Here is a 47,479-nt window from a genome sequence, read left to right as displayed (position 1 = left end):
ACCTTGCGATATCACTAACATGCAAGATCATTAAGCATGAACTGTAGTTATTTATTTAAACAAATATGAACATATACGCACATTTAAAGACATTCAGGTTAAGTATAGCTTATAAATATATTGCTTCAGATTTTATCACAAGAGGGTTAAAACTCATTGAGGGGCCATCACATTTAAGATATTTGTAGAGAAAATTGTTCGATTTCATTATCGCTATTGATTGTGTTCATCTTTTTTTAATTTGTTATCTGAAATCATTCATAGTGAGTTATTTTCTCACGTAAATCGCACTCCTCCTACCCACCTGCGACGTAAAAGTGATCACTTTTTTTGCAGTTTTAAGTTCTTCATTTTTTGGGGTTGGTGAGTGGGGTAGTAATTAACGCGAGAGCCCTTGTTTATAGGGCTCTCAGCGTATGTGAAGGGCAAAGATATACTTAATTCTATGGGATTTCAAAACTGAAAAATTGAAATTATTTTCACGTTATTTCAGTAATGAAGATCTCTTAATGATCTGTTTGGTTTTTCTAACTCTTTGAAAGTAGGTTGTTTATTGTGTTTTATGTCATGATTTAAAGGATCTTGTGTGGTTTTTAAATGATCTCCTAATTAGCTCTAAAGCCTTATACAGCAAGGCTTTAGCTCAAAAAGTAAAACTGAAAAAATCTGTAGTTAAAAAACGCTATTGCTGAAGCTCGCCATTCAACAAATTAAACTCAAATTGTAAGCTTTTCGGCACTTCCTTATCATTGTTCACTGCATCCATAAACATTTCACAAGCCGGGATAACTTCATTCTGCGTATACACCTGATTAAACTTTATTGGGTCGCCACGAGTCCCACCATTTGGAATGATAGCGGCCAACTCAACAGGGAAGCGGTGACCAGTTAATACCTCCTGGGCGGTTACGTTTTTTATCTTCTCGAATTCATCTTTGGTCGCAATGTCCCCAACAGGAATGAGCTGAATGCCTTTTTCCTTTCCGTTTGGAATATTGATGAACATAGAACGAAAATTACCAACACCACGGCTTGAAGCCATCTTTTCTTTTAAATCACTTTCATCTTCTTTGCTTAAACTTGGGTCGGTAGCATAAAAGATAAACCCCATATGTAAGCCGTTCTTATAGTATCGACGACGGAACGTTGTTGCATCACTGTTTAAAAGGGCAGACTGAACACAACCAAGATAATCAGGTGATCCATAAACTTGTTGTGCTGGGTCGTATTGCTTAATAAAAATTACATCTTCTTGTTTAAAGAGCTGCTTTTTATCATCACGCCCTAATAACCAGTAATCACCTTTTTTATTCTTGCGTAAATGCATGGTAGGAAGTGGGTGAAGACGAACAACACGGCCAAAGTGATCACGAATCTTGAGAATGGCTGTATCACCAAACTCTAAGAAGTCATGCACTGCAGCGTGAACTTGCTGTTTTTGCATTCCACCTTTTTTGAAACGACCAGAAATCATATTACGGCGAGCCATTAAAATAGAACCATGATATGCATTTGCTCGAGTAAGCTTGTTTAAGCCAGCTCGTTCTAGCGGTGGTTCCCAATAATCTTCGGTGTCATTGTAATAAAGCTCGCTGTATTCATAGTTGTTGAATCCAGTATCCATAATTTCAGGCTGGCCAAAGCTAAAGATTAAGCTTTCATTTGGTGTTTCTTCCATTACTTGTTTGTCTGTCATGCGCAAGTCTGCCAAGTTGATTTTCGTTGTTGTTGGTGATCAAGAGGTTCATTAATGATGGCGTGTGAAATAGCCCAAAATGCATCGGCGTGGCCTGTGGTTTCACTTCGTTCAGCTTTGAATGTCATCATGTTGCCGCTGTTGGTACTGGTTCGCTTGATTGCCATAAATGCCATTGCTATGTCTTTATGCTCTGCATCAAAAGCGAGTCGGCCACTTTCAATCACATCAATCATTTTTAAAACTAAGCGGTTTTTGTTTTCATTGCTGTAATGAATAGCAACGGCTTCGCGTGGATATTTCGCGTGAATCAAATCCCAAACACCGCCACCAATACCAGTGGTATCAACACCGATGTAACTCACGTTATAGCGGTTATAGACTTCTTCAATCTTTGCTACGTGATGCTGGAAGTTCAAACCTTTCCAATAGTGCTTTTCAAGTACTCTGAATTGTTCAGGTGCGACAATTGGCGGAGCAATAGCAACTAAACAAGCATTGTCTCTGGTTCGTGATGGGTCATAACCAAGCCACACTTCACGCCGTCCAAAAGGTGAGGCGGTATTAGGTTTGAAATCTCGCCAGCGACTAATATCAATCATGCACTTTTCAAGATCGGTAAACTTGAAGACCGAATGTGAATCATCAACGAAAACACACATGAATAGGTTATCGAAATCAACCTTGCTGTATTCATCTCGCAGTTCATCAATATCAAATAAAGCACAACCGCCATTTACGGCATCTTCTATCGTGACAATGTAACGCCATTGCTTATCAGGGCAATGAATCCCTTTCTGCATTTGCTTGAACGTTGGAAACTCTAGGCTTTCACGGCTACTGCGTCCTTTCTTCCATGAATCACCAGTCCAGAAGGGATAAGCGGCATGAACTTTACTTGATGGCGTTGAGAAATAGGTTTTACGCCATTTAGTATGAGTCGCCATTGCTGAAGCCAGTTTATTCAGCTCATCAAACTTAGGGATCCAGAAGTACTCATCAATATAAACATGGCCATGATAACTTTGCGCCGTTTTACTATTGGTTGATAAGAACCTAAGTTCAGCACCATTAGATAGAACGATTGGGTTACCAGTTAGCTCTATGTCTAAAAATTCTTTGGCCAATGCAATGATGTAACTACGGAACACTTCAGCTTGAGCGCGAGAGGCGGATAAAAATATCTGGTTATCACCTGTTAAAATCGCATCTTCTAATGCTTCACCTGCAAAGTAATACGTTGCACCAATCTGGCGTGATTTAAGAATGTTACGAATACGCTGATGTAAGTTATCACGCATAGTTAACTGATATTTAAACAGCGAGTTATGCCACTCTTTAAAGTGTTCTTCCGTTAATCCTGAAATATCATTCTTGGCTGATTTAGATTTACTCTTCTTCTCTGATGTTGATTTACTGCGCTGTTTTTTATTTCGTGGTGCTTGCGTATCAGAAGTGCTTTCTTCTTGATAGTTATGCGCTCTTAGCTCTAGTTCTGCACGTTGTTTCTTTAGTTTAACGTGGTGCTCAATTAGCTTGGTTAGTTCCTTTAATTGTTGGTCTGTTTTCTCTGGAAGTTCTAACAGAGTTTCCACTCGACGAGTGATAGATTCTTCAACAGAATTTTCGCGTAATGAATCACGCCAGCCAAACTTATCAGCCCAATAGTAAATGATACGGTCACTATTAAGATTTAGTTCTGCAGCGATTTCGCTTGGTGTCCAAGTACGCATATAAAGGCTTTTCGCCGCGTATCTGATTTCTTTTGAATATGCCATAAAGCTAATAATACGCAGCTAAATACTTAAATTTACTCACTTATGTTCGGATAAATTCGGATATGGGCTGTATCCGAATTGCTCCGAACACAAGTGCATGATTTAGCTCTCTCAAGCTCGTATTCTTGTCTCAAATCGACATTCATTTGAATCACTGACAGGTAATTATGAGTAAACAATCAGGTTGGAAAATTGCTGCGACAGAAGGTGCCACTATTGATGGTCGCACTATTACAAAGCAGTGGATTGAAGATATGGCAGAACAATATTCAATGGCTGAATATGGTGCGCTTATCTGGCCTGAACATTCCCGTAGTCGATGGGATAAATTCGAAGGTAAGAACTGGGGAACGGTTGATGAAGTTAAATCAGAGAAGCGTTCAGGTAAATACCGTTTATTAGTCAAACTAACACCAAATAAATACTTATTAAATGCCAATGCTGATGGACAGAAACTGTTTATGTCTATTGAACCTAATCCGGATTATTGCGGTAGCGGTCGTTGTTATTTGATGGGCTTGGCAGTGACTGATTCCCCGGCATCAACAGGTACAACACTTCTCAAGTTTTCTAAAAAAAACGGTGAAGAAAACAGCCATGAATACAGCCAATTAGAAGAGTTAGATTTAAGTGATGTGTCGAAAGTAGAGCACAGCTTGATTGCTAGTGCGCTTTCAACTTTAGCTAACTTCTTTTCTTCTGGTGGGCAGTTACCAACTATTAAGCCACAAACTTCTGAACCAAAAGAGGATGAAGAACCTATGAACCCAGAGCAGTTTAGCCAAATGATGGGCAAGCTAGAGAAAATTGAAGATAAACAAACCGAGCTTGAAAATAAGCAAACGGAGTTTTCTGCTCAAGTACAAAAAATCTCAGTGCCGCCAGTAGAAGAAACTGATCCAACAAAAAATGATGAACAAGAAGGCATTACGCCTGAACAGTTTAATCAACTATCTGGAAAACTAGACTCATTGCTGACAAAGCAAGGTGATATGGAAAACCAGTTCAACGCACTGAAAAAAGAAGTGCCAAACCAAGAGCCGAAAGATGAAGGCGTTTCATCAGTGGAGGCAATTTAATGTTTAATGCTCAAGCAAGTTCGTTCTTGCAAAAATACTGTGAATCCGTAGCGAAAGCTGCAGTGGTAGCAGGGGTGAACCCAGCAGAGCTATTTGCTATTTCACCAGTAATTGAAACAAAGCTTCGCCAAGCAATTGTTCACTCTGATTCATTCTTAAACCTGATTTCAGTTCAGTCTGTTGATCAGATTAAAGGGCAAGTGGTCGATGTAGGTACAGGCGCATTGCTAACAGGTCGTGTTAAAGATGGTCGTTTCCGTTCGACACTTGGCATGGATGGCAACACATATGAATTAATTGAAACTGATTCATGTGCTGCAATCAAATGGGCTACGTTAACGCAGTGGGCTAATTCAGGCGGTTCTGGTGAGTTCATTAAATACATGAACGCCGCGATTACTCGAAACTATGCACTGGATATGCTGCGTATTGGTTTTCACGGTATCAAGATTTCAGACACAACTGATCCTGCGACTTATCCAAATGGTGAAGACGTTAACAAAGGTTGGTTAACGATTGCTAAAGAAAAGGCAGCGGCTCAAGTGTTACCAACAGCGGTTCTGGATGCAACAGGTACAACTGATGGTTCATATAAAACACTTGATAGCTTAGTGAATGATCTAAAAAACACGACCATTCATGAAGTTCATCGTGGTAGCCCTGATTTAGTCGTGTTGATTGGTTCTGATTTGGTGGCTGCAGAGCAACATCGTTTATTAGATGCGGCAGATACACCAAGTGAAAACAAACATGCTCAATCACTAGCAACAACGGTTGCCGGAATGAAAGTGTATACACCGCCGTTCTTTAAGCCAACTCAAGTGTGGATTACCAGTTTAAAGAACCTGCAAATCTTAACGCAGAAAGGTACTCAGTGGCGTAAAGCGAAAAACGAAGAAGACCGTAAGCAGTTTGAAAACTCTTATCTTCGTATGGAAGGTTATGCGATTGGTGATCTTGATAAGTTCGCCGCGATTGAAGATGTCACCATTTCAGACGGTACTGCAGGAGCATAATTATGGCGAGTCCATTAGCAATGCAACGTAAAGCTTTATTGGCAAAGTCAGCACCAAAGCAGACAGTAGTTTCTGCAGGTATGGATACTGCTAAAAGCTTACACCTTCAGTTGTTAGAACTTGATGCAGATTTACGCTTCTTATCTGGCTTTAATCGCATTGAAGATAAAGTTCAGCATAAACGTGATGTATTAATCCCTAAATATCGTCCGTATGTTGATGCGTATTTAGTATCGGGCGAGAAATACGATAATCCTGTATTTGCTCAATTGATTATCTGGTTATTTGATACATCAAATTTAGAAACGGCGATTAAGTGGTGTGACATTGCCATTGCTCAAGAGCTAGACACCCCAGAACGTTTTAACCGTGATTTCGCTACGTTCTGTGCTGATGAAGTTCTGAAGTGGGCAGAGTTAATGGGCTCTCAAGGTCATAGCGTAGAACCGTATTTCTCTGATGTGTTTTACAAAGTTCGTGAGAAATGGCGTATCAATGAAAAGCTAACGGCTAAGTGGTTTAAATTCGCCGGGTTACATTTGTTACGTGATAAAGACGGTGAACCAAAGGCCACGGCGGTTGGTGATATTCAAGTACTTCAAAAGTCTTTTGATTACTTAGAAGAAGCAGATAAGCAATACGGTAACGTTGGTGTGAAAACCATTATGGATAAAGTGCAACAACGAATTCGAGCGATTAAAGAAGGTCGCTTATAGGCTCCTAAGCCACCGCGCCTCGGCTGACGAGGAAGAACATGTAATTCATTACTTTGTTTATTCCGTCGACTCAGTGGCTAGAGGCGCATCTATTTTAAAACGTTAAGGAAATGCAATGTTTAGTGGTTCATCAGGCGCAGACTATCAAGACACTGTGATCGAGAATGATGGCTTTTGGCCTAACTTGAATGCCGGTGATTTTGAAAAGCGTCGAAGCATTCCAACTGACATGGATTCAGAAACGGTTGCATATGCTTTAGCAGCAGCAATAGCCCAAATAAACATTGCTTTAATTAATAAGAAAACCGCTTATGAAGCGGAAGGCATTACATCAGCAAACGATGTTCCAGGGCAACCAATGATAGATAACAAAAACTTATTGGTGATCTTGTATGAGAAATCGGTATTTGCCAGAGCTAAAGCAGATTTAATCCCTGAGTTCGCCATGGTGCAAACCAAAGATGCCGGTGATCGAGTTGCAGAGAATGAAACCTTAATTACGGAACGTTTATTAGCAGAAAGCCAACAACATATTAGAGCTATTTTTGGTAAGAGCCGAGTAGGGGTTGAATTGCTATGAGTGAGATTCAAAGTCAGCCACAAGCAGGCTTTATGCTGCAAGGGCTTAATCAGCACCTAAGTAATACAACACCTGAGCGCTTGCATAAATACTTTGAATGTTGGATGGAAGATGTAGAGCTGACTCTACAACCAAAAAATCAGGGACAAGGTTTTGATATTGGCTACATGCAATACACCGCTGTATTTAGCTTTGAGCAGTTCCCATTTAAAAAAGTAAATCCGGCAACCGTGATGGTTAATGTGTTGGCGTGGCTCGATGACAATGATGAGTTCAGAGAAAAGTTTAATTTGGCTGAGCCTAGCTTTGATGTCGAACCAGAAAACGACGATACGGTGATCATGACGTTAGAGGTGGAATTGATAGAGCCATTAATGGTGATTGAAGATCCTGATGGTGAAATTGTATGGCGTGGTAAGCGTTGGATTAATGCCCCGTATGAGATTTGGGAAGCTGAGCATATTTCAGTAATTAACGCGAATAACCCACCAAGTTCGGTGATTACTGATGATCAAAATTAATGTTGATAAGAAATCAGAGCAAGGGGTTTTAGATTCTTTAAGGCTGATGACGCTAACCAAACCGAAGCGTCGAAGAATTCTCAATAAAACGGCAAAGGCTTCAGTTAAAACATCAAGACAGAATCAAAAGAATCAACAAACACCAACGGGCAAAGTATGGCAGAAACGAGCAAGTAAAAAGCGTAAGAAGATGCAAATTCGTTTAGCTCGCTTATTAACGGTTACAGCGTCAAATGAAAACAAAGCAGTGATTGGATGGCGAAAATCTGGCACAGCACAAGTTGCTTCAAAACAACATCATGGCCATCGGCAGCGACATACCAGAGCCTCGGCAATTAAGGCGCTAAGAAATGAGAAAACCTAAGCGTGACAAAAGTAGATTAAAACAAGCCCTTAATAGCATTGATGGTGGTAAGGGCGGAGCGACTAAAGAGCAAGCCAAAGCATTGAAGCAAGAAGGGTTCAGAGTGTTTGCTCGCCGTATCAATCCTAATGCTGCTGTTGGGAAAATGAAGTCTCCAACGATGCGATGGATACAACAAAATTTATCTGCAGAGCAAGCCGGATTAATTTTACGAGCCATGCGTGGTAAAGCTCCTGCGGAAGCCTGGGAAACCAAAATACCAGCAAGACCGTTCTTGCAAATAGACAAGAAACAAATGCGAAAAATAGCAAAAGAAGAACTGAATTCTCATTAACCCAAAAGAGGAAGAGCAATGGCGTGGCCAATTGTACAAATTAATACTCTGAACCTGATGCAAGGACCAGTGAACGAAGTTGAACGTCACTTCCTCTATGTCGGTTTAGGAACAAAAAACGCAGGCAGTTTATTGTCTGTGAACACACAAAGTGATTTTTCAGCGCTATTGGATGATGGCTCAGAATTAAAAGCCAATGTTGAAGCAGCAATGCTGAACGCTGGTCAAAACTGGACTGCAGGCGTTTATATATTAACAGCCCCTGAAAACTGGGTTGAAGCCGTTAAAACCGCGCAACAAACACAAAGTTTTGAAGCGGTCGTATTAACAGCGCCTACGACAGATAAAGCCACCGTGACTGCAGCCCAAGCGCTTTATCATGAGCTGATTGCTAAATACGGTCGTTGGACATTCATGATGCTTGCGACACCAGGTATTGATAAGAAAACACAAACCTGGTCTGAATATGAAGTTGCAACCGTTGCTATTCAAGATACGATTGCCGCCGATGGTGTCATGTTAGTACCACAAATCTTCCCTGATGCTATTGGCAAACTTGCTGGACGTTTATGTAATCGAGCCGCTTCAATTGCTGATACACCAATGCGTATTAAAACAGGTCCATTAGTTGGTGATGTCACTTTGCCTGTTGATAGTGCAGGTGCAGAGCTAACAACGGCAACCTTACAAACATTAGAAAGTAATCGTTTTTCAGTCCCTGCTTGGTTTCCTGATTACGATGGTATTTTCTGGGCGGATGGTCGTTTATTAGATGCTGAAGGCGGTGATTATCAGGTGATTGAATATCGCCGAATTATCGACAAAGTAGCTCGCCGTATTCGATTAATTGCTATTTCTGATATTGGTGATCGTTCTTTCAATAGTACGCCTGCAAGTACTGCTCGCGCTCAAAATCGTTATTGTCGCCCACTGCGTGAAATGGCGAAATCAGCCACCGTTGGTGAAGTGGTTTTCCCTGGTGAAATTGAAACCCCAAGTTCAGGTGACATCACCATAGTGTGGGAAAACAAAAATTCAGTCGGTATTTATATGGCAGCACAGCCGAAAGATTGCCCTAAGAAAATCACGGCAAATCTAATGTTAGATTTAAGTAATCCGGGGGATAAATAATGTCTAAACGCATTTCAGGATTAAGTTTTGATGTTGATATTCATGGCGTCCTTATCCATGTGGAAAAAGCGACAGTCACTATTTCAGATGAAAGTGCAGCGGCCTCTACTCGTGGCGTTCCTGATGGTTTCACTGATGGTGCCGTGAGTGCCGAAGGGGATTATGAGTTAGATACTAAAAACTTTAATCTGCTAGGTGAAGCCGCAGCAAAAGCAGGCAGCTGGCGAGCGATTAAACCTCATGACTGTTTGTTCTATGCAAATACTGGCTCTGAAGAATTTAAAGCTGAAGTCTTTGGCGTGAAGTTAATGATCGACAGCTTGTTAGATATTGACCCGTCATCATCGGACAAATCCAAGCACAAAATCAAGTTTGTTGTAACAAGCCCTGATTTTATTCATATCAACGGTATTCCGTATCTTAGCTCAGAAGATACCCGAGATCTGATTGGCTAAAAGGGGATTATATGGATGTGTTTGATAGAGCTAGTGCGCTTGAAGCCAAACAGACTGAAGTGGCACTTGCCAACCACCTGGCAAAGCAAAAAAACAAAGTGGAAATCAATAGTGCCAAAGAGTGCATTGAATGTGAAAAGGCTATTCCCAAGGCTCGACAAGAAGCAGTAAAAGGCTGCCAATATTGTGTGAACTGCCAAGAGTTAACTGATAAGGGGAAGTTATGAAGTATTACACGTTAAAGCGTCGTTACTTTGATTTTGGTACTTATTCTTACTTGTTTCGACAAGATGGCAGCAAAGTATGTTGCATGGTTGAGCGCCCGATGCTTAACAATAAAGCCAGTCGCTCATGCATTGTTGAAGGGGTTTATGACTTATTGCCTCATCAATCGCCAAAGTTTGGTTCGTGTTATGCGCTCGAATCACAAGAATTAGGCGTAACAAGAGAAGGGCCAAGTTTGCGAACGCATATCTTGATCCATAAAGCGAACTCACCAAAAGAGCTGCAAGGGTGCTTAGCACCAGGGGTTGATTTTGGTTTTGTTCATGGAGAATGGTCAGTGGTGAATTCATCAGCAGCATTCAACTTATTAATGAAAGAGTTGGGCGGAGAGCCTACCCAGTTAACCATCATGAAGGATTAACTATGAATTTTCTAATCGGAATTTTTGGAAAAAGTTTATTGGATATTGCCAAAGGTATTTTTTTACAGATTACATGGCAAGTCATTGTCGAGCGTTTCGCTACTCGCGTTGTGGTGTGGGGATTAGAAAAACTCAAAACCCTTACTACCAATGATGTGGTGCAAGGCACTGTCGATGATGTATTGAAATCACTGCAGGGTAAACGGTTAAAAGAAGTGCCGATTATTTCAGATAAACAAAAGGAATAGCGATGGATGCAACCTGGACAAACGCTTTAATCGGTGCGCTTTCATTACTAACCTTTTTGCTTGGCGCACTCATTACCAAATTCTTTTCTGTAACAAAAGAGTTAGCCGACTTTAAAACTCACGTAGCAGAAACCTATGCAACAAAAGATGAAGTGAAAGATGCAATTGAGCGTGTAGAACGCCAGATTGAGATCGGCTTTAACCGTATTTATGAAACCTTAAAAAAGAGAGATGCAGCATGACAACCCCAATCATCATTACAGCAGCAGGCAAAGATTTACGTTTTACTCCTGATTTACCAACGTACAACAAATACATCAATGAAATGATGCCACATGACAAAGTGTCACCAGCAACCAATTATCTGCGTCGTATCGTTCATAAAGACGATAAAGCACATTTAGATGAAATGCTGAAAATTCCAAGTGCTTTGATGCGTATCCTGGCAAAAGTAAATGAAGCCTTTGAAGGTGATTTGGAAATCGAAGTAAAAAACTCTTAAGGCACGCCAAAGCGATTGAAAGTAATGGGTTAGAGCAAGCATTAGCATTGAAAGCCCATTACTTACCCTATCAACCTGATACCACCGAGAATTTAGCCAGAGCACTTTGGCTTGATAAACATAACGCTGAAATCGTCGCAAATGGGATAGCCCTCGCATTTAGTAACGAATAAGGAATTGCCATTAGATGAGTGCCCACCTAGACAAATTGATGATGCAAGTTGCATTGATTGATAGTGTCACCAAACCGCTAAAAGGGATCCAGAATACGGTGACCGAAACAGCGGATGTTGGGCGTTCAGGTTGGGAAAAAATGGCAGGTGGTACGGCAGGCGTGATTGCAGCAGGTTTTGCTGTTCAACAAGCGTTAATGCCAGCCATTGAAATGGATAGGGTACTTGGTGAAGTTAAATCGCTTGGTGTGGTCGATGAAGATTTACAGCAACTTCAAAAAACTGCGTTAGCCTTTTCGGTTGAGTATGGGAAGTCAGCACAAGAAGTGGTTGGCGCGGCCTATGACATCAAATCGGCTTTCGGGGATATTACCGGACCAGAATTATCTGATATTACTAAAAGCTCTGCCGTTCTTGCTGCAGCAACCAAAGCAGATACGGCAACCATTACTGATTATATGGGCACCATGTATGGGGTGTTTAAAAATCAGGCCAATGACATGGGTGTTGGTATTTGGTCAAAGAACGTGGCAGGCATGACAGCTCAATCTGTGGAGATGTTTAAAACAACGGGTAAAGGCATGAGTGATGCGTTTACCAGTGTTGGAGCAAACGCAACCGCTGCAGGTATCAAGATGAATGAGCAGATGGCTATTCTTGGTACGTTGCAATCCACGATGTCAGGCAGTGCAGCGGGTACTAAATATAAATCGTTCTTGGCTGGTGTTGGTGGCGCACAAGATAAGCTGAACATGAAATTTATTGATAGCCAGGGCGCAATGCTGCCAATGGTGGATATTCTCAATAAATTAAAAGGTCAGTTTGGCGACACGCTTGATGTGGCAGAAAGTGACGCATTAAAGAAAGCATTTGGATCAGATGAGGCCGTCAGCATGATCAAGTTATTGATGGCTGATACTCACGGATTGGCAAGTAGTATTAACTCACTTGGTAATGTGAAAGGCATGAGTAAAGCCGAAGACATGGCTGGTGCAATGACTGATCAATGGCAACGGCTTGAAGCTGCATGGTTTGCTATTCGTGCCGGAGCGTTTGGGTTAATTCTTCCCTCTATTAATGCTATTGCTGGTTCAATGGCCGATGGGTTTAATGTGCTGCTTGGTTGGACTCAAGAGTTCCCAGTGTTAACGCAATACCTTGGTTATTTCGCCTTAACAATAGTCGCTGGTGCTGGGTTAATTGCGGCTTGGAATATGGTTGTCGGCTTAGCATCATTGATGAGTGCCGGATGGTCTAGCGCCACGTTATTATTAACAACGGTCATGAAAGGCTTTAATTTAGTGATGAGAATGGCACGTTTTGCAGCTCTTGGATTTGCGATGGCTGCGGCAGTGGCTCAAGTTCCATTACTGCCCTTAATTCTTGGTATTGGTGCCGTGGTTGCGGCAGTCGGTGCGGTGATTTATTTCTGGGATGATTTAAAAGCGGCGTGGAGTGATTTTTCATTCATTGAATCTCTATGCTCAATGGTAGATTGGTTAATTGAGAAAATTAACTTAATACCAGGCATAAATATTGGCGGTGAAAATTCGGGTATGCCTCAAATGGATACGCCTGAATTAAACACAGCAACACCAACGCATTACGCCTCAAAAGCCGTTGTACCGGCTTACAGTTATGGGTATCAAGCACCAGTGATCCCAATTGCACCAACAGTAAATATTGAAAGTAGCAAAGAAATGTCTGCACCTATTTCAGCATACATTGGTGGCAGTGCAGAGGGTAAAGCCAATGTGTCTCAGCAATTAAAACAGATGTCGGCAGGCAGTATCGATAATAGCCGAACGCAACATGTAGGTGATGTGTATATCACTCAAGAGCAACCCTTTACGCCAGAAGATTTATCCGCATGGAATGAGATGAGCACCCCATGAGCCAACAATATATTGATTATTTAGTAACGGATGGTGGTTTGGATTTTGATGCAGGCCAACAGCCGATTGAAACCAGTGATCGCAATAGTATTGCCCAAGACGTAAAGCACGCCATTTTAGAAAGTGGTTTGTTACGTGAGTATCAAGCAGAGCGAAACCGAACCTTACGAGCAGATGTATTAACTCGAATTGAAATGCTGATTGAAACGGATAAACGCATCGAACCAGGGACGGCTGAGATTGAAGAGCAAACGGCAGAGCAATTGTGGATGTTTGCTGAAACGGTAGATAGCGACAATATCGAAATGGGAATGCCATTATGAGTACAAGACCACAGGTTGATTTTAAGCAAATTATTGCTGATGAAGGGATCCCAACAACAGAAGAAGCCATTGCGATTGAACTTGAAAAAGAAGTGGTCGCAGCAGGCAGTAAGGTTAGTAATGACAGCCGAATGTCACCGTTCTGGCGATTGGTTAAAGCGATTGTTATCACGCCAACGCTTTGGCTTATTGAACAATTATTAGCAAGTCATGTACTACCTAATACCTTCGCCGCAACAGCAAGTAAGCGCTATCTTGATTTAAAAGCGTGGGATGTGGATTTAGAAAGAAAGATGGCAACAAAAACCCGTGGAGTGGTCGAGTTCTTTAAAGAGGTGGCGGAAAATCCCATCGTGATCTTAAAAGGTACGATTATTGAAACGAGCCGAATTGAAGACAAGATTTATCGTTTAATTGTTGTAGAAGATGTGCTTATTCAAGCAAACCAAGCCAGCGGTTTTGTGTTGTGTGAAGCGCAAGAAGCCGGAGGTGGTTATAACTTACCTGCAGGGTATTACTCAATCTTACCTGTTGGAGTATCCGGTATAACCCATGCAGTAAACCAAGCCGATTGGATAACAACACCAGGTGCGAATACGGAAGAAGATGATGGACTGGCATTACGGATCCGTAATCAATTCAGTGTTGTTGGTCGTTACCACATTGATGCTATTTATCGCTCGATGTTGGCCAGTGTTGCTGGTGTAAGAAGTGAGCAGATTTACTTTCTGCATGATGCGCCAAGAGGCCCTGGGACAGCGAATGCTTATATCTTGTTAGATGTAGGTGAAACCCCAAGCCATCTATTAGAGCAACTCAATGATTTTGTGATGGCCGAGGGCAATCATGGCCATGGTGATGACGTTTTATGTTTGGCTTTACCAGAAACTCAGCATTCAGTATCTGTGACCATTTGGCCTAGAGTGAACACCAGAGAAGAACGTGTAGTGGCTTTAAAAATAGAAGTAGAAAACATGATACGAGCGGCGTTCAGAGAAAGTGATTCTTACTCGATGGTAACCAGAACCTACCCATCATCAACGTTTTCATTCAGCCAGCTAACTACCGAAATCCATACTGAATTGGCAGAAGATTTACTCAGCCTTAAATTTTCAAACAGTGACATAGTGAGTGAGTTGAATATTCCTAGATTGAGCAATGTGACGGTGATAAATGGCTAAAACGACTAACCACGAAAACCATGCACCAGAGTTACCCATTGAGAATGTGCCTTGGTGGATGGATGGGAAAACCATTGCTGAAACCCTAAAAGAACCGCATTTTTTAGCCAGAGGAGTAATGCAATATTGGCAGCGTCTTAAAGGGTGGTTGCTGTACCCATTAGCGCAGTTAGATCCCATGACCTGCAATGAGCGTTTACTCAGTTTAGTAGCCTGGGACAGAGACATTACTCGTTTTAAAAATGAGCCAACGAGCTTGTTTAGAAAACGCGTGAAGTACGCTTTTGTAAATGCCACAGATGCCGGAGAGAAGGCGGGGTTTATTCGAATATTTCAGCGTTTAGGCGTTGGTATGATAGATTTTGAGGAAAGAACTCCTGATCGAGATTGGGACATCATCACTATTCGATTAAGTGATTCACAGTTGTCAGAAAATTATTCACTGTTAGAGCAACTATTACAGCAATACGGCAGAACCTGCCGCCGATATGAGTATCAAGTGATTAGTTTAACCCCATTAGAAGTGTCGGCCTCTCCAATGGATTGGCAACATCAATGCACCGTAGTGACATTAGAGGAATAAGTATGTCGCAAAGTATTATCACCTTAGCGTTTGAAACCTACAAAGCCCAACAGGAAGCGATTGCAGCCCCAGTAGAGCTGAATGAATTTGTATTGGCCTTAGTGCCAAATCAAGATCCCACTCAGCCTATTGATAGAAATGAAGGGCTACCGCCACAACATCAAATTGTACATGTTGCCAATGTGACTCAAACCGGATTTGTGAATCCAAACGCGGTGGTGTATTCCTTAATTATGGATACACGAATTGGTGACTTTGAATTCAATTGGGTTGGTCTTCGTAATAAACAAAGTGGGGTACTTGCCTCTATTTTGCATATTCCGACGATTTCAAAATTCAAATCAGTACCTGGTGTGCAAAATGGAAATTCAGTAACACGTTCTATTTTGATGAGCTATCAAGATGCAAAAAGTGCAACAGGCATTACTGTTGATGCTTCAACATGGCAAATTGATTTCACGGCGCGTTTGTTTGGAATAGATGAAGCAGAACGTTTAGTTAACCTTGATGTGTTTGGCCAAGCGGCGTTCTTGGCTGATGGTTTTAAAGTTAAAAAATCGGGTAGTAATTATCTTGCGAATGTTGGCCGTGGTTATGTGGGTGGTTTACGTTGCCATTTAGATAACGATGCCACCATTTCAGGAGTGAGTAACTCAAGCGCGATTTATTTAGATGCGAGTTGGCAAGGGCAGCTAACAAGCCAGTGGCAAACGGTCTTTGAAATTAAAGTCAGTAAATCAGCATTAAGTGATTATGTTGATGCGGATGGGTATCAGCATTATGTCACTAAGATTGCAGATATTAATTCGGCAGGTAATGTGGTTGACACTCGTTATGTGGAAGGCTTTTCTGAGCATTTACGACACGATGAGCAAGCAACAAAAGCCCAAGCAGAAGCTATGACATCAACTTCTGTTTGGATTTCTGCACTTCGTTGGAAAGAGGCTTTTTTGTCTCGGTTATCTAACTCGTTTACTGGAACAAGAGCTGATTATGCGGTGAGTGAAAAGGCGCTTAGTGATGGGTTGGGAACAAAAGCAAACTTGTTACATAAACACGATGCCAGTGATGTGAACTCCGGTGTTTTAGCTAAAGAGCGTCTACCCAATGCGAGTACGGCCGTCAAAGGGGCGGTGCAGCTAAACGACACAGTAACATCAACATCGAAAGCACAAGCATTAACTGCAAATCAAGGTAAAAGCATTTGGGATAGAGCTGATTCCGCTTACTCACTAGCACAAAGAGGAGTTGAGATATTTTCGGGAAATTATTCAATAGAAACATTAAAAAAGAAGGTAAATGTTGAATATAGGAATGAAACTAATTTGCCAAGATTGTTATTGGTAACTAAAGCAAATGCTAATATCGTTTCTATAAAAATAAATGGCCTTATCGTTATGGAGTCTATTCAGCAATATGGTAATAAATATGGAATGTCTGTCATTGTTCCAGCGGGAAGTACTTATAAATTGGAAGGTACACAACCTTATTTGTGGGCTGAATTATGATGAATTATTATCAAAATAAACAAACTGGCGAGATTATAGGTCGAGAGTTCGATATTGTTGATATTGACCTCTACACGCAATTAACTGAACAAGAAGCCGATTTAATATTAAATGAAATTAAGCAAGATTTTGATGATGTTGTTTTTTTTGAATCAGAAAAAGCAATAGCACTTAACATTGAAGAAGACTATCGCTTAAGACTTGCTGATATTTCAGATGTAGAAATGCGAGAAGTAAAAGAATACATAAGAGTATTAAAGCCTGATGCGGTTACTCGAAGTATTCCGAACCGCCCTGAAATCATGAATCAGTATGAAAAATTAAGTGATATCAAATGACTTGGCAAACCGCATCATATCAATGGCCTGACAGCGCGCAGACCATTGAAAGCCAGAGTGAAACGGTGCTAAACCAAGTTGCAGGCAAAATGAATGAGTCAGTAAACCGAGTTAAAACCTTAGCCTCAAAGGTAGAGCTGGCCCGTAATCCATTAAGCACCGAGGCCGAAAGCCTACTTCATTTGCGTGCAGAGCTAGAAAGTCTGATGTGCAAAGGGCAAATATTGTGTGTTCATCCTTATCAGTATCAAGTCGGTAATCAGGTTGAATCTGGATATCATTTATCACCAAATACCGTGATTGAAACCCTACGAACCAAACTGCTTGATGTGAATGACAAACACAAACCAACAGGACAGCTTCATGCACTCGGTTGGATGATTGCTGAAAACTCCCTGGCTAATTTTGCTCAAGCCACCAAAGCGCTGTTTGATGTTATCAATATTCCAGAGCTTGGCATGGTGGCAAGACGTACCGCCAAAGAGCAGAGTTTACAGACGGAAAAATTCACTAAACCGAATGCGATTGTTCAGCCACGCTTTAAACCAACGGCTCATATTAATCAGAAGCCAATAAGAAGCGCATTAAATTGGCAAGGTTCACAACTGGCACAACTTGAATCATTGGCAGCAGATAAAAATACACCGGCACAAAAACTGGCAGCGTTAGCGCAAAAAAGAACACAGCAATTGGAAGAGTGGACGGCGTCATTAAATCAACTCAAACAAAGCAACATCAGTGTATTGAAATTTGAAGCACAAGGCACAACAGAGGTAATTGCCACCATGCTTAAAGAATCACAAGCGCCAAGCCATGCCAACAGTTATACCTTTAGTGCACTCTTTTTAAGCGCTGAGCCATTAACCTTTTTAACGGAGTTATTCGCATGACCCAACTTGCCCTTGATGCTGAGATCATTCCGCTAAAATCGCCAAGAATAAATCTGAGCTTAGAATTAAAAGCCGAAGACATGAGCGGCCAAACATCAGGAACGGACGCAAGCGAGCAGGGCGACAAAGGCATGGTTCTTTCAGTCAGTGGATTAATTCCATTCAAAGAAAGTAAAACCTTAAAACGTCTAATGGTGTTATCTCGTCAAAAAGAACAGGGCAAGCGCAAGATTTATCGTATTGGTAATGAGTTAGCCAAAAGCATGACCATTCGGCAGGTACGATTCATGGGCCGAGTTACTGCCGATGAACAAGAAAACCTAATGGCATGGAAAGTGAGCTTTCAACTACATGAACATCTCTCAGTATCTGAAGTAAAAGAGCAACGAGAAAACGAAAAAGAGAAACAAGTTCAAACAGATAGCACAGAGAATACCGCAGAAGTCGAGCCTAAAGCTCATGCGGCAATCAGTAACACAACAGATCAATCACAACCTACTCGATTTGAAGACGCATTATTGCAAAAAGAAAGGCAATTGGCATGAAGCTAAACAAACGAATTTTCATTAATGGTGAACAAAGAAAGCTTGTCTCAGAGCAAGTGATCTTAGAATTATCTGCAGGTGGTCGAGCAACGTTTGTGATTGAAGGTGAAGTAAAAGAAAGCCAATTGGTCGAACTTCAAATAGGGTATCAAGATGATTACAAAGCCTACTTTGATGGATTCATCACTAAAGCTCAACCAGCTCAAAATGGCTTTACTCGTTTTATTGCTCGTGAGCGTTCAGGGTTACTTGCTGCACGTTGGCCAATCAGTATTCAGCACCCAACCGTATCAGAAGTTATTGAACAACTAAGCTTTGAAACGGGTTTAAAGTTCGTTCTACCAGAGCAAGATTACATTTATAACCGCATTCCTAATTTCACTTCCCAGGGAACGGGTTATCAATTACTAAATAACTTAGGTCGAGCGTTTTCAATTCCTGATTTCTGTTGGTATCAACAAACTGACAGCACCATTTATTTAGGTAGCTTTGCAGATAGTCGATGGCAATCAAGACCAGTTCCATTAGAAACAGAACGATCCAAAAAACAACGAGGCGGTGAAAGCATGACACTAGCAGTGATCCCTTCGGTTCGTCCTGGTGCAATCATCAACCAAAAGCGCATTACTGAAGTGCATTTTGAAAAGGATGAAATGACACTGTATTGGAAAACGGGATCTGCAGAGAAACGGAAAATAAATTATCTGTTTCCTGAACTGGCAGCAGGGCATCATTTACCACGCTTTGCCCGAGTGGAAGCAGTCACCGACCAATCTACGGCAGGCCATGAAAATACCCCATACCGCCCACGCTATGCGGTTGATGTACAATTACTAACAGAGCATGGTGAAGTCGATTCATTAGTGCCAATTTATAAGGCCGTTCCTTTACCCACTGTGATTGGTGGTGCAGAGCAAGGGCAATTTGCCACGCCTAGTGAAGGGACAATTGTCGAGATAGCGTTTGCTTATGGCCGAAGTGATAAACCGTTTATTAGAACTATTTTAGGTGATGGTTGGTCATTGCCAGAATTAGAGCCTGATGAACAACTGCAACAGCAACGCCATGAGGTATTCAATAAAACGGATGCAGCAGGCAATACCACCAACAGCACTGACCAAATTAAACATACTCAAGCGTTTGAACATTTACATGAAGTGGATAAATATCTCGGTGATTTTGGCGTGCATGAGCTGAATGTAAAACAGCACAGTAAAGAGACTATTGCAGGCCAAAGGCTCATTGAGACATTAGGCGCGTTTGAAGTGATGGCAGGTGACGATGTAACGTTAGGCTCATTATCAAACTTGCACCTAGTTAATGGTGGCAACCAAACTCAAATCATTGGCCAGTTACGAGATATTGTGATCGGCATGAATGACAAACTCAGCGTTCTTGGTGAGCGAGTTCATACCATTGAGAAAGGGGATACCTTAATTGTAAACGGTAAACAGACCATTACGATTTCAAAAGACCAAATCATTAATGCAATGAACATCACCCAAGATGCTAAAACTATAAAGCTAAACGGCGGAGCAGGGGTTATCACTTGTGAAAGTATCTGTCCGTTTACAGGTAAACCCCATGTAGATGGCTCAACCACTGTATTTGCAGGAAAGTAATATGGCATTAGATAAAGGCTCACTAAAAGTCAAGATAGTAAAAGAGATGAATGGTAAAGGCATGGTGACAGAAGGCGAGTTTGCGAAAGCAGCAGATTTAGCCGAAGCCATTGCAAATGCAGTCGTCGATGAGATAACTGCAAATGCAATGGTTGTTGTTGATGCTGGTAGTTCAGCAGGTTCTTATCAGGTTAGCTAAAAAGCATATCGTAAATTTCAATTAGGTACTTAATGCTTAAAGATAGGTTTTTTTAAAATTCGACTAATAAGTAAAACATCACTTAAGGGTACTTTGGACATATTATTTTCTCTTTTATGAAATAGTTCAAAGATGATAATTAGGGAGATAAATAAAAATTTAATCCAAAGAAAAAAGCCGAGAGGTAATAAACTCTCGGCCATTCCAAAGTGCAAGCGAAGGCCCTAGAAGGACTTTGCTTGATACCTTAAGAACACTCACTTGCATAAGATAGCTCTAATGTTGTAGAGTTCAATGTGTAAAATATAAATTAGACATTGAATAAGTGGTTTGTAATTTATTTTAATTGTTTTCCTAGTAAAAGATAACTTAATTTATCACTTTTAGTAATGGTGTTATTTATTAATACACTTAATTTTATATATATAAGAGAAAGTATTAATGGGTAAATATACCCTATGTAATCAAAGAATATAGGGTATTGAACTAGGTAAATAATAAAACTGCTTATTATATATATACTTAGGGTCTTGCTGCCAATCATATCTAAATAATCTTGAGTTTTTTTAGGTAGAAATTTAATTATATATAGGAAAGCATATAGGAATAAGATTGAGTTTGTAAACCCAAGGATGTAACGTATTGAAATATTTATGCTATTAGTGGGGGAGAATCTTGATACGTAAATGTATGTACTTTTATCCCAAAGGATTAACAATGCAGTAGATACTAAAATAAAAACTGGAATGATGATTTTTATATACTTTTTCATGTATATATGAGCTTGATATGAATTAAAATAATACCCAATAACAAAGAATGGAAAAACATAAAGAAATAACGCGACATTTCCATGGTTATGGAATGGTAAGATAATGAGAAAACCTAAAATACTTATTGCTAATTGTTTGTTAAAAATAGATCCTATTGTAAGTATTAATAACCCTCCCCATAGCGCCCAAATAAACCAAAGACCGTTAGTTATATTTGAAAATAATTGATTAATATTGATGTCACGATTGATAACAAAATTAACTAATGTATATAGTGTCATCCAGATAACTACAGGTAGCATTAAACTAATAGAGCGTTTTATGCCAAATTTTATTTTTGAAGTTGATGTTTTTAGTTTTTTTAGACTAAAAAATAGTAACCAACCAGAAATCGCCATAAAAAGTGGCATATGGAAGGTGTAAATGAGTTTCCATACAGGATTACTCCAAAACATGTCCTTTTTTTCAAATACGTTATATTGGATTGAATGTCCAAAAACGACTAAAAAAATCATTAAACCTTTCAATTGATCAATTATCTTACTTCGTTCAACCTTTACCATGTATCCCTCAAATTTATGCCTTAATGAGTGTTTGAAGTGCATGATAACAAAGCAACCCAGCTTAGGATATCTGATATTCCTACTATCATTGATTAATAAGATGTAGTAATACTATAAATAAGAAAAAGTCTCTCATTTTATGCGTGAATAAAAAAACCGAGAGGTATTAAACTCTCGGCCATTTCAAAGTGCAAGCGAAGGCACTAGAAGAACTTTGCTTGATGTCTTGAGATCACTCACTTGCATGAAATAACAATAAGGCTTTAGAAGGTAATGTGTAAACCATCAATTAGGTATTGAATAAGTAGTTGCGAGACGTTTCCCAAAAAAATGGCTACAAAGTGGCGACAGACAATGTTTTATACTGTCTTTTAATGTCCAAATACGTATTTTAGGTAGGTTTTAACTTGTTGATATTTGTGGTTATCTTATTGTTTTTATAGGGGTTTTAAAAGTACGTTTGTGATTCTACGGAATGTCTTCACAAAGCGCGATGGACAAACACTCTGGTGGTGTTGCTAAGTACCGTGCGGCTGAAGGTAAAACCGTACTATTACCATACCGTGGTTCAGTTCATACAACGATTTCTGACATCCTTGGCGGTGTACGTTCAACGTGTACATACGTAGGCGCGGCAAAGCTTCGTGAGCTAACTAAGCGCACTACTTTCATCCGCGTACAAGAGCAAGAGAACAACGTTTACGGTAAAGAATGATTAGTTGATTTAACTTAAATTATAATAATTTAGGGCTGTGTTTTTTCAGCCCTTTTTATTTGGTTTATGACGTTAGGATATTAGTTATTGTAATACCTTTCGCCATCAATAACCCAACTTGCAATGACATTCATATCTTTAATTTCAATTTTAATTTCTGACATATTTCTAGCGCCTTTACCTGTTAATTCAGAGTAAAGTGCCTCAGCTTCCTTTTCTGCAGTCGCTTGACCTGTTGAACCTAGCTCTTCAGGTACACAATATACAAATTGTGGTTTCATAATATCCTTCTCCTTTTGATAATCAGACTATAAAACCCTACCATAGAATTTTAGTAGAAAACAAATTAACGTCACAGAAAAAATACTAATATCACCATTTTGGCAAAAATAGTACTCTGTTATTTAATAATAAAGTGAATTTATTTTTTGTGTGTATAGTCGAGATAAACGCATTCGTTTAATGAATAGAGATAGGAGAGAGTTCGCATGAAGCATGAAATTATTAAGGATCTAGAAAGTCGTTATACAACGAAAAAATACGATTCAAGTAAAAAAGTATCCCAACAAGATCTAATGGTATTGTTAGAGGCATTGCGTTTATCTGCATCATCAATTAATTCACAACCGTGGAAGTTTATAGTTATTGAATCGAATGAGGCGAAGCAACGCATGCATGATTCATTTGCTAATATGCATCAATTTAATCAGCACCATGTTAAAGCGTGCTCTCATGTTATTTTATTTGCTAACAAATTAACTTACTCACGTAATGATTACGAATTGGTATTGAATAAAGCGGTACTAGATACTCGAATTACGGAAGAGCAGAAAGAAGCAGCCTTTGGATCGTTTAAGTTTGTTGAATTGAATTGTGATGAAAATGGTGAGCATAAAGCATGGACTAAGCCTCAAGCTTATTTAGCTTTAGGTAATGCATTACATACTTTGGCACGCTTAAAAATTGATTCAACGACAATGGAAGGTGTTGATTCTACTTTACTTAATGAGATATTTTCTGATGAGTTAGAAGGGTATGAATGCCATGTTGCTTTAGCTATTGGTTATCATCATGAAAGTGAAGATTTTAATGCAGCATTACCCAAATCGCGTAAAGCGTTTGAAGATGTAATTACTGTTATTTAACCTCATTACCATATTAAATAAAAAGCCAGCATTTACGCTGGCTGTTTTAAGAATATAACAACTAAATTAATATACGTTTTTAACGGGTAGTTTACGAAGGGTTTCGTAATGCTGTCCGACCATATTTGTATAGTCACCTGATAAGTAAGACGTAAGCATGCTGTGTGTTAGCGTCCAAGCAAACTTATCTGCATCAGTGGCTACAGTATAGCCATCATATAAAGCAAAACTTGCTGTCAGTAATTGAGGGTCGAGACCTGCATTTACATAAGCGAGAGTGTAGTCAATAATGACCGTTACGCTATTTTTGCTGTGAGATTTGCCATCATTATAAGTAATCATATCAGTCTCAAGGTTATAAACGACACCCTCCTGAGCTAATACCCCATTAACTACTTTCTCAAATGTTAAATTAGCTTCACCTGAGGCAATTTGTGCCTTATACGAATTTACAATAAGCTCAATAAATGGTGCATCTAATGCAAGGATCGGTGTATGGAAATTTGATTGAAATCCGGCAACTGGTTGCCATGCCGATTGAATTGAAGCTAAAGTTTCAGCCGATGTTTGATCTAGTGCTACTTTTGCATTGTAACCTTCGCTCGTAAATAGCTTAGAAGCCACGCGGTTTGCTAGAACATTATCTTTAGTAATTTTATAGTTTACACCTTCTAAAGAAACGGTAAGCGCATCATCACTTAATAAACCATAGCGGTCTAATTGCTTTGTTAAACTATTTCTCTGTTTTAGAGAGGTTTCAGCAAACGTAAAGTCTCTTGTTTGCATCATGTCTGTACCCATAGATAAGATCATAGTAGACATATCGGTACGAGCATAATTACTCAAATTATAAAAATTTAAAATACCTCGAGGCAGTGGTGGTAGTGATTCAACTAGTTGAGTTACGTGGAGGTTAACATCAATGATTGGTTCATAAGTTGCACCTGTGCTATCAACAAATTCTACTGCATTAATCAGTGGTTCTTTGGCAACTAAATGTGCCATGATTGCATCGTATTCAGCTTTTACTCCTGGTAAATCCAACAATGACGCAAAAGCACTTTCATCGGTATAACGTAAAGAATAGCGACGAGCCAGCTGGTAGCTTGCGAGCCCTTTATCTGGCCACATCCCCAGAATTGAGACTGCATTTGAGTATGGGTTTGTTGGGTCAAATGAGCCTACTGAGTTTAAAAACTTAGAGTTAATAGATGTTCCGTGAATAGCCGTGGCACCATGTAAATTTTCAATGATTGGTTTTGCAACGTCATCAAAACAATCTGCACGAGTAATATCATAGTCACTTGGAATGTTGTAACTCTGAGCGCTCAATGTCTCCCCTAGGGAGATACTGCGCATAACGCCTGCGCGGTCTGTAATAATACACTGTGTTTCTGGTGTTCTTAGGATATCTAAGAAAAATTCTGACGCTTTATTTGCACCATAAGCATAGTCACATAACCATGAATTTTCAGCTGTAAGCTCTCTATCTGGTGAATAAGTACAAATGTTTGGATTAGCCGCAACTCGTTGTAAAAACTCTGTCGGTTTATCTGAAGGCGATGCGTCACCATAGTCATGGAATAAGGTATCAATACGCTCATTATCTTCAATCATGTCTCGAACTGTATTCATTTCGCGGAATCGACGGATAATGTATGAAGGATAATCAGAATTGAATGTACCATCGCGGTATAACCCAGCATTTCTTGAATCATAACTATCGAGATATTGTTGCCACTGATACGTGGCAATTTCTTGAAGGTTAGCTCCCTCATCAAAACGGTTACAATCACTGTTTAAAGAAACATTCCCATCGGTACAGAATGCATAGGCTTTACGTGTGAAACCAAGTATGTCATCAAGGTAGTAAAGCACCCCGTGTTCTGCTCGAGGATCACCATTTAATGCCGCAGTATCTAGACGGGAGAAATCACACGTATAGTTTGATTGGCCTGTTGGTTGCCCTAAATCATCAAGAATAGCGGATTGTTCAGCGCATACCATTAGAGCGTTATTATCAGTAGTTATGCCGTATTTATTATAAAATGAATCAGCATATTCTAATTCTCCACCTTCAACTGAACGCTGTTCATTCGTCATTGGTGAAGCTTCAATAAGGTCTAGTTTACGTCCATAAGCAAATTTAAATGCAGCTAAGTCGTATAGTCCCCATGTAGGGATTTCATCTAGCATACTTGGTGCATAATCCATGGTTGAACTGTATGCGGGAACATTACTCAAACCAAGTAGCTTAGATTGTTCTTTTGATAAGTAGTTATCAATGTCATTAGAACCTTTAAAGTTATGACGTAAGCCTACATTGTGGCCAATCTCGTGGACCAGTGTATTTGCATATGTAGTTACCGTAATTGCATCCGCTGCAGTTGTTTTTAGATTTTTAGGTAAATCTGACCAAGCTTTTAATGTTTTCGTTACAATGCCTGATCCAGTATCAGTAACGGTAGTAAAGTAACCTTCGTCAGTTAAAGGTAGGTTATCGATAACAGCTTTACTGGAAGAGGACACCCAAGAGGCTTCTATAGGATAAACATTGTTTTCACTCCAAAAAGCGATGCGATCTTCTTCAGCTTGAACAATTTTTTCTAAGTCCATCTCATCATGCATTTGTCCAAGCGTTGTTGGAGATACTTTATTTTTAATGCTTTGTTGAGCTAAAAATTGAATAATATCCTGCTCATCTAAAGAGGTTGTTGCATGATCATGGCCTGAATGATTTATCTCTAAACTTGATGCGACTTGCTTATTCTTTTGTAATTCGATACGAGAGGCAACTGTGGGTGTCTCATCAACAGGGGAAAGTCCATTTAACTCGAGTTGCCCGCGGTTGTATAAACGCGCCATATTATCCCAATAATAAGGTACACCGGTTCTCGCTACCCCTGAGTATTGATTGACGTGAGCTTTGATTATTTCGCCTGTGACAGGGTTAGCAATGGATGGACCATAGCCTAATAAACCATTATCTAGGGGTTCATCAACAAGGTTGATCACGTTATAGCGTAAATCACCTGGGTGAATGCCCATACCTTCAGTTTTGTTTACTATTTCAAGCATCGGTTTATTGGAGTTTGGCTCAAGCAAGCGCAACGTGTTATTCATTTTATTAATGGTTGTAATTGTGGAGTCTAAGAAGATTTTGTTTTTTTCCTCAAAGAAATTGTCCGACAAATAATACTTAATCGTTTCTTTGTTTGGATTAAAACGATTTAAGTAAGTAACCGAATCGTATTTGTTCGTTATCGGATCTTTTTTCTTAGTCGTTGTTGTAAAGAAGCCAATGTCATTCTCATCATTAACAGGGTATAGCACTGGTTGATAGTCACTTGATGCTAAATGACTTTCATGAACTAGAGAGTAATAGAAGCGAGACTTAAATGAGCCTTTTGCCATTTCTTCTTCCATTGCTGACCAATCCATATAGCGAGATAGCTTGTCAAAATTGATCTTAAATGTTTGTTCAAGCTCGAAGTTTAATACACCTTTCTTTGGATCAAACTCCCACGAGATCACTTCTGGTGAACCTTGAGGTGTTAAGCCATCTTTGGTTCCATATAACTCATCCCAGTTTAAGTCACTAACAAGTGTCGATTCAGGATCTGGCGTAAAGTGGGTATTGTTTCTAAAGGTGGTATTGCCAAGGTTTGGATCTGAATCAGTTTCTTCAACATTAGTACAATCCCCATAGCTGTCTTCACGACATTGATATTTTGCGTAGCTGCCAGGAATAGTCATGACATGAGGGAAGTTTACTTGATCGTCAGAACCAATATTGTTCGAGTCTTGTGGTAAACAGAAGCCACTTTTATCTTTCGGTAAGATAAGATCTGGATTGTTATTATCGTAACCACGAACTTCTAACCCTTCATCTGAAAAACAAAGTTCAACGTATCTTCCCATGCCTTGTAAGAAGGGGAATTGTGTTACTGCAAAGCGAGGTGCAGCACCTGTAGTTGGCGCATAGAACCAGCGACCTTCTACACGGAGATCTTGTACTTGAACTTGGGTTAAGTCTTTATCAAGCGTATCGTATTCTTGCTCTTCTGGAGCACAACCCGTGAGGGCAACCGCGATTGCTGCGGTTAGGGACAGTTTTTTATAATTCATAGAGTAACATCCTGTTTTTTATTGTTCTTCCTTAAAATGAATAGGTCATTCCAAGTGAGTAAGTGGCTTTGGCTTCATCAAAAATGTCAAAGCTACCTAGGGTTCCTTGTGCTGCGTCTGTGTATACGCCTGAAGAAGCAAGAGTTAAAGAAATTGATAAGTCGTCGAGTAGTTTATAACCAGCCCCTAAACTACCACCATAGCTGTATCCGTCAGCCCATCGTCCGTTGTAATTTATGGTCGTTCCACCTAGTGCAGATGCAAAGAAAAAGGCATCACCATAGGAATAATTTGCGGCTAATAAGAGTGATAATCCCCAAGAGATATTCACTGTTCCGGAAGGCGAGGTAGTATATTGATGAAAGTTTTTACGTATTCTTGGTGCAACAGTCATATCAATATCTAGCAGTGTAAATGAGATCGGGGTTTGGATTCTAAATGCTGTATTTAAATGGTTATCTTGTGAAAATTCAGAAGTAGGGATCGAGAATTGGCCACTCATTCCTATTTTTCCTGATCCGCCAAAAGTGAATAGTGACGAACGTGATAATCCTATAACGGTATCTGTTGAGTAATATCCCTCAGCATGCTGCAAAGTACGATAACCTCCAGAATTGGCATATAAGGAATAGTTATCCCAGAAGCTTAAATAAACTGAACCATGCAATGATACCGCTCTGTTTGAACGATAATCTGATTCTTGAAAAAAATTACTGTCATAACCAAGGGATAATGATCCACCCCACGAGGTACTGTCTTCCTTTATGTCGCTAGATTCACTAGTATCATCAGCAAACACAGGCTGTGATAATGCTAAAGTGCAAGCAATAAAGCGAGACAGTACTGACACATTTATTTTTTTTGTCTGCATGTGTGACTTCCATGTATAAATACGCTCATCTGTGAGCAAAAACTGACATTGTTATTTTAATATGGTCTCGTCATTAAATTGACGATGTAACATATTTGTAACCTTTTGTGGTAATGTTACGCAACAAATTATATTTTATGGATAGTATGGTTTTATTTTTTGAGTTCGATAACACCAAATAATGAAACTGAACTAGTAATTAAGAACAAGATACAGTAACGTTATTTTTAATCATTAAATAACATCAAGGAAGTAGTTATGGGATTTTGTGCAAGTTTATTATTAAATGCGTTAAGAGTTAAATTAAAAGAGAACGATCTAACATATAATGAATTATCATTAAAGGTTAACGTGCCTATTTCAACATTGAAACGTCATTTTCATAGTAATTCAATTGGTATAGATAAATTACTTGAGTATGCTACCGTATTGAATACTAACATAGAGGAGTTATCTCAAATTGCACGAGATATTCACCATAGAGAAGAAGGGACAAGGACGGAAGTATTAGACGAAATATTTTTTAGTCACCCTTATCTATATGATTTCTTTTATGAGATCCACGTAAAAGGTCGAACTATTGAAGAGGTAGCGAGAGAGTTTGAGTTATCTGAACAAAGTGTGTATATCTACTTGAGATCTCTTGAAATTCTTGGCCTGTTAGAGTTGCGTTCAGACGGGGTTCCATGCTTTTTAACACCGCCGTATTATACGTTTTTTGAAGGATCTAAATTAGACGAGCTTTTCACTGAAAAATTAAGACTTGAAGTGTTGTCTCAAAATAGTCGGCCTGAAGTCGGGATGTCACGTGTTTGTTTAACTCAAGAGCAAATAGAACAAATATCAGAAATGGTTTATGAAAAAACTCAACAATTTCATTTTCAAAATAAAGAATCTAAAGAAAGTGAATTATTAAGAAAAAATATATTATTAAGTGTAACTAAAGGTAATTATATACATCTTTCTGAGGGGTTAATTAATATAGAACCCACTTTATTAAAAGAATTATACGAAGCAATGAATTGTGATGAAAGTAAATAATTAATCTATTATTTATTTTTTTGTTAGAGTTAGTTCATAATTTAAACAAAGATAGATAGTCGAGTTAACCGTCTTTTTAAAGATAAGATTACCTATTAAATGGTGTAATTTAATTAAACTTGAATTGAGCTATCTATCATTTTCCACTAATATATCACCTTTGTAATATTACTAGGACGAGTGTCTTAGTTTTGATAAGGTTAAACAATGAAAACAGTTCCAACCCCTACATTCTCATGGGTGCTGTTGTCTCCAAAATATTGGTTAGTATGGCTATCTTTTTCTTTTCTTGCTCTTTTAGTCAATGTATTGCCTTTTTCTATACTTAAAGCATTAGGTTTTGGTATAGGACGCTTATCTCAACATTTTTTAAAAAAACGTGCCGATATTGCTAGAACAAATTTAAAGCTCTGTTTTCCGGATCATTCGTCAGAAGAAATTGATAACCTTGTGATTAAAAATTTCCAAAATACAGGGTTAGCGATTATTGAAACCGGTATGGCGTGGTTTTGGCCTGATTGGCGAGTTAAGCGCCATATCTCTATTCTTGGGAAAGATAAGATTTTGCAACAAGAAAAAGAGGGCCGTGGCGTTTTAGTTATTTGTTGCCATTTTTTGAACTTAGAGATGACAGCACGCATCTTTAGCCTTTTTGCTCCAGGGTACGGGGTTTATCGCGCGAACAGCAACCCTGTTTATGAGTTTATCCAGCACAGAGGTCGTACGCGTAAAGGGCATCAAATGATCGATCGCCGTGATGTAAAAAGCATGATTAAAGTACTTAAATCTGGCAATCGTCTTTGGTATTTACCTGATCATGACTATGGTAGAAAAAACTCAGTGTTCGTTCCTTTTTTTGCGGTTAATGAAGCGGCAACAACAACAGGTTCAAGCTTTTTAATTGACATGACAAAATGTGCAGTGATGTCAGGAACGAGCATAAGACAGGGTGGACATTACACGTTAGAAGTTGGTGATGATTTAAGTGGTGATATTCCACGCCGTGACGCAGTAACAGCAGCAACAGTGTTAAATCAGGAAATTGAACGTTTAATAGAAAAAGAACCTTCTCAGTGGATGTGGTTACATAAACGCTTTAAGACTTTACCAGAAGATTCGACTCAACAAGATAGATATAAAACTAAATTATTAACAAATTAAGTTATCTATCCATATAAAAAAGCCCCATTATCCATGTAGGATAGCGGGGCTTTTATATTGAAGGAGTTAACCGTTAATTCAGGTAACGCCTTTTTATTTAGTGATTAAGCTAAAAGCTCTTTTGCTGTTTTCACTGCATTTTCAGTAGTGAAACCAAACATTTTGAATAGTTCTTCAGCTGGTGCTGATTCGCCAAACGTTGTCATACCGATGATCTTGCCGTTTAAACCAACGTACTTGAACCAGAAATCAGCAATACCCGCTTCAATAGCAACACGTTTTGTTACTGCTGATGGAAGTACTGATTCACGGTAAGCTTCATCTTGCTTATCAAATGCATCTGTTGCTGGCATTGATACAACACGTACCGCTTTGCCTTCAGCAGTTAGTTGAGCCGCAGCTTCAACCGCAAGCTGAACTTCAGAGCCTGTAGCGATAAAGATTAGTTCAGGTTGGCCTTCACAATCTTTAAGAATGTAGCCGCCTTTAGCGATGTTAGCTACTTGCTCTGCATCACGATCTTGTTGTGCAAGATTTTGACGAGAGAAGATAAGTGCTGATGGGCCATCGCGACGCTCAATTGCTAGTTTCCAAGCAACTGCAGATTCAACTTGGTCACATGGACGCCATGTGCTCATGTTAGGTGTTAGACGTAGAGAAGCGACTTGCTCAACCGGTTGGTGAGTCGGACCATCTTCGCCAAGACCAATAGAGTCATGTGTGTATACTTGGATATTCTGAATTTTCATCAGAGCAGCCATACGCATAGCATTACGAGCGTATTCCATGAACATTAGGAACGTTGCGCCGTAGGGTACGAAACCACCGTGCAGAGCGATGCCGTTCATGATAGCTGTCATACCGAATTCACGAACACCGTAGTGAATGTAATTACCAGAGAAGTCTGTTGCTTCAAGCGACTTAGAACCAGACCACATAGTTAGGTTAGAAGGTGCAAGGTCAGCAGAGCCGCCCATAAATTCAGGTAACATAGCACCAAACGCTTCTAGTGCATTTTGAGAGGCTTTACGTGATGCGATGTTTGCAGGGTTCGCTTGAAGATCAGCAATGATTGCAGAAGCTTTTTCTTCCCATTCAGCAGGTAAATCACCGTTTACGCGGCGAGTAAACTCGGCTGCAAGCTCTGGGTATGCTGCTTCATAAGCTGCAAATTTCTCGTTCCACGACGCTTCCTTAGTTGCGCCTGCTTCTTTCGCGTCCCATTCTGCGTAAACTTCTTGCGGAATTTCAAATGCGCCGTGCTCCCAACCTAATTGTGCTTTCGCTGCTTTAATTTCTTCAGCACCTAGTGGAGCACCGTGACAATCGTGCGTGCCTTGTTTGTTTGGAGAACCAAAACCGATGATAGTTTTAGTACAAATCAGAGTAGGGCGAGGATCTGCTTTTGCAGCGATGATTGCGGCATTGATTGCGTCAGCATCGTGACCATCGACAGCAGGAATTACGTGCCAGCCGTATGCTTCAAAACGTTTAGGCGTATCGTCAGAGAACCAACCTTCCACTTCACCATCAATAGAGATACCGTTGTCATCCCAGAAAGCAACTAGCTTACCAAGACCTAATGTACCTGCTAGAGAGCATGACTCGTGAGAAATACCTTCCATCAGACAACCATCACCCATGAATGCATAAGTGTAGTGGTCAACGATGTCGTGGCCTTCTTTATTGAATTGTGCCGCTAATGCTTTTTCAGCCATCGCCATACCAACTGCATTCGTGATGCCTTGGCCTAATGGACCTGTGGTTGTTTCGATGCCTGGTGCATAACCGTACTCAGGGTGACCTGGCGTTTTAGAGTGCAGTTGACGGAAGTTTCTAAGCTCTTCAATTGGTAATTCATAACCTGCTAGGTGAAGCAGAGAATAAATTAGCATAGAGCCGTGGCCGTTAGATAGGATAAAACGGTCGCGATCAGCCCATTCAGGGTTAGCAGGGTTATGGTTTAGGTGTGAACGCCAAAGAACTTCAGCGATGTCAGCCATGCCCATTGGTGCGCCAGGGTGACCAGAGTTTGCTTGTTGTACGCCGTCCATGCTTAGAGCACGAATAGCATTAGCTAAATGTTTACGGTTCATAATAGTTAACTCGAATATTTGAAAAGAATAGAGCAGGGTTCAGATCGCTTCGCTTAAAGGGTTCAGAGGTCTTTGTGGTGGCTTCTGAACTAAACGCAAACTCCCCTGAATTCTGCAAGGGAGCTTGCCGACCGATCTGAAACCTAAAAATTATAGCTTAGCTGCGATCATTTCTTCTAGCTTACCTTGGTCAACCGCAAAGTTACGGATGCCTTCAGCCAGTTTCTCAACAGCCATTGGGTCTTGGTTGTGATCCCATAAGAACTCAGCGTGAGTCATTGCAGCTGGACGTTCTTTATTGCCGTTAGTATCAATCAGTTTCTCAACCACTTCGCCAGTTGCTTCTTCAAGCTCTTGAAGTAGGTTAGGGCTGATAGTTAGACGGTCACAGCCCGCAAGTTCAAGGATCTCACCGATGTTACGGAAGCTTGCGCCCATTACTACGGTGTTGTAGCCATGTTCTTTGTAGTAGTCGTAGATACCAGCAACAGAGATAACGCCTGGATCTTCGCTTGGTTCAAAATCACGGCCTTCTTTTGCTTTGTACCAGTCCATGATGCGACCAACAAAAGGAGAGATTAAGAACACGCCAGCTTCAGCACAGGCACGCGCTTGAGCGAAAGAGAATAGAAGCGTTAGGTTACAGTTGATGCCTTCTTTCTCTAAAACTTCAGCCGCACGAATACCTTCCCACGTTGACGCCAGTTTAATAAGAATGCGATCGTTAGTGATGCCAGCATCGTTGTACATTTTGATAAGTTGGCGAGCTTTTGCAATGCTGCCTTCAGTGTCGTAAGAAAGACAAGCGTCTACTTCAGTAGAGATACGACCTGGAACTACTTTTAGGATTTCTTTACCGATGCTAACCGCAAGCATGTCACACGTATCTTGAACTTGTTGTGCTTTATCGTTGCTTTGTTCTTTTGCGTAAGCGATAGAAGCGTCAATTAGTGGTGCGTATTCTGCGATTTGAGCTGCTTTTAAAATTAGAGAAGGGTTAGTGGTCGCATCTTCAGGTGTGTATTTTGCGATTGCTTCAATATCACCAGTGTCTGCTACTACTGTTGTTAGTTTACGAAGTTGTTCTAATTTAGTTGTCATACTACTTACCCTTACTGATCACATGCTATTTAGCATCTTCTTTGAAAGTCCGTCTCGCTGCCACCGTTGCAGATGATACTGAGCAAATGCGATGGTAGTGAACATTTGATGTATTGATAATTGAGTTTTACGAGAGAGATGTCAATGGAAAATAAAAAAAAGTGTGATTATTAATGCTTTTTTATATGAATATTTGAGGGAGATCGTTTGCGTGAACTGTATTCTAATGTGATATGCCTCTTAATTTGTTTAATGAATAAAGGACAACAGAAAAAAGACGATTTAAAGAATGTGTTAAATGGGGATAGATTTCAGAATTTAAGGTATAAAAAAGGCCAACGATACGAGTCCGTTAGCCTAGATTACTGACGCTAAGTGAAATTAAAAACCGTTATAATCTTTCAAGTTCTACATTAGATTGAGATGGTTTTTTAAGAAAGGTAAACTTCTGTTTAATCTCGTTAATAAGTTGTTTTTTCGATTGTTTCTCTTTGTTTTCCGCATACTGCTGTTGGCCTAACTGAGTAACTAAGTCTTTAATTTCAACAACATAAACTCCTTGTTTACTCCACTGTTCATAATGGTCAGAAATTATTTGGTGTGCAAGAATCATGTTGTTATTATCAAGCGCAGAAATAAGGGCTTTGCTACCATTGGTAACATTCACTTTATTATTCGTAATATCGAGGTCTGTAGAGTGACCTTTTGTTCGACTAATATACCAACCTATTGCCGTTAATATCCATAAAAGGGCAAAAGCAAACGTTGTATATGGCCAAAAACCATGATCAACTTCACGTTTTACTATGGTTTCTGGTTGCGCATTTGTTTGTGTTGCGATCTTTTGTTCATTAGTTTGAGTGCTCGGCGTCACTGTTAACGTCAGTGAATCGAGAGTTGCTGTCTCAGATTGACGAGTTTTACTGTTCCACCATTGAATTGAAACCGCAGGTAATGTTACCGAACCACTGGTATGAGGGATGATCACTTGCTTAATCGTCATCACGCTATTGCCTTGGCTGTCTTTACCGATTGCAGGTTTCTCATCGTACATGCGAACCGATTTAGGATAGTCAATATCCAGTTTTGGTAATTTCTCTGGTGGGACATCTGCCATCATTAGCGTGATTTGACGAGTAATGGCTGTTCCGGCTTCTACTGTGGTATCAGATAATGGCTTCCCATCAACTAGCCATTGCTGTCCTAGTTTTAAATCCGTAGTCGGTAACCAAGTACCTGTAAAATCAGCAGGTTTTGCTAATACCGTTAATTGGTATTGTTTAGGGCTGATGTTTAGTGGGATTAATTTGGTGCTACGACCATAACGATCGGTTTGCACTAATCCACCAGTAAAGGCTAAACCATCAAAGCTTAATTTGCCTGCTTGGCTTGCACTGACGCTGAAGGCTTGTTCAACCACAGTGGCTTGCAGTCCATCAATCACTGTTTGGTATTGTTTGCTTTCACCAATAGGAGAGAACTCAATGCCATTCCCTTGCGGTGTGATGATGTTTGGATCTTTTAAACGACGAGTATCCGCAAAGATAGCAATCTTGGCATTAAATTGTGCTGTTTCACCTTCATACAATTCATCTTTTGTTAGCGAGCCGCTTACTTTAATAACATCACTGCTTTTTGGGGCGGTAGCATCTTTAGTCACACGAATCGTTATTGGGTTAGTTTGCTCACCAGCGACATTCATACTAGGAATGGTTAATGTGCCCATTTTTGTTGGGGCAATAGAAACCGTCCACTGGCTTTGTACACTGTAATCCCCATTCATTAGTGAACGAGAGCTACCAAAGCTAACTTGACCACTTCGAAAATCAGGCGCGAGTTGGCTTGGGTCAAACTTACTTTGATCGGCACTTTTATCGATAGATACCATTAATTTGATGACTTCGTTTTCAGTAATCTGGTTTTTACTTATTGTAGCAATGGCCTGAGCGTAACTTGCAGAGATACCACTAACGCATAATGCGGCAAATAAAATCGCTTTTTTGATTAGCGCTGTCTTTTTCATAGAAGCCTTCATTGTCGAACTCTTTACAGTAGAGTAGGGACTGGTTTGTCTTATACTCATTTTAATTACCATTCATTCTCAGAAGCTTGTGGGGCTTCTTGTTGTTTTGCTTGTAGATACAATAGGGCGCGCAGCAGTTCATCTTCTTTTGCGCCTGATTGTTCTAATTTCTGTAGACGAGGATCGGTTTTAATGGCGTCACTGTCAGCTTTTGCTTGTTGTGATTGCATTTGAGCTTGTCGCTCTTTTTCTTCGTCTGATTTAGGTTGCTTATCCTCTTTATCACGAGCTTGTGCGGCTTGCTCTTTGTCTTTCTTTTCTTGTTCTTTTTTAGCTTGATCTTTTTGTTGCTGCTCTTGAGAAGAAGCCTCTGATTTATCTTGTTTATCAGACTGTGATTTATCATCAGATTGAGATTCATTTTTCTGCTGATTCTGCTGATTCTGCTGTGAATCTTGAGATTGTGAGTCTTTTGAATCTGAAGATTGCTCAGAGCCGTCTTTGCTGTCTTTATTCTCTTGGTTTTGTTTACCCTGTTTTTTATCTTGCTTGTCGTCTTTATTTTGATCCGATTGTTTATTTTTATCGTCTTGCTGTTGCTGTTGCTGTTGCTGTTGCTGTTTTTGCTCTAGCGCTTTATTGACAATACCAAGATTACTCTTCGCATCTTTCATATCAGGATCGGTTTTCAACAAAGATTCGTACTTCTCTTTCGCTTCTTCCAATTGACCATTTTGCGCCAAGGCATTCGCAAGATTGTATTGAGATTGAGTATCTTCAAGACCGGTTAAACTCTCTATCGCGCCTTTATAGTCTCCCGCTTTATATTGAGCGGCTCCTTTCCATTGCTTGGATTTGAACTGCTCGCTTGCCGCTTGATATTCTTTTTGCTCAAACTGTTGATGCGCAGTGTAATCATCAGAAAGTAAGCTATTTGATAGTTCAGTACTCGCCATGGATTTATCGACAGGCAATAACACCAACAATAACGCTAAGAACATTCCTTTTCTAAAACAAAGCAGTGAGAACAGTACCAATGGGAAAAGTAGCCAATAACCATGATTGGCACGACTGTTCACCTGGGTATCACTGTTTTGTGTTACTTGCTCTAATGGTGTTTTAGTTAAACGAGCAATGGTTTCAATATCGCTATTATCCGATTGGATCAGTTGAGCAACGCCATTGGTAGCTTGTGCCAGTGTCACTAGTGGGTCGGGATCTAAAGTCGCCACAACGGTGTTACCAGAACGGTCGGTGAGCAACTGACCTGAAGGCAATTCAATTGGCGCGCCATTTTTAGTTCCTATGCCTAATAAACTGATCCGCCATTTGGTGCCTTTAACGCGACTCATCACTTTATCGAGCTGTTGGTTTGATATTCCATCAGTCAAAACAATGATGTCACCTTGTTGATGGCCTGATTTGGTCATCATCTCAATACTTTGATCAACCGCGGCTAACAAGTTACTGCCTTTACCTTTATAAGGCATGATCTCTGGCGATAAATTAGTGATTAAGTTATTGAGTGTTTGGCTATCTTCAGTTAACGGACTAACTAAGTAACTGTCAGCGCCATAAGCAACTAGCCCAGTCATCCCTTCTTTCCAATAAGGCAGTAAATCTTTGGCTTTGTATTTCTCTTGAGTTAAACGATTTGGTTTTACGTCGGTCGCATACACTGAGCGAGACATATCCATCACTAATACGCGAGCACCTGAGAGCTGAAAACTCGGCGAGTCTTTATAACCAAAACTAGGACCAGCGAGGGCGGTAGTCACACATAACCATGCTAAAACCAGTCCAAACGTAAAGCCATTGCCTTGTGTTTTTTGAGTCATTCCCAATTGTTTGGCAATGTGCGGTGCAATCAACCCTGTGGTGTTTTTGTTTTTACGTTGGATCAACACCAATAGCCCAAGAGGGATAAGGGCTAAAAACCACAGCGGATAGAGAAAAGTAAAATTAGCCATGACGCTTTCTTACTCCCACAATAATAAAGAAGAAAAATAGATACCCCATTAATGGATAGCGGAACCACTCTTCATGTGGCCGCCAGGTTTGTGTTGCTTGAGTAATGGGCTCTAGTTGGTCGATGGTTTGGTAGATCTGCGCTAACTCATCGGCATTACGAGCACGGAAATATTGTCCACCCGTCATGGTTGCGATTTCAGTCAGTGTTTTCTCATCCAAATCACGCGCGGTATTAATGGTTTGTTTGCCAAAGAACCCGCGAACCTGCATTTCACCGGCACCAATACCGACAGTATAAATCTTGGCATTGTTGTCTTTGGCAAGTTGCGCTGCTTCTAATGGTTCGAGTACCCCAGCGGTATTGCCACCATCACTTAATAAAATAATGGTTCGTTGTGGGGCACTACTTTCAATAAAGGTTTTGGTCGCTAGCCCTAAGCCTTCACCCATTGCGGTCATTTGCCCAACTAAACCTAGAACAGTACGATCCAGTTGTTCCTCAACGGTTTTTCTATCAAAGGTGAGTGGGGTTTGTAGATAAGCGTGATCGCCAAACAGTACTAACCCAAGACGGTCGCCTTTACGCTCATCAATAAAATCAGATACCACTTTTTTAACCGCTGTTAAGCGATCCACAAAATCCCCATTCTCGGTTTGCATGTCTTCTTCGGCCATTGATCCAGATAAATCGACTACGAGCATCATGTCACGGTGTTCAGGTTGAATATCAACCGGATCGCCATACCATACCGGACGTGCTAAGGCCGCAATCAATAACACCCAAGCTACAGACAATAAGCCAATGTTGATGCGTTTATTCGGTTGCTTATATTCCCCTTGATCTGGAAGACGAGGAAGATGAATCGCTGTGCCTACGTCTTTTTCTGGTACAAAAAAGTAAAACAGGAAGGGAATAGGTAATAAAAACCATGCCCACCACCAAACGAATTCAAGCATGTTGATGTCCTTTTGTTGTTGCTGTTGCAATTACTTTTTTTACTGGTAAAGCATGAGATAGCCAATAACGTACATCATCATAAAAACGTTGTTGATTGGTTTCTGATAACGCGTGTTGTCCGTATAAAGCCTGCTCTAACATGTCAGAACGAGATGAGAAATGGACATTGGCCTGTTTTTTCACGGGGAGTTGCTGCTCAATAAAATGCCACCACGCTAACCCATGTAGCGAAGCAATACGCTCACGAGGAAAATGACTTAACGCGGCTTGTTTCAATAAGCGCGCAATGTCACTGGTTTGTCGTGGTGTTAGTTGTGCTAATTGCTTTAATGCCAAACGTTTAAGCGTGCCTTGTTGGCGTTTACGATAGATTAGCCAAATAATCACGGCAATAGAGAGTAGAATGACCACAATCAGACCATAACCTTGCAGAGATAACCCCCACGATGGCGCTGGCGGTAAATGAATATCCGCTAATGGCAATACGTTGCTCGCTGGTGCTTGTTGTGTTGAAGATAAAGACATTACTTGGCTCCTTTATCTTGTTGTGATGGTTCTTGTGAAGTCGTCAGTTGCGACAATAACGGTAAGCCTGAGGATAAGCTATGTAATTTAATACCTAATTGCATTGCCATGTTTTGCACATACGCTTTATGAAGATCAGCTTGTTGCTCTAAGGCTTTCTTGGTCGATGATGACGAAAAATCTAACCATGCAGATCGCTTGTTATCAGAAACATATTCTGTGCCATTAAAGCGAGTTGAACCTTGCTCAAGTGGATCGCTAATCATCACAAACTGAATACGATTGTGTTTGCTTAATTGACTGAATATTGCCTTACAATCATCGGTTAGCGCATAGAAATCACTGATGATCACAATCTCACTGCCTTTAGGACATAAACGCTGTAACTGGCTTAACCCCTTGGCAAATGAGCTAGCTTGCAGTGCGGTATCTAAAGGCTCTGAGTCACTGTTGGTGTTATGCTGTTCAATGATGGATTGCATAAATTGCAGCACACTTTTCTGACGAGAAGAGGGCTTGCAATCAAAGGTCGATAATCCATCAAAGATGATCCCACCGACGCGATCTTTCGCTGCTAACGTTATCCAACTCAATAAACTGGCAAAATGCGCAGCTTGTACTGATTTAAACAGCAGTTGAGAGCCAAAACGCATGGTGTCACTGACATCAATAAACAGCATGGTTGGTTGCTCACGCTCTTCACTGTAGAGTTTGGTGTGAGGTTTACCGGTACGTGCAGTCACACGCCAATCAATCGAGCGAATATCATCGCCCGGTTGATATTGACGTACTTCTGAGAAATCCATACCGCGGCCTTTTTGTCGGCTTTGGTGGCTGCCATTCATTTTTGACCACACAGATTGGGACGGCGGCAGCCACTGTAATGAATGATTCTTATAGTGAACCAATTCATTAAGTGACAAGGTAACGCCATTACTGTGTGGTGGCAGCGATAGAGTAGTCTTTTTCATATAATTACTTTACGACGTTAAGATGCCGCAACCATTTGTAATAATCGTTCAACCACTTTATTTGCAGTTGTCCCTTCCGCTTGTGCTTGGAAGCTTAATAACAGACGGTGACGTAATACAGGGTAAGCCATCGCTTGCACATCTTCAGGGCTAACAAAATCACGACCGGCTAACCATGCATGCGCACGAGCACAACGATCAAGCGCTAACGTTGCACGAGGACTCACGCCCATTTCTAGTTGCTTCGCTAAGTCTTGGCAATACTGTTCTGGCTTACGCGTCGCCATAGTGATACGAATAATGTATTGTTCGATCTCAGGCGCCATGTAAATCGACAGCACTTCTTTACGCGCTTTAAAGATCTCACTTTGCGCTAAAGGCTGTGGTTTCTCTGCTTGCTCACCTAGGGCTTCACCACGGTTTAAACGCAGAATCGCCAATTCGTCTTCTGCGCCCGGGTAATCAACATCCAAATGCATTAAGAAACGGTCAAGTTGCGCTTCTGGTAGAGGGTATGTCCCTTCTTGTTCAATCGGGTTTTGTGTCGCCATCACCAAAAATAGCTCTGGTAATTGATACGTGTTACGACCGGCCGTGATCTGTTTCTCCGCCATCGCTTCTAACATTGCCGCTTGAACTTTAGCAGGGGCACGGTTAATTTCATCCGCAAGAACCAATGAATTAAAGATAGGGCCGGGTTGGAAGGTAAATTCTCCCGTCTCTTGGCGATAAATATCCGTCCCCGTTAAATCAGAAGGCAAGAGATCTGGAGTAAATTGAATGCGGTGGAAGTCTCCCTCAATAGAATCAGCCAAAATCTTCACGGCACGTGTCTTTGCAAGACCAGGAGGACCTTCAACTAAAATATGCCCATCGGCAAGCAGAGCAATCAATAGTTGCTTCACTAACGCAGGTTGACCAATGACTTGAGATTCAAGATAAGTTTGTAATTGTTGAATTTTTAACGCTGGCATAGTTCACCCAATGTCTGGATTGTTTAGTAATTATGTCTTTGTGACTGATTAAAATCACATTAGTTCCTTATAAGATTGGGTTTAATTATGAATTTTCAACTATTTAGCTAATGAATTAAAGTTTAGTTATAAACTAAAGTAATAATATGTGCCGCCGTTATATAAAGAATCTATTTTAGCTGTGGAAAAATTATGATTAACCTAACAATAAAACAGAAACTCGTAGCCGGTATCGTTATCGCGATTATCGCATCGACGTCACTTGTGGGGATTGTCGCGCAAACCAAAGCATTCGAAACTCTTGACGAGCGTTTAACTACGCTTGAATTACCAACCATTCTTAAGCAAATTGGTGGTGAAGTTGATAAAGAAGTCTCCGTGATTTCTTCTGCAGCAGAACAAATGGCGAATAATCCATTTATTATTGATGCCATTTCAAATCCTAATGTTTCACCGGAAGACCAAACGATTTTAATTGAACAATTAAATCAATTAAAGCGACAACATAATTTGAACGATGCGTCAGTGGGCAATCGTTATAATGCTTATTATTGGAATCAAAATGGTTTCTTACGTCAATTGACTCAACAACAAGATGCGTGGTTCTTTGGTTTCACTCAAGGTGGAGCTGATCGCATGTTGAATGTATTTACTGAGCAAAATGGTGAAGTGAAATTATTTGTGAATTTTCAGCAGTTAAACGGGGTTTCTTTGGCTGGATTATCTAAATCTTTAGATGATATGGTATCTCTGCTTAATAGTTTTAGAATTGAGAAGACCGGTTTTGTGTATTTAATGGATAGTAATGGCGACATTAAAATTCACAAAAATAAAAGCATCATGGGTAAGCAATCAATTCATGATGTGGTAGGAGCTGAAGCATCAATACTGTTAACTAAGCAAGAATTTAATCTAAGTCGCATAGAGAAAGACGGTAAAGAGATCTTCATTGCTTCTCACTACATCCCATTAATGGAATGGTTTATTGTAGCTGAAGTCCCTGTAGATGAAGTATTTGAAAGCCTTCACAGTTCAACAGAAGAAATTATCCTATCTATAGTAGTGATTATCGCGATCTTTATTACATTAGCAATCTGGGGCGCAGGGTCTATCACTAATAAAATTAAAGAATTAGCGCACCGTTTTCATGAACTTGGTGAAGGTGAAGGGGATTTAACTCATCGAATCGAAGTTAAAGGTAATGATGAGATAGCTGAACTTTCAAAAGGCTTCAATGGTTTTGTTGAGAAAATTCATGCAACCGTATCAGAAGTCGTCGAAACGGGCCATGTATTGCATACCACAGCAGAAAATGTCGCACTCAAAGCAACGTCAACCCGCGACAACAGTGAAATGCAGCGCGATCAAACCTTACAAGTGGTTACCGCTATTAATCAAATGGGCAGCACGATCAATGAAATTGCGTCCAATGCTGCAAACGCCGCTCAATCAGCAAGTAAAGCAGAAGTAAGTACGCAAGAAGGGCGACAAACCGTCATTGAATCCCGTGATGCAATTACACAACTTGAAAGTGATTTAGTTCAAGTAAGCCATGTGGTGGAACAATTAGCAGGAACAACCCAAGATATTGGTTCTATTCTTGACGTTATCCGTGGTATTTCTGATCAAACGAACCTATTGGCATTGAATGCAGCTATTGAAGCAGCAAGAGCAGGTGAACATGGTCGTGGGTTTGCTGTGGTGGCCGATGAAGTTCGTCAACTCGCAAGCCGTACGTCTGAATCAACAGATGAAATTCAGAAAATGATCGATCAACTGCAAACAGAAGCTCAACATGCCGTATCTGCAATGGAAGCAAGTCACGCTGTCACGGCGCGTGGTGTTCAATCAGCAGATACAGCGACAGACGTTTTAGCGGGTATTGCACTAAGTATTACTGATATATCAGACATGAACACACAAGTAGCAACAGCCACAGAAGAGCAATCAACCGTGGTTTATACCATTAACCAGAATATTGAAGAAATCAATGGAATTAATGAGTTAACCACGGCAACAGCGCAAGAGTTAGCAGATTCAAGTCAACAACTTAACGCACTTTCACAACGATTAGATCAATTAGTTGGTGCTTTTAAAGTATAACAGGCTGCTTTAGGTTTACCTTTAATGGGGATCTCTTGTAGAATCGCCATAATTGTTTTAGTGAATTGAGAAAATAATCATGAGTGATATTGAAAAAGAACTGCAAGACATGGTTCAACAAGAATCAGATAAACCAGAAGTGGCGCTGCCTTCTATTGAAGAGCAAAAAGCGATTGTTGCAGAGCTTAAACGCCTAGAAGAAGCGGGTGAACTAACGCCTGAGATCCTTGAAGCGCATTTTGGTAAATTTAACGCTGACGATGAAGCCCCAATTCATTAATCGAATTCTAGGGTCTTAATTTAAAAAAATGCCAGTATCTCGCGATGCTGGCATTTTTTGTGAGTATTTTGTTTTAAGACGGAAAACTATTGGATTAATGTCGATAACAAGCCAATAACACCACCAAAAATACCACCCCAAACGACAAGCCAACCAAGGTGCTTCTTAATCATATCTTGAACCATCTCTTTGACTAACTTAGGCGTTAGTTCATTAAGGCGTTGGTCAATGATCTCTTCGATAGTGATTTGAATGTCATCCATCATTTCAGGCGCTTCTAATTCCTCTTTTAGCGCAAGCTTAAATTGATCTTGTTGACTGATTTCTGTAATTGAAATCTTCATTTTTTCAATGAAAGGTTCGCGCATAGGCTGAATCGCTTCACTGCCTCCCATCATTGCTAACATGCCACCAAATTGAGAGTTCATAATAACCTCAACCAAGGAATCAAAAGCTGGAGATAGATCGATTTTATTAATCACCGGCTCTAGGTTAATATTAGTGGCCGATGCCATCTCTTTAGATAGGAACTTATCTACATTTGATTTTGTGAAAAATTGCTCCATCATCAAGTGTTTAATACTTGCTTTGAATTCTTCAAATCGCGCAGGAATAACACCAGAGCCATACAAGCCAGGTACCTTTTCAAACAGCATATGAATAGCAAGCCAGTTAGTTAATGCACCAGAAAAAGCGAATAAGCCAATATAGTACAGCGTATTTTGTTGCATGTAATAACCGACTGCTAACAAGAGTAGTGAGATTAAATTGGTGATCATGCTTTTATTTAACATATCAATCCTGTTTTTAGAGTGGAAAATTTTTGTGAAGTTTATCAGCTACTAAAAGCGTACAACAAGTGAAAATGTGTTTTTGATCTGCTTTGTTGGGTGTAAACTGATGAAATACGTAGTAGCAGAGAACATTTAAGGAGAGATGATGAGTATTTGGAAACGTCCAATGGATTTGGCAGTATTGAATGCGACTTCAAGAGATACTTTAATGGAAGCATTAAATATTGAATACTGTCAGTATACCGATGACTCTATCACAGCTTCTATGCCCGTCACTTCAACCGTGCATCAACCTCTTAGAATGTTACATGGGGGAGCGTCAGTCGCGTTAGCTGAATCCGTTGCCTCTATCGCGGCTAATTGGTGCGTCGATGAAACAAAATACTGTGTAGGGTTGGATATAAATGCCAACCATATTCGTGCAGTACGAGAAGGCATTGTTTACGCCACAGCAAAACCCGTGCATTTAGGTGCAACCACTCAAGTTTGGGTAATTGATATTAGAGATCAGCGAGCACGCTTAGTCTGCACCAGTCGCTTTACTGTTGCCGTAATGAAAAAGAAAAAGTAGCAATTCGTTGTGGAGAATAATATGGAACAAAATGAAATTTTAAGTCATGCACATGAACTACCAAAGATACCTAAAGTGATCCGTGAAATGATGGAACTCGTGAATGACCCTGATGTTGATTTACAAGAATTATCACGCACTATTTCAATGGAACAAGTAGTCAGTGCGCGTGTTATTCGTTTAGCTAATTCTGCACATTTCTCCCGTGGAAAAAGTGTGTCGTCAGTCGACCAAGCTGTCGTCCGTTTAGGCCTTGAGCCACTAAAAACATTGATCATTGCTTCATCTTTAATCAGTGCTTTCCCATATGTAGAAGTAATTGATTTAAAAGCTTTTTGGCAAGAAACATTCGAAGTGGCCATTCTAAGTAAAGCGATTGCTCAAAGCTGTACTGTAAATCCTAATAGTGCCTTTACTGCTGGTATGTTACACAATATTGGTGATTTAATGATCCACACTGTAATGTCAGAACAAGTTCCAGTGATCCTTGCAAAAATTGAAGAAGGAAGTTCTAAAGTATCAGCCCAGCGCTCAACGATTGGTACAGATAGTGCTATTTTGGGTGCTAAGTTGGCAGAGAGTTGGTCTTTTTCTGAAGAGTTAGTCTTTGCTATTTCTGAACAATATGAACCAAAAATAGATAATATTTATTCTCCATTAGCAGCAACGGTACGCTTAGCTAATGCCATTAATCGTGATTGGGATAATTTACCAACAATGGATGCAAAATCTGTATGGTTATCAGAGCAAATTGAAGCCAATATTCTATTTATTACGACTTCTCTTATTGAAAAGGTCGATGAGGTTAAAGGGGTTGGTATTGAAATGGCTCGGTTGGTAATGTAATCATGCAAAAAGAGTGGATGTTATCTGCACTTATTGGTGCTTTTTTTGCAATTATTTCATACGTAACTCCTGGTTATCTATCAAGTAAGTTTTTTGTTATCGTTGCCGTTTTTTTCTTGGCGAAAGCGGTAAAAGCTATTGTTTACTCACTAAAACATCGCCAATATGAAATGTAATATCGGTTAATCAAAATCCAAAGGGCTTTTTGTTCCTGAAAAATGTAAACCTATTACATGCGTATAAATTTGGGTCGTTTTGATATCAGAATGACCCAATAGCTCTTGTATCGTTCTTAAATCAGTCCCCCGTTCTAATACTCGAGTTGCAAAACTGTGCCGAAAGGTATGACAACTTGCTTTTTTATCTATTCCCACTGTATTGATTGCTTTTTTTACCGCGGATTGAACGGTTCTATCCAGAAGGTGATGTCGTCGATATTTTTCTGAACGAGGATCATTACTTAATCTAGGTGATGGGAATACATACTGCCATCCATAGCTTTTGGCTTGCGCTGGGTATTTCTCAGCTAATGCATGAGGCATATAAACTTCATCGTTCCCATCGATAGCATCGAGTTTATGTTGGTGCTTAACAAAATCAAGTTGTGTTTTTATAGAGCCAATAATGCTTTCTGGTAGGATTGATGTACGGTCTTTATTGCCTTTTCCATTTTTAATCGTAATTATTTTTTTGTCTATATCGATATCATTAACTCTCAGCCTCAATGATTCATTTATTCTTAGTCCGCTACCATACATTAGTTGTGCGATTAATTTTATTGGATGCTTTAACTTATTAATGACAGAAAGTGCTTCTGTATGAGTGAAAACAGTGGGGAGTGTCGTAGCTTTTTTTGACCGTTTAAAATCTAAATTATCAACAGATTGGTTTAGAAACTCTCGGCATAAAAATACCAATGCATTGAGTGCTGTTTTCTGCGTATTAGGTGAGACATTTTGTTTTATGACAAGGTGCTCTAGGTAGCTTGGAATATCAAATGCTTCGATTTCATCTTTTGATGCGTAATTTTTATAACGAATAAAGCTACTTATCCAGTAGATGTAATGTTTCTCTGTATTATAAGCAAGGCCACGCGTACGGATAAAAATACGTAAGTGATCGGTAAAGCGTTGTGAGCTAGGATTAAGGTTTAATGGAATATCCATAATAACTAATTTTGGTGAATGATAAGGCGAGTGTAGTCATCTATACTTTTCTCACAACTTAGTTTCGCATATTTGTAAGGTAGTTATTAATTTAATGGAAATGTTCATTTAATCAGTTACATGCGAGATCTTAAAAAAATGGGATATACGAAAAGTTTTCATATATTTTAGTCACTTTATTCGTCGGTAAATAAGTTATTATATTGGTTTTAAAGTAAAATATGGTGATTTTATTGTGGTGGAATATATTTGGAAGACATTACGAATGTTGTTGGTATAATTAAATGTTGTGCGTACTGAGTCCGAAATTTTTTGCACGGTTCATCAATAGGATCGCGGCTTTCGTAGTTTCGGCTTAGTAAGCGTAAATTTCTTCTTTG

General features: G+C 40.0%; 48 protein-coding genes and 1 pseudogene. 33 read left to right on the top strand and 16 right to left on the bottom strand.

Going from position 1 to position 47,479, the window contains the following annotated elements:
- Positions 1 to 682: 682 nt before the first annotated feature.
- Positions 683 to 1,696 carry a phage portal protein gene (locus A6E06_RS11650; protein ID WP_065593557.1) on the bottom strand — a complete coding sequence of 338 codons (1,014 nt, stop codon included), beginning with the start codon at positions 1,694 to 1,696 and terminating at the stop codon, positions 683 to 685.
- Positions 1,693 to 3,474: a terminase large subunit domain-containing protein gene (locus tag A6E06_RS11645; protein WP_065593558.1), complete on the bottom strand. Its 1,782-nt coding sequence runs from the start codon at positions 3,472 to 3,474 to the stop codon at positions 1,693 to 1,695. Before A6E06_RS11645 ends, A6E06_RS11650 begins: the two co-directional genes overlap by 4 nt.
- A 167-nt stretch (positions 3,475 to 3,641) precedes the next feature.
- Here A6E06_RS11645 and A6E06_RS11640 point away from each other — a divergent pair, with 167 nt between their 5' ends.
- The 24 genes from A6E06_RS11640 to A6E06_RS11525 all read left to right on the top strand — a co-directional run bounded on the left by A6E06_RS11640 (position 3,642) and on the right by A6E06_RS11525 (position 20,323).
- A complete protein-coding gene (locus A6E06_RS11640) occupies positions 3,642 to 4,553 on the top strand; it encodes a GPO family capsid scaffolding protein (RefSeq protein WP_065593559.1) in 912 nt (303 codons plus the stop codon).
- A complete protein-coding gene (locus A6E06_RS11635; RefSeq protein ID WP_065593560.1) occupies positions 4,553 to 5,569 on the top strand; it encodes a phage major capsid protein, P2 family in 1,017 nt (338 codons plus the stop codon). The genes A6E06_RS11640 and A6E06_RS11635 overlap by 1 nt, the downstream gene beginning before the upstream one ends.
- 2 nt (positions 5,570 to 5,571) lie before the next feature.
- The gene (gene gpM, locus A6E06_RS11630; RefSeq protein WP_065593561.1) at positions 5,572 to 6,285 is read left to right on the top strand and encodes a phage terminase small subunit; all 714 of its coding nucleotides are present in this window, start codon (positions 5,572 to 5,574) and stop codon (positions 6,283 to 6,285) included.
- Between the two features lie 115 nt (positions 6,286 to 6,400).
- On the top strand, positions 6,401 to 6,865 hold the full coding sequence (locus A6E06_RS11625; RefSeq protein ID WP_065593562.1) for a head completion/stabilization protein: 465 nt from the start codon (positions 6,401 to 6,403) through the stop codon (positions 6,863 to 6,865).
- Positions 6,862 to 7,386, top strand: coding sequence for a phage tail protein (locus A6E06_RS11620; RefSeq protein WP_065593563.1), 525 nt, complete (start codon positions 6,862 to 6,864; stop codon positions 7,384 to 7,386). Before A6E06_RS11625 ends, A6E06_RS11620 begins: the two co-directional genes overlap by 4 nt.
- Positions 7,373 to 7,750, top strand: coding sequence for a hypothetical protein (locus A6E06_RS11615; protein ID WP_065593564.1), 378 nt, complete (start codon positions 7,373 to 7,375; stop codon positions 7,748 to 7,750). The genes A6E06_RS11620 and A6E06_RS11615 overlap by 14 nt, the downstream gene beginning before the upstream one ends.
- Entirely contained in the window at positions 7,737 to 8,084 is a 348-nt protein-coding gene (locus A6E06_RS11610; protein ID WP_065593565.1) for a hypothetical protein, read from the top strand. Before A6E06_RS11615 ends, A6E06_RS11610 begins: the two co-directional genes overlap by 14 nt.
- Before the next feature lie 18 nt (positions 8,085 to 8,102).
- Positions 8,103 to 9,215 (top strand): DUF2586 domain-containing protein, encoded by a 1,113-nt coding sequence (locus tag A6E06_RS11605; RefSeq protein WP_065593566.1) that lies wholly within the window; start codon positions 8,103 to 8,105, stop codon positions 9,213 to 9,215.
- Positions 9,215 to 9,670 (top strand): phage protein, encoded by a 456-nt coding sequence (locus A6E06_RS11600; protein WP_065593567.1) that lies wholly within the window; start codon positions 9,215 to 9,217, stop codon positions 9,668 to 9,670. Before A6E06_RS11605 ends, A6E06_RS11600 begins: the two co-directional genes overlap by 1 nt.
- A gap of 11 nt (positions 9,671 to 9,681) precedes the next feature.
- Entirely contained in the window at positions 9,682 to 9,897 is a 216-nt protein-coding gene (locus A6E06_RS11595; RefSeq protein WP_065593568.1) for a TraR/DksA C4-type zinc finger protein, read from the top strand.
- Positions 9,894 to 10,316 (top strand): DUF5675 family protein, encoded by a 423-nt coding sequence (locus tag A6E06_RS11590; protein ID WP_065593569.1) that lies wholly within the window; start codon positions 9,894 to 9,896, stop codon positions 10,314 to 10,316. Before A6E06_RS11595 ends, A6E06_RS11590 begins: the two co-directional genes overlap by 4 nt.
- Before the next feature lie 2 nt (positions 10,317 to 10,318).
- On the top strand, positions 10,319 to 10,564 hold the full coding sequence (locus A6E06_RS11585) for a hypothetical protein (protein ID WP_065593570.1): 246 nt from the start codon (positions 10,319 to 10,321) through the stop codon (positions 10,562 to 10,564).
- Between the two features lie 2 nt (positions 10,565 to 10,566).
- Complete coding sequence (locus A6E06_RS11580; protein ID WP_065593571.1) at positions 10,567 to 10,806, top strand: hypothetical protein; 240 nt, start codon at positions 10,567 to 10,569, stop codon at positions 10,804 to 10,806.
- A complete protein-coding gene (locus A6E06_RS11575; RefSeq protein WP_065593572.1) occupies positions 10,803 to 11,066 on the top strand; it encodes a putative phage tail assembly chaperone in 264 nt (87 codons plus the stop codon). The genes A6E06_RS11580 and A6E06_RS11575 overlap by 4 nt, the downstream gene beginning before the upstream one ends.
- 187 nt (positions 11,067 to 11,253) lie before the next feature.
- Complete coding sequence (locus tag A6E06_RS11570; protein WP_065593573.1) at positions 11,254 to 13,134, top strand: phage tail tape measure protein; 1,881 nt, start codon at positions 11,254 to 11,256, stop codon at positions 13,132 to 13,134.
- Positions 13,131 to 13,457: a DUF2590 family protein gene (locus A6E06_RS11565; RefSeq protein ID WP_065593574.1), complete on the top strand. Its 327-nt coding sequence runs from the start codon at positions 13,131 to 13,133 to the stop codon at positions 13,455 to 13,457. Before A6E06_RS11570 ends, A6E06_RS11565 begins: the two co-directional genes overlap by 4 nt.
- Entirely contained in the window at positions 13,454 to 14,638 is a 1,185-nt protein-coding gene (locus A6E06_RS11560) for a baseplate J/gp47 family protein (RefSeq protein ID WP_065593575.1), read from the top strand. Before A6E06_RS11565 ends, A6E06_RS11560 begins: the two co-directional genes overlap by 4 nt.
- Positions 14,631 to 15,221, top strand: a complete 591-nt coding sequence (locus A6E06_RS11555) for a phage tail protein (RefSeq protein ID WP_065593576.1) — start codon at positions 14,631 to 14,633, stop codon at positions 15,219 to 15,221. The genes A6E06_RS11560 and A6E06_RS11555 overlap by 8 nt, the downstream gene beginning before the upstream one ends.
- A 2-nt stretch (positions 15,222 to 15,223) precedes the next feature.
- Positions 15,224 to 16,729, top strand: a complete 1,506-nt coding sequence (locus A6E06_RS11550) for a phage tail protein (RefSeq protein WP_065593577.1) — start codon at positions 15,224 to 15,226, stop codon at positions 16,727 to 16,729.
- Complete coding sequence (locus tag A6E06_RS20120) at positions 16,726 to 17,067, top strand: hypothetical protein (RefSeq protein ID WP_255312082.1); 342 nt, start codon at positions 16,726 to 16,728, stop codon at positions 17,065 to 17,067. Before A6E06_RS11550 ends, A6E06_RS20120 begins: the two co-directional genes overlap by 4 nt.
- Complete coding sequence (locus tag A6E06_RS11540; RefSeq protein WP_065593578.1) at positions 17,064 to 17,957, top strand: hypothetical protein; 894 nt, start codon at positions 17,064 to 17,066, stop codon at positions 17,955 to 17,957. The genes A6E06_RS20120 and A6E06_RS11540 overlap by 4 nt, the downstream gene beginning before the upstream one ends.
- Complete coding sequence (locus A6E06_RS11535; protein WP_065593579.1) at positions 17,954 to 18,502, top strand: hypothetical protein; 549 nt, start codon at positions 17,954 to 17,956, stop codon at positions 18,500 to 18,502. The genes A6E06_RS11540 and A6E06_RS11535 overlap by 4 nt, the downstream gene beginning before the upstream one ends.
- Complete coding sequence (locus A6E06_RS11530; protein WP_065593580.1) at positions 18,499 to 20,124, top strand: hypothetical protein; 1,626 nt, start codon at positions 18,499 to 18,501, stop codon at positions 20,122 to 20,124. The genes A6E06_RS11535 and A6E06_RS11530 overlap by 4 nt, the downstream gene beginning before the upstream one ends.
- 1 nt (position 20,125) lies before the next feature.
- Positions 20,126 to 20,323 (top strand): hypothetical protein, encoded by a 198-nt coding sequence (locus tag A6E06_RS11525; protein WP_065593581.1) that lies wholly within the window; start codon positions 20,126 to 20,128, stop codon positions 20,321 to 20,323.
- A gap of 337 nt (positions 20,324 to 20,660) precedes the next feature.
- On the opposite strand, the gene A6E06_RS11520 is transcribed toward A6E06_RS11525, so the two are convergent.
- A complete protein-coding gene (locus tag A6E06_RS11520) occupies positions 20,661 to 21,659 on the bottom strand; it encodes an acyltransferase family protein (protein WP_176713288.1) in 999 nt (332 codons plus the stop codon).
- A 466-nt stretch (positions 21,660 to 22,125) separates the two neighbouring features.
- On the opposite strand from A6E06_RS11520, the pseudogene A6E06_RS11515 reads away from it, so the two are divergent.
- Positions 22,126 to 22,374: pseudogene (locus A6E06_RS11515) on the top strand (IMP dehydrogenase); the annotation flags it as partial.
- An 80-nt stretch (positions 22,375 to 22,454) separates the two neighbouring features.
- Here A6E06_RS11515 and A6E06_RS11510 read toward each other — a convergent pair.
- The gene (locus tag A6E06_RS11510) at positions 22,455 to 22,655 is read right to left on the bottom strand and encodes a hypothetical protein (protein ID WP_065593584.1); all 201 of its coding nucleotides are present in this window, start codon (positions 22,653 to 22,655) and stop codon (positions 22,455 to 22,457) included.
- Between the two features lie 207 nt (positions 22,656 to 22,862).
- Here A6E06_RS11510 and A6E06_RS11505 point away from each other — a divergent pair, with 207 nt between their 5' ends.
- Positions 22,863 to 23,519: an NAD(P)H-dependent oxidoreductase gene (locus tag A6E06_RS11505; RefSeq protein WP_065593585.1), complete on the top strand. Its 657-nt coding sequence runs from the start codon at positions 22,863 to 22,865 to the stop codon at positions 23,517 to 23,519.
- Positions 23,520 to 23,585: 66 nt separating this feature from the next.
- Here A6E06_RS11505 and A6E06_RS11500 read toward each other — a convergent pair whose 3' ends face one another.
- Positions 23,586 to 27,647: a zinc-dependent metalloprotease gene (locus tag A6E06_RS11500; RefSeq protein WP_065593586.1), complete on the bottom strand. Its 4,062-nt coding sequence runs from the start codon at positions 27,645 to 27,647 to the stop codon at positions 23,586 to 23,588.
- Positions 27,648 to 27,678: 31 nt separating this feature from the next.
- The gene (locus A6E06_RS11495) at positions 27,679 to 28,518 is read right to left on the bottom strand and encodes a hypothetical protein (RefSeq protein ID WP_065593587.1); all 840 of its coding nucleotides are present in this window, start codon (positions 28,516 to 28,518) and stop codon (positions 27,679 to 27,681) included.
- Between the two features lie 258 nt (positions 28,519 to 28,776).
- On the opposite strand from A6E06_RS11495, the gene A6E06_RS11490 reads away from it, so the two are divergent.
- Both A6E06_RS11490 and A6E06_RS11485 read left to right on the top strand, forming a co-directional pair.
- Positions 28,777 to 29,559, top strand: coding sequence for an XRE family transcriptional regulator (locus tag A6E06_RS11490; protein ID WP_065593588.1), 783 nt, complete (start codon positions 28,777 to 28,779; stop codon positions 29,557 to 29,559).
- Between the two features lie 207 nt (positions 29,560 to 29,766).
- Positions 29,767 to 30,720, top strand: a complete 954-nt coding sequence (locus tag A6E06_RS11485) for a Kdo(2)-lipid IV(A) acyltransferase (protein WP_065593589.1) — start codon at positions 29,767 to 29,769, stop codon at positions 30,718 to 30,720.
- A gap of 104 nt (positions 30,721 to 30,824) precedes the next feature.
- On the opposite strand, the gene tkt is transcribed toward A6E06_RS11485, so the two are convergent.
- The 8 genes from tkt to A6E06_RS11445 form a co-directional block, all read right to left on the bottom strand.
- Positions 30,825 to 32,816 carry a transketolase gene (tkt, locus tag A6E06_RS11480; RefSeq protein WP_065593590.1) on the bottom strand — a complete coding sequence of 664 codons (1,992 nt, stop codon included), beginning with the start codon at positions 32,814 to 32,816 and terminating at the stop codon, positions 30,825 to 30,827.
- 150 nt (positions 32,817 to 32,966) lie between these two features.
- The gene (tal, locus tag A6E06_RS11475) at positions 32,967 to 33,917 is read right to left on the bottom strand and encodes a transaldolase (RefSeq protein WP_065593591.1); all 951 of its coding nucleotides are present in this window, start codon (positions 33,915 to 33,917) and stop codon (positions 32,967 to 32,969) included.
- 391 nt (positions 33,918 to 34,308) lie between these two features.
- Complete coding sequence (locus tag A6E06_RS11470; RefSeq protein ID WP_255312081.1) at positions 34,309 to 35,940, bottom strand: BatD family protein; 1,632 nt, start codon at positions 35,938 to 35,940, stop codon at positions 34,309 to 34,311.
- A gap of 65 nt (positions 35,941 to 36,005) precedes the next feature.
- Positions 36,006 to 37,910 carry a VWA domain-containing protein gene (locus A6E06_RS11465; RefSeq protein ID WP_065593593.1) on the bottom strand — a complete coding sequence of 635 codons (1,905 nt, stop codon included), beginning with the start codon at positions 37,908 to 37,910 and terminating at the stop codon, positions 36,006 to 36,008.
- On the bottom strand, positions 37,903 to 38,868 hold the full coding sequence (locus A6E06_RS11460) for a VWA domain-containing protein (protein ID WP_065593594.1): 966 nt from the start codon (positions 38,866 to 38,868) through the stop codon (positions 37,903 to 37,905). The genes A6E06_RS11465 and A6E06_RS11460 overlap by 8 nt, the downstream gene beginning before the upstream one ends.
- Positions 38,861 to 39,394: a DUF4381 domain-containing protein gene (locus A6E06_RS11455; protein ID WP_065593595.1), complete on the bottom strand. Its 534-nt coding sequence runs from the start codon at positions 39,392 to 39,394 to the stop codon at positions 38,861 to 38,863. Before A6E06_RS11455 ends, A6E06_RS11460 begins: the two co-directional genes overlap by 8 nt.
- On the bottom strand, positions 39,394 to 40,365 hold the full coding sequence (locus A6E06_RS11450) for a DUF58 domain-containing protein (protein WP_065593596.1): 972 nt from the start codon (positions 40,363 to 40,365) through the stop codon (positions 39,394 to 39,396). The genes A6E06_RS11455 and A6E06_RS11450 overlap by 1 nt, the downstream gene beginning before the upstream one ends.
- Positions 40,366 to 40,382: 17 nt before the next feature.
- Positions 40,383 to 41,339, bottom strand: a complete 957-nt coding sequence (locus A6E06_RS11445; RefSeq protein ID WP_065593597.1) for a MoxR family ATPase — start codon at positions 41,337 to 41,339, stop codon at positions 40,383 to 40,385.
- A 192-nt stretch (positions 41,340 to 41,531) separates the two neighbouring features.
- Between A6E06_RS11445 and A6E06_RS11440 the strand changes: the two genes are divergently transcribed.
- Both A6E06_RS11440 and A6E06_RS11435 read left to right on the top strand, forming a co-directional pair.
- Positions 41,532 to 43,442, top strand: a complete 1,911-nt coding sequence (locus tag A6E06_RS11440; RefSeq protein WP_065593598.1) for a methyl-accepting chemotaxis protein — start codon at positions 41,532 to 41,534, stop codon at positions 43,440 to 43,442.
- 79 nt (positions 43,443 to 43,521) lie between these two features.
- Positions 43,522 to 43,722, top strand: a complete 201-nt coding sequence (locus A6E06_RS11435) for a hypothetical protein (RefSeq protein ID WP_060993023.1) — start codon at positions 43,522 to 43,524, stop codon at positions 43,720 to 43,722.
- 86 nt (positions 43,723 to 43,808) lie between these two features.
- Here A6E06_RS11435 and A6E06_RS11430 read toward each other — a convergent pair whose 3' ends face one another.
- Positions 43,809 to 44,516 (bottom strand): DUF445 domain-containing protein, encoded by a 708-nt coding sequence (locus tag A6E06_RS11430; protein WP_065593599.1) that lies wholly within the window; start codon positions 44,514 to 44,516, stop codon positions 43,809 to 43,811.
- A gap of 145 nt (positions 44,517 to 44,661) precedes the next feature.
- Here A6E06_RS11430 and A6E06_RS11425 point away from each other — a divergent pair, with 145 nt between their 5' ends.
- The 3 genes from A6E06_RS11425 to A6E06_RS19820 are packed head-to-tail and all read left to right on the top strand — an operon-like array spanning position 44,662 to position 46,109.
- Positions 44,662 to 45,087: a hotdog fold thioesterase gene (locus tag A6E06_RS11425; protein ID WP_065593600.1), complete on the top strand. Its 426-nt coding sequence runs from the start codon at positions 44,662 to 44,664 to the stop codon at positions 45,085 to 45,087.
- A 21-nt stretch (positions 45,088 to 45,108) separates the two neighbouring features.
- Entirely contained in the window at positions 45,109 to 45,933 is an 825-nt protein-coding gene (locus tag A6E06_RS11420; RefSeq protein ID WP_065593601.1) for an HDOD domain-containing protein, read from the top strand.
- A gap of 2 nt (positions 45,934 to 45,935) precedes the next feature.
- Positions 45,936 to 46,109, top strand: coding sequence for a hypothetical protein (locus A6E06_RS19820; protein ID WP_141676959.1), 174 nt, complete (start codon positions 45,936 to 45,938; stop codon positions 46,107 to 46,109).
- Positions 46,110 to 46,115: 6 nt separating this feature from the next.
- Here A6E06_RS19820 and A6E06_RS11415 read toward each other — a convergent pair whose 3' ends face one another.
- Positions 46,116 to 47,099, bottom strand: a complete 984-nt coding sequence (locus tag A6E06_RS11415; protein ID WP_065593602.1) for an integron integrase — start codon at positions 47,097 to 47,099, stop codon at positions 46,116 to 46,118.
- Positions 47,100 to 47,479: the final 380 nt, after the last annotated feature.

This window comes from Aliivibrio sp. 1S175 (assembly GCF_001690985.1).
Taxonomy (GTDB): domain Bacteria; phylum Pseudomonadota; class Gammaproteobacteria; order Enterobacterales; family Vibrionaceae; genus Aliivibrio.
This window is presented reverse-complemented; position numbering and strand designations above follow the sequence as displayed.

Excerpts from the sequence above, each read along its gene's own strand:
- A6E06_RS11650 (WP_065593557.1), bottom strand. The coding sequence starts at position 1,696 with ATGACAGACAAACAAGTAATGGAAGAAACACCAAATGAAAGCTTAATC.
- A6E06_RS11645 (WP_065593558.1), bottom strand. The coding sequence starts at position 3,474 with ATGGCATATTCAAAAGAAATCAGATACGCGGCGAAAAGCCTTTATATG.
- A6E06_RS11640 (WP_065593559.1), top strand. The coding sequence starts at position 3,642 with ATGAGTAAACAATCAGGTTGGAAAATTGCTGCGACAGAAGGTGCCACT.
- A6E06_RS11635 (WP_065593560.1), top strand. The coding sequence starts at position 4,553 with ATGTTTAATGCTCAAGCAAGTTCGTTCTTGCAAAAATACTGTGAATCC.
- gpM (WP_065593561.1), top strand. The coding sequence starts at position 5,572 with ATGGCGAGTCCATTAGCAATGCAACGTAAAGCTTTATTGGCAAAGTCA.
- A6E06_RS11625 (WP_065593562.1), top strand. The coding sequence starts at position 6,401 with ATGTTTAGTGGTTCATCAGGCGCAGACTATCAAGACACTGTGATCGAG.
- A6E06_RS11620 (WP_065593563.1), top strand. The coding sequence starts at position 6,862 with ATGAGTGAGATTCAAAGTCAGCCACAAGCAGGCTTTATGCTGCAAGGG.
- A6E06_RS11615 (WP_065593564.1), top strand. The coding sequence starts at position 7,373 with ATGATCAAAATTAATGTTGATAAGAAATCAGAGCAAGGGGTTTTAGAT.
- A6E06_RS11610 (WP_065593565.1), top strand. The coding sequence starts at position 7,737 with ATGAGAAAACCTAAGCGTGACAAAAGTAGATTAAAACAAGCCCTTAAT.
- A6E06_RS11605 (WP_065593566.1), top strand. The coding sequence starts at position 8,103 with ATGGCGTGGCCAATTGTACAAATTAATACTCTGAACCTGATGCAAGGA.
- A6E06_RS11600 (WP_065593567.1), top strand. The coding sequence starts at position 9,215 with ATGTCTAAACGCATTTCAGGATTAAGTTTTGATGTTGATATTCATGGC.
- A6E06_RS11595 (WP_065593568.1), top strand. The coding sequence starts at position 9,682 with ATGGATGTGTTTGATAGAGCTAGTGCGCTTGAAGCCAAACAGACTGAA.
- A6E06_RS11590 (WP_065593569.1), top strand. The coding sequence starts at position 9,894 with ATGAAGTATTACACGTTAAAGCGTCGTTACTTTGATTTTGGTACTTAT.
- A6E06_RS11585 (WP_065593570.1), top strand. The coding sequence starts at position 10,319 with ATGAATTTTCTAATCGGAATTTTTGGAAAAAGTTTATTGGATATTGCC.
- A6E06_RS11580 (WP_065593571.1), top strand. The coding sequence starts at position 10,567 with ATGGATGCAACCTGGACAAACGCTTTAATCGGTGCGCTTTCATTACTA.
- A6E06_RS11575 (WP_065593572.1), top strand. The coding sequence starts at position 10,803 with ATGACAACCCCAATCATCATTACAGCAGCAGGCAAAGATTTACGTTTT.
- A6E06_RS11570 (WP_065593573.1), top strand. The coding sequence starts at position 11,254 with ATGAGTGCCCACCTAGACAAATTGATGATGCAAGTTGCATTGATTGAT.
- A6E06_RS11565 (WP_065593574.1), top strand. The coding sequence starts at position 13,131 with ATGAGCCAACAATATATTGATTATTTAGTAACGGATGGTGGTTTGGAT.
- A6E06_RS11560 (WP_065593575.1), top strand. The coding sequence starts at position 13,454 with ATGAGTACAAGACCACAGGTTGATTTTAAGCAAATTATTGCTGATGAA.
- A6E06_RS11555 (WP_065593576.1), top strand. The coding sequence starts at position 14,631 with ATGGCTAAAACGACTAACCACGAAAACCATGCACCAGAGTTACCCATT.
- A6E06_RS11550 (WP_065593577.1), top strand. The coding sequence starts at position 15,224 with ATGTCGCAAAGTATTATCACCTTAGCGTTTGAAACCTACAAAGCCCAA.
- A6E06_RS20120 (WP_255312082.1), top strand. The coding sequence starts at position 16,726 with ATGATGAATTATTATCAAAATAAACAAACTGGCGAGATTATAGGTCGA.
- A6E06_RS11540 (WP_065593578.1), top strand. The coding sequence starts at position 17,064 with ATGACTTGGCAAACCGCATCATATCAATGGCCTGACAGCGCGCAGACC.
- A6E06_RS11535 (WP_065593579.1), top strand. The coding sequence starts at position 17,954 with ATGACCCAACTTGCCCTTGATGCTGAGATCATTCCGCTAAAATCGCCA.
- A6E06_RS11530 (WP_065593580.1), top strand. The coding sequence starts at position 18,499 with ATGAAGCTAAACAAACGAATTTTCATTAATGGTGAACAAAGAAAGCTT.
- A6E06_RS11525 (WP_065593581.1), top strand. The coding sequence starts at position 20,126 with ATGGCATTAGATAAAGGCTCACTAAAAGTCAAGATAGTAAAAGAGATG.
- A6E06_RS11520 (WP_176713288.1), bottom strand. The coding sequence starts at position 21,659 with ATGGTAAAGGTTGAACGAAGTAAGATAATTGATCAATTGAAAGGTTTA.
- A6E06_RS11510 (WP_065593584.1), bottom strand. The coding sequence starts at position 22,655 with ATGAAACCACAATTTGTATATTGTGTACCTGAAGAGCTAGGTTCAACA.
- A6E06_RS11505 (WP_065593585.1), top strand. The coding sequence starts at position 22,863 with ATGAAGCATGAAATTATTAAGGATCTAGAAAGTCGTTATACAACGAAA.
- A6E06_RS11500 (WP_065593586.1), bottom strand. The coding sequence starts at position 27,647 with ATGAATTATAAAAAACTGTCCCTAACCGCAGCAATCGCGGTTGCCCTC.
- A6E06_RS11495 (WP_065593587.1), bottom strand. The coding sequence starts at position 28,518 with ATGCAGACAAAAAAAATAAATGTGTCAGTACTGTCTCGCTTTATTGCT.
- A6E06_RS11490 (WP_065593588.1), top strand. The coding sequence starts at position 28,777 with ATGGGATTTTGTGCAAGTTTATTATTAAATGCGTTAAGAGTTAAATTA.
- A6E06_RS11485 (WP_065593589.1), top strand. The coding sequence starts at position 29,767 with ATGAAAACAGTTCCAACCCCTACATTCTCATGGGTGCTGTTGTCTCCA.
- tkt (WP_065593590.1), bottom strand. The coding sequence starts at position 32,816 with ATGAACCGTAAACATTTAGCTAATGCTATTCGTGCTCTAAGCATGGAC.
- tal (WP_065593591.1), bottom strand. The coding sequence starts at position 33,917 with ATGACAACTAAATTAGAACAACTTCGTAAACTAACAACAGTAGTAGCA.
- A6E06_RS11470 (WP_255312081.1), bottom strand. The coding sequence starts at position 35,940 with ATGAAAAAGACAGCGCTAATCAAAAAAGCGATTTTATTTGCCGCATTA.
- A6E06_RS11465 (WP_065593593.1), bottom strand. The coding sequence starts at position 37,910 with ATGGCTAATTTTACTTTTCTCTATCCGCTGTGGTTTTTAGCCCTTATC.
- A6E06_RS11460 (WP_065593594.1), bottom strand. The coding sequence starts at position 38,868 with ATGCTTGAATTCGTTTGGTGGTGGGCATGGTTTTTATTACCTATTCCC.
- A6E06_RS11455 (WP_065593595.1), bottom strand. The coding sequence starts at position 39,394 with ATGTCTTTATCTTCAACACAACAAGCACCAGCGAGCAACGTATTGCCA.
- A6E06_RS11450 (WP_065593596.1), bottom strand. The coding sequence starts at position 40,365 with ATGAAAAAGACTACTCTATCGCTGCCACCACACAGTAATGGCGTTACC.
- A6E06_RS11445 (WP_065593597.1), bottom strand. The coding sequence starts at position 41,339 with ATGCCAGCGTTAAAAATTCAACAATTACAAACTTATCTTGAATCTCAA.
- A6E06_RS11440 (WP_065593598.1), top strand. The coding sequence starts at position 41,532 with ATGATTAACCTAACAATAAAACAGAAACTCGTAGCCGGTATCGTTATC.
- A6E06_RS11435 (WP_060993023.1), top strand. The coding sequence starts at position 43,522 with ATGAGTGATATTGAAAAAGAACTGCAAGACATGGTTCAACAAGAATCA.
- A6E06_RS11430 (WP_065593599.1), bottom strand. The coding sequence starts at position 44,516 with ATGTTAAATAAAAGCATGATCACCAATTTAATCTCACTACTCTTGTTA.
- A6E06_RS11425 (WP_065593600.1), top strand. The coding sequence starts at position 44,662 with ATGAGTATTTGGAAACGTCCAATGGATTTGGCAGTATTGAATGCGACT.
- A6E06_RS11420 (WP_065593601.1), top strand. The coding sequence starts at position 45,109 with ATGGAACAAAATGAAATTTTAAGTCATGCACATGAACTACCAAAGATA.
- A6E06_RS19820 (WP_141676959.1), top strand. The coding sequence starts at position 45,936 with ATGCAAAAAGAGTGGATGTTATCTGCACTTATTGGTGCTTTTTTTGCA.
- A6E06_RS11415 (WP_065593602.1), bottom strand. The coding sequence starts at position 47,099 with ATGGATATTCCATTAAACCTTAATCCTAGCTCACAACGCTTTACCGAT.